Annotated in this window: 57 protein-coding genes (1 of these 57 cut by a window edge); 13 read left to right on the top strand and 44 right to left on the bottom strand. The window is 39.9% G+C overall.

The window, feature by feature from the left end; all coding sequences use genetic code 11:
• From ABJH98_RS12405 to nfsB, 9 genes are all read right to left on the bottom strand, one after another.
• Positions 1-806: the 5' portion of a Vps62-related protein gene (locus ABJH98_RS12405; RefSeq protein ID WP_348308008.1), read on the bottom strand. 163 nt of this gene lie to the left of the window's left edge; only the first 806 of its 969 coding nucleotides appear in the window; it begins with the start codon at positions 804-806; its stop codon lies beyond the left edge, outside the window.
• 273 nt (positions 807-1,079) lie between these two features.
• A complete protein-coding gene (locus ABJH98_RS12400; protein WP_348308007.1) occupies positions 1,080-2,966 on the bottom strand; it encodes a monovalent cation:proton antiporter-2 (CPA2) family protein in 1,887 nt (628 codons plus the stop codon).
• The gene (locus tag ABJH98_RS12395; RefSeq protein WP_348308006.1) at positions 2,963-3,568 is read right to left on the bottom strand and encodes an NAD(P)H-dependent oxidoreductase; all 606 of its coding nucleotides are present in this window, start codon (positions 3,566-3,568) and stop codon (positions 2,963-2,965) included. Before ABJH98_RS12395 ends, ABJH98_RS12400 begins: the two co-directional genes overlap by 4 nt.
• A gap of 54 nt (positions 3,569-3,622) precedes the next feature.
• Positions 3,623-4,471 (bottom strand): SDR family oxidoreductase, encoded by an 849-nt coding sequence (locus tag ABJH98_RS12390; protein WP_348308005.1) that lies wholly within the window; start codon positions 4,469-4,471, stop codon positions 3,623-3,625.
• Positions 4,472-4,495: 24 nt separating this feature from the next.
• On the bottom strand, positions 4,496-5,281 hold the full coding sequence (locus tag ABJH98_RS12385; RefSeq protein ID WP_348308004.1) for an SDR family NAD(P)-dependent oxidoreductase: 786 nt from the start codon (positions 5,279-5,281) through the stop codon (positions 4,496-4,498).
• Positions 5,278-6,255, bottom strand: coding sequence for an LLM class oxidoreductase (locus tag ABJH98_RS12380; protein WP_348308003.1), 978 nt, complete (start codon positions 6,253-6,255; stop codon positions 5,278-5,280). Before ABJH98_RS12380 ends, ABJH98_RS12385 begins: the two co-directional genes overlap by 4 nt.
• A 59-nt stretch (positions 6,256-6,314) precedes the next feature.
• Complete coding sequence (locus ABJH98_RS12375; protein WP_348308002.1) at positions 6,315-7,328, bottom strand: zinc-binding alcohol dehydrogenase family protein; 1,014 nt, start codon at positions 7,326-7,328, stop codon at positions 6,315-6,317.
• Positions 7,329-7,336: 8 nt separating this feature from the next.
• Positions 7,337-8,158 (bottom strand): DUF4437 domain-containing protein, encoded by an 822-nt coding sequence (locus ABJH98_RS12370; RefSeq protein ID WP_348308000.1) that lies wholly within the window; start codon positions 8,156-8,158, stop codon positions 7,337-7,339.
• 18 nt (positions 8,159-8,176) lie between these two features.
• Complete coding sequence (gene nfsB / locus ABJH98_RS12365; protein ID WP_348307999.1) at positions 8,177-8,830, bottom strand: oxygen-insensitive NAD(P)H nitroreductase; 654 nt, start codon at positions 8,828-8,830, stop codon at positions 8,177-8,179.
• A 195-nt stretch (positions 8,831-9,025) separates the two neighbouring features.
• Here nfsB and ABJH98_RS12360 point away from each other — a divergent pair, with 195 nt between their 5' ends.
• A complete protein-coding gene (locus ABJH98_RS12360) occupies positions 9,026-9,880 on the top strand; it encodes an AraC family transcriptional regulator (protein WP_348307998.1) in 855 nt (284 codons plus the stop codon).
• 8 nt (positions 9,881-9,888) lie between these two features.
• Here ABJH98_RS12360 and ABJH98_RS12355 read toward each other — a convergent pair whose 3' ends face one another.
• The 5 genes from ABJH98_RS12355 to ABJH98_RS12335 all read right to left on the bottom strand — a co-directional run bounded on the left by ABJH98_RS12355 (position 9,889) and on the right by ABJH98_RS12335 (position 14,385).
• A complete protein-coding gene (locus ABJH98_RS12355) occupies positions 9,889-10,536 on the bottom strand; it encodes a hypothetical protein (RefSeq protein ID WP_348307997.1) in 648 nt (215 codons plus the stop codon).
• A 36-nt stretch (positions 10,537-10,572) separates the two neighbouring features.
• Complete coding sequence (locus tag ABJH98_RS12350) at positions 10,573-10,752, bottom strand: hypothetical protein (RefSeq protein ID WP_348307996.1); 180 nt, start codon at positions 10,750-10,752, stop codon at positions 10,573-10,575.
• Between the two features lie 153 nt (positions 10,753-10,905).
• A complete protein-coding gene (locus ABJH98_RS12345) occupies positions 10,906-11,565 on the bottom strand; it encodes a hypothetical protein (RefSeq protein WP_348307995.1) in 660 nt (219 codons plus the stop codon).
• 36 nt (positions 11,566-11,601) lie between these two features.
• Positions 11,602-12,672, bottom strand: coding sequence for a M42 family metallopeptidase (locus ABJH98_RS12340; protein ID WP_348307994.1), 1,071 nt, complete (start codon positions 12,670-12,672; stop codon positions 11,602-11,604).
• A gap of 156 nt (positions 12,673-12,828) precedes the next feature.
• On the bottom strand, positions 12,829-14,385 hold the full coding sequence (locus tag ABJH98_RS12335; protein ID WP_348307993.1) for an acyl-CoA carboxylase subunit beta: 1,557 nt from the start codon (positions 14,383-14,385) through the stop codon (positions 12,829-12,831).
• Between the two features lie 120 nt (positions 14,386-14,505).
• Between ABJH98_RS12335 and ABJH98_RS12330 the strand changes: the two genes are divergently transcribed.
• Together ABJH98_RS12330 and ABJH98_RS12325 are read left to right on the top strand one after the other, a co-directional pair.
• Positions 14,506-15,420 (top strand): exopolyphosphatase, encoded by a 915-nt coding sequence (locus ABJH98_RS12330; RefSeq protein ID WP_348307992.1) that lies wholly within the window; start codon positions 14,506-14,508, stop codon positions 15,418-15,420.
• Positions 15,421-15,426: 6 nt separating this feature from the next.
• Positions 15,427-16,497 (top strand): Ldh family oxidoreductase, encoded by a 1,071-nt coding sequence (locus ABJH98_RS12325; protein ID WP_348308032.1) that lies wholly within the window; start codon positions 15,427-15,429, stop codon positions 16,495-16,497.
• Here the strand turns inward: ABJH98_RS12325 and ABJH98_RS12320 are convergent.
• The 5 genes from ABJH98_RS12320 to ABJH98_RS12300 form a co-directional block, all read right to left on the bottom strand.
• A complete protein-coding gene (locus ABJH98_RS12320) occupies positions 16,494-17,042 on the bottom strand; it encodes a hypothetical protein (RefSeq protein ID WP_348307991.1) in 549 nt (182 codons plus the stop codon). The genes ABJH98_RS12325 and ABJH98_RS12320 overlap by 4 nt on opposite strands.
• Before the next feature lie 33 nt (positions 17,043-17,075).
• Positions 17,076-17,366, bottom strand: a complete 291-nt coding sequence (locus tag ABJH98_RS12315; RefSeq protein ID WP_348307990.1) for a septum formation initiator family protein — start codon at positions 17,364-17,366, stop codon at positions 17,076-17,078.
• 117 nt (positions 17,367-17,483) lie between these two features.
• Positions 17,484-18,101 (bottom strand): hypothetical protein, encoded by a 618-nt coding sequence (locus tag ABJH98_RS12310; protein WP_348307989.1) that lies wholly within the window; start codon positions 18,099-18,101, stop codon positions 17,484-17,486.
• Complete coding sequence (locus ABJH98_RS12305; protein ID WP_348307988.1) at positions 18,098-18,754, bottom strand: hypothetical protein; 657 nt, start codon at positions 18,752-18,754, stop codon at positions 18,098-18,100. Before ABJH98_RS12305 ends, ABJH98_RS12310 begins: the two co-directional genes overlap by 4 nt.
• Complete coding sequence (locus ABJH98_RS12300) at positions 18,751-19,719, bottom strand: VWA domain-containing protein (protein WP_348307987.1); 969 nt, start codon at positions 19,717-19,719, stop codon at positions 18,751-18,753. Before ABJH98_RS12300 ends, ABJH98_RS12305 begins: the two co-directional genes overlap by 4 nt.
• A 255-nt stretch (positions 19,720-19,974) precedes the next feature.
• On the opposite strand from ABJH98_RS12300, the gene ABJH98_RS12295 reads away from it, so the two are divergent.
• Positions 19,975-22,845, top strand: coding sequence for a TonB-dependent receptor (locus ABJH98_RS12295; protein ID WP_348307986.1), 2,871 nt, complete (start codon positions 19,975-19,977; stop codon positions 22,843-22,845).
• A gap of 73 nt (positions 22,846-22,918) precedes the next feature.
• Positions 22,919-23,884, top strand: a complete 966-nt coding sequence (locus ABJH98_RS12290; RefSeq protein ID WP_348307985.1) for a metallophosphoesterase — start codon at positions 22,919-22,921, stop codon at positions 23,882-23,884.
• Positions 23,885-24,193: 309 nt separating this feature from the next.
• Here ABJH98_RS12290 and ABJH98_RS12285 read toward each other — a convergent pair whose 3' ends face one another.
• The 3 genes from ABJH98_RS12285 to ABJH98_RS12275 all read right to left on the bottom strand — a co-directional run bounded on the left by ABJH98_RS12285 (position 24,194) and on the right by ABJH98_RS12275 (position 26,420).
• Positions 24,194-24,517 (bottom strand): hypothetical protein, encoded by a 324-nt coding sequence (locus ABJH98_RS12285; protein ID WP_348307984.1) that lies wholly within the window; start codon positions 24,515-24,517, stop codon positions 24,194-24,196.
• A gap of 19 nt (positions 24,518-24,536) precedes the next feature.
• Complete coding sequence (locus ABJH98_RS12280; RefSeq protein WP_348307983.1) at positions 24,537-25,244, bottom strand: hypothetical protein; 708 nt, start codon at positions 25,242-25,244, stop codon at positions 24,537-24,539.
• A 219-nt stretch (positions 25,245-25,463) separates the two neighbouring features.
• Complete coding sequence (locus tag ABJH98_RS12275) at positions 25,464-26,420, bottom strand: hypothetical protein (protein WP_348307982.1); 957 nt, start codon at positions 26,418-26,420, stop codon at positions 25,464-25,466.
• 231 nt (positions 26,421-26,651) lie between these two features.
• Here ABJH98_RS12275 and ABJH98_RS12270 point away from each other — a divergent pair, with 231 nt between their 5' ends.
• Positions 26,652-27,686: an IS110 family transposase gene (locus tag ABJH98_RS12270; protein ID WP_348307981.1), complete on the top strand. Its 1,035-nt coding sequence runs from the start codon at positions 26,652-26,654 to the stop codon at positions 27,684-27,686.
• 152 nt (positions 27,687-27,838) lie between these two features.
• On the opposite strand, the gene ABJH98_RS12265 is transcribed toward ABJH98_RS12270, so the two are convergent.
• The 5 genes from ABJH98_RS12265 to ABJH98_RS12245 form a co-directional block, all read right to left on the bottom strand.
• Positions 27,839-28,879, bottom strand: a complete 1,041-nt coding sequence (locus ABJH98_RS12265; RefSeq protein ID WP_348307980.1) for a hypothetical protein — start codon at positions 28,877-28,879, stop codon at positions 27,839-27,841.
• A gap of 248 nt (positions 28,880-29,127) precedes the next feature.
• Positions 29,128-29,988 carry a hypothetical protein gene (locus tag ABJH98_RS12260; protein WP_348307979.1) on the bottom strand — a complete coding sequence of 287 codons (861 nt, stop codon included), beginning with the start codon at positions 29,986-29,988 and terminating at the stop codon, positions 29,128-29,130.
• 134 nt (positions 29,989-30,122) lie between these two features.
• Positions 30,123-31,973, bottom strand: coding sequence for a hypothetical protein (locus tag ABJH98_RS12255; protein ID WP_348307978.1), 1,851 nt, complete (start codon positions 31,971-31,973; stop codon positions 30,123-30,125).
• A gap of 185 nt (positions 31,974-32,158) precedes the next feature.
• Positions 32,159-33,190: a 2-oxoacid:ferredoxin oxidoreductase subunit beta gene (locus ABJH98_RS12250; RefSeq protein WP_348307977.1), complete on the bottom strand. Its 1,032-nt coding sequence runs from the start codon at positions 33,188-33,190 to the stop codon at positions 32,159-32,161.
• The gene (locus tag ABJH98_RS12245) at positions 33,183-35,027 is read right to left on the bottom strand and encodes a 2-oxoacid:acceptor oxidoreductase subunit alpha (RefSeq protein ID WP_348307976.1); all 1,845 of its coding nucleotides are present in this window, start codon (positions 35,025-35,027) and stop codon (positions 33,183-33,185) included. The genes ABJH98_RS12250 and ABJH98_RS12245 overlap by 8 nt, the downstream gene beginning before the upstream one ends.
• A gap of 148 nt (positions 35,028-35,175) precedes the next feature.
• Here ABJH98_RS12245 and ABJH98_RS12240 point away from each other — a divergent pair, with 148 nt between their 5' ends.
• Positions 35,176-35,721, top strand: a complete 546-nt coding sequence (locus tag ABJH98_RS12240; RefSeq protein WP_348307975.1) for a hypothetical protein — start codon at positions 35,176-35,178, stop codon at positions 35,719-35,721.
• Positions 35,722-35,738: 17 nt separating this feature from the next.
• On the opposite strand, the gene ABJH98_RS12235 is transcribed toward ABJH98_RS12240, so the two are convergent.
• Entirely contained in the window at positions 35,739-36,779 is a 1,041-nt protein-coding gene (locus tag ABJH98_RS12235; protein WP_348307974.1) for a hypothetical protein, read from the bottom strand.
• Between the two features lie 152 nt (positions 36,780-36,931).
• Between ABJH98_RS12235 and ABJH98_RS12230 the strand changes: the two genes are divergently transcribed.
• Entirely contained in the window at positions 36,932-37,219 is a 288-nt protein-coding gene (locus ABJH98_RS12230; RefSeq protein ID WP_348307973.1) for a hypothetical protein, read from the top strand.
• A 2-nt stretch (positions 37,220-37,221) separates the two neighbouring features.
• On the opposite strand, the gene ABJH98_RS12225 is transcribed toward ABJH98_RS12230, so the two are convergent.
• Positions 37,222-38,142, bottom strand: coding sequence for an AraC family transcriptional regulator (locus tag ABJH98_RS12225; RefSeq protein WP_348307972.1), 921 nt, complete (start codon positions 38,140-38,142; stop codon positions 37,222-37,224).
• A gap of 219 nt (positions 38,143-38,361) precedes the next feature.
• Here ABJH98_RS12225 and ABJH98_RS12220 point away from each other — a divergent pair, with 219 nt between their 5' ends.
• Both ABJH98_RS12220 and ABJH98_RS12215 read left to right on the top strand, forming a co-directional pair.
• Positions 38,362-39,885 (top strand): aldehyde dehydrogenase family protein, encoded by a 1,524-nt coding sequence (locus ABJH98_RS12220; RefSeq protein WP_348307971.1) that lies wholly within the window; start codon positions 38,362-38,364, stop codon positions 39,883-39,885.
• Between the two features lie 3 nt (positions 39,886-39,888).
• Positions 39,889-40,251 (top strand): DUF779 domain-containing protein, encoded by a 363-nt coding sequence (locus ABJH98_RS12215; RefSeq protein WP_348307970.1) that lies wholly within the window; start codon positions 39,889-39,891, stop codon positions 40,249-40,251.
• On the opposite strand, the gene ABJH98_RS12210 is transcribed toward ABJH98_RS12215, so the two are convergent.
• Together ABJH98_RS12210 and ABJH98_RS12205 are read right to left on the bottom strand one after the other, a co-directional pair.
• Positions 40,248-41,681, bottom strand: a complete 1,434-nt coding sequence (locus ABJH98_RS12210; protein WP_348307969.1) for a hypothetical protein — start codon at positions 41,679-41,681, stop codon at positions 40,248-40,250. The genes ABJH98_RS12215 and ABJH98_RS12210 overlap by 4 nt on opposite strands.
• Before the next feature lie 68 nt (positions 41,682-41,749).
• Positions 41,750-44,140, bottom strand: coding sequence for a mechanosensitive ion channel domain-containing protein (locus tag ABJH98_RS12205; RefSeq protein ID WP_348307968.1), 2,391 nt, complete (start codon positions 44,138-44,140; stop codon positions 41,750-41,752).
• Positions 44,141-44,203: 63 nt separating this feature from the next.
• Between ABJH98_RS12205 and ABJH98_RS12200 the strand changes: the two genes are divergently transcribed.
• A complete protein-coding gene (locus ABJH98_RS12200; protein WP_348307967.1) occupies positions 44,204-44,518 on the top strand; it encodes a GNAT family N-acetyltransferase in 315 nt (104 codons plus the stop codon).
• Positions 44,519-44,562: 44 nt separating this feature from the next.
• Here the strand turns inward: ABJH98_RS12200 and ABJH98_RS12195 are convergent, their stop codons facing one another.
• From ABJH98_RS12195 to ABJH98_RS12160, 8 genes are all read right to left on the bottom strand, one after another.
• Complete coding sequence (locus ABJH98_RS12195) at positions 44,563-47,190, bottom strand: ABC transporter permease (protein WP_348307966.1); 2,628 nt, start codon at positions 47,188-47,190, stop codon at positions 44,563-44,565.
• Positions 47,187-47,510: a helix-turn-helix transcriptional regulator gene (locus ABJH98_RS12190; protein ID WP_348307965.1), complete on the bottom strand. Its 324-nt coding sequence runs from the start codon at positions 47,508-47,510 to the stop codon at positions 47,187-47,189. The genes ABJH98_RS12195 and ABJH98_RS12190 overlap by 4 nt, the downstream gene beginning before the upstream one ends.
• Before the next feature lie 226 nt (positions 47,511-47,736).
• A complete protein-coding gene (locus ABJH98_RS12185) occupies positions 47,737-48,231 on the bottom strand; it encodes a GNAT family N-acetyltransferase (RefSeq protein ID WP_348307964.1) in 495 nt (164 codons plus the stop codon).
• An 87-nt stretch (positions 48,232-48,318) separates the two neighbouring features.
• Positions 48,319-48,675, bottom strand: coding sequence for a hypothetical protein (locus ABJH98_RS12180; RefSeq protein WP_348307963.1), 357 nt, complete (start codon positions 48,673-48,675; stop codon positions 48,319-48,321).
• A gap of 219 nt (positions 48,676-48,894) precedes the next feature.
• Entirely contained in the window at positions 48,895-49,806 is a 912-nt protein-coding gene (locus ABJH98_RS12175; RefSeq protein ID WP_348307962.1) for a helix-turn-helix transcriptional regulator, read from the bottom strand.
• A gap of 1 nt (position 49,807) precedes the next feature.
• Positions 49,808-50,320, bottom strand: a complete 513-nt coding sequence (locus tag ABJH98_RS12170) for a hypothetical protein (RefSeq protein WP_348307961.1) — start codon at positions 50,318-50,320, stop codon at positions 49,808-49,810.
• Positions 50,321-50,345: 25 nt separating this feature from the next.
• Positions 50,346-51,299 (bottom strand): SDR family oxidoreductase, encoded by a 954-nt coding sequence (locus ABJH98_RS12165; protein WP_348307960.1) that lies wholly within the window; start codon positions 51,297-51,299, stop codon positions 50,346-50,348.
• Positions 51,300-51,605: 306 nt separating this feature from the next.
• Positions 51,606-52,724, bottom strand: a complete 1,119-nt coding sequence (locus ABJH98_RS12160) for an adenylate/guanylate cyclase domain-containing protein (RefSeq protein ID WP_348307959.1) — start codon at positions 52,722-52,724, stop codon at positions 51,606-51,608.
• A 151-nt stretch (positions 52,725-52,875) separates the two neighbouring features.
• On the opposite strand from ABJH98_RS12160, the gene ABJH98_RS12155 reads away from it, so the two are divergent.
• A complete protein-coding gene (locus ABJH98_RS12155; RefSeq protein ID WP_348307958.1) occupies positions 52,876-53,004 on the top strand; it encodes a hypothetical protein in 129 nt (42 codons plus the stop codon).
• A gap of 364 nt (positions 53,005-53,368) precedes the next feature.
• Here ABJH98_RS12155 and ABJH98_RS12150 read toward each other — a convergent pair whose 3' ends face one another.
• The 4 genes from ABJH98_RS12150 to ABJH98_RS12135 all read right to left on the bottom strand — a co-directional run bounded on the left by ABJH98_RS12150 (position 53,369) and on the right by ABJH98_RS12135 (position 56,126).
• A complete protein-coding gene (locus tag ABJH98_RS12150) occupies positions 53,369-53,617 on the bottom strand; it encodes a type II toxin-antitoxin system ParD family antitoxin (protein WP_348307957.1) in 249 nt (82 codons plus the stop codon).
• A gap of 109 nt (positions 53,618-53,726) precedes the next feature.
• Complete coding sequence (locus ABJH98_RS12145; protein ID WP_348307956.1) at positions 53,727-54,320, bottom strand: hypothetical protein; 594 nt, start codon at positions 54,318-54,320, stop codon at positions 53,727-53,729.
• A gap of 296 nt (positions 54,321-54,616) precedes the next feature.
• Positions 54,617-55,108: a hypothetical protein gene (locus ABJH98_RS12140; protein WP_348307955.1), complete on the bottom strand. Its 492-nt coding sequence runs from the start codon at positions 55,106-55,108 to the stop codon at positions 54,617-54,619.
• Positions 55,109-55,247: 139 nt separating this feature from the next.
• Positions 55,248-56,126: a hypothetical protein gene (locus ABJH98_RS12135; protein ID WP_348307954.1), complete on the bottom strand. Its 879-nt coding sequence runs from the start codon at positions 56,124-56,126 to the stop codon at positions 55,248-55,250.
• Positions 56,127-56,161: 35 nt separating this feature from the next.
• On the opposite strand from ABJH98_RS12135, the gene ABJH98_RS12130 reads away from it, so the two are divergent.
• Positions 56,162-56,371: a hypothetical protein gene (locus tag ABJH98_RS12130; RefSeq protein WP_348307953.1), complete on the top strand. Its 210-nt coding sequence runs from the start codon at positions 56,162-56,164 to the stop codon at positions 56,369-56,371.
• Positions 56,372-56,377: 6 nt separating this feature from the next.
• On the opposite strand, the gene ABJH98_RS12125 is transcribed toward ABJH98_RS12130, so the two are convergent.
• On the bottom strand, positions 56,378-56,782 hold the full coding sequence (locus tag ABJH98_RS12125) for a hypothetical protein (protein ID WP_348307952.1): 405 nt from the start codon (positions 56,780-56,782) through the stop codon (positions 56,378-56,380).
• Positions 56,783-57,289 lie beyond the last annotated feature (507 nt).

Genomic DNA, 57,289 nt, shown 5'->3' with positions numbered 1-57,289 from the left:
GATCCTGCTGATGAATAAGATCGACTCATCCAATTTGGCCAATCGGTTCCATTTAGACCTTCTTTGGTAGAGTAGTCAAAAGCGACAATTTTTCCATCTTCAGAAGTATCAAAGACTTTGCCTTTTGATGTAATGTCTATTTGGTGCTGACCAGAACTAAAGTACATCCCATGTGATCCTTGTGCGACATAAACTATAGGTGAATTTCCAACCTTATCGATATCCTCCCAGGCTTTTGTAGTACCTTCACTATGAGCTGACAAGTACACTTGATAAGGTTCAAGCTCCCAATCTTGATCTCCTTGATCCATCCAACGCAATCTTACTGATGCATGCTCCCAGTCTCCTACATGATTCTGAGCCAAATTGCCAGGCGCCTGATTATAAGGATAGTAATAAAAATAAGTCATCTGATATTTTGAATCATCTTTTTCAATCCAAAACACATACACGACTGCTGAACTTAAATCACCATGAAAAAAGTCTAAAATATCATCAGCTTTTTCAAGTGGTTCTGTGGTAGTTAACCAATAGTTGTCATCATCTTGGTTTTGATACCTTGTAAAATAAGGGAATGCAAAATCAAGCGAAGAAGGAAAAAAAGATTCATTCTGATCCATATAGGTATAAGGAGCATACTTTTTCATCAATTTTAATTTGTACGCCTCAGAAATAGCTGGCTCCGGGTCTGGGACTTCGGTGTCTGCTACAATAAGGTCGTCCTCTTCTTCTTCTTCTAAACAACTGAAAGCACTAAATAATAGAAAGGTTAAGGTTAGAGTGTAAATTAATTTTACTCTTAACATAATTTTAAATAATTAATTGATCTGAAATTAATACTGAAATGCTGCTTGAAAGGGACGAATGTATCCTGATTTAATAATTATTCAAAATTAAATATGGTGTTTTGTTCTAATGCAGAATTATTTATTTGCAGTTAGGATGATGAACAAACGAAGGACTGATCTGACTTAAAATATCACCTTATCTGAAATCTATTGTGTACTCGATGTTTGTATTGGTATGATCTTAGAAAAAAAGGTAAATTAAAGAAACCTGGACGTTGAAGAAGGGGTGAGTTAATCGTTATTTCCCATGCCTACACGTCGGATTAGGTCACTGTCCCATTGTTTATCATCTGAGATAATTCCACGTTTTAGATCTTCTTCTAGCTGTTTTTCCTGCTGCTCCATTTCTTGTCTGGCTTTGAAAATATAGTCCTCACTATCCTTCTTCGATTTTGACAATCTCCTGAGGCTTTGTTCGTCGTACTGAATGAACTTTTGCGCTTGTCTGTGAACAGTATATTTTCTGAATCCCATGAAGTGCAGTACGTCACTGGCCATTTTTACTGACGTATCGAGTGACTCACGGTAAATATCTTCTATGCCTAAATCAAGAAGCTCATAGGCATCAAACCGGTTTCTAGCCCGAAACATCAATTTGAGATGAGGATATTTTTCTTTTAGGGTTTTGGCAAATTCAACTGAAATTTCTGGATCATCGATAGCGCAGACAAGAATTTTGGTGTCTTCAATACCAGCTGATTCTAGCAAATCCAGCCGTGTAGCATCTCCATAGTAGACTTGGAATCCCATTTTTCTCAGGAGGTCAACACGGTTGGAGTCGTGATCTAGGATGGTCGCCTCCACTCCAGATGCTCGCAAGAATCGGCCCACCGTACTTCCGAAATGGCCGAAGCCAACTAAGATTACTTTGTGTGTTTTGGCAATATGATCAATGGGCCTTTTTTCAATCTCTTGTGTGCCTATGCGCGGTAAGATGAGCCGTTCATTTATGATTTCCAATATCGGTGCCAGAGTCATGGTAAGAGCAGTAGCTACAAGCATCATATCGAGCTGGGCACTGTCTAGGATATTGAGCTGAAAGGCGAAAGACAGCAGTACGAATGCAAATTCTCCAATTTGAGCCAAACCGATAGTCAAGAGCAGCTTTTGATCCATCTTCATTTTGAAGACACTTCCTACAATAAAGAGAACAATCCCTTTTAGTATAATGACACCAAGTACCAATCCACTGATGGTCAAAGGATATTCTTGTATCACAATGAAATTGATGGAGGCGCCTACGGCCATAAAGAACAGTCCCAATAGTAGCCCTTTGAAAGGCTCTAAAGTACTTTCCAGTTCATGTTTGAATTCGCTGGTAGCTAATACGACCCCACCCAAAAATGCGCCTAGAGCAGGGCTGAGTCCTACTAATTCCATAAGGAAGGAAATACCCAAAACGATAAGTAATGACGAAGCAGTGAGTAACTCGCGTACCCGAGTAGATGCTACCCTTCTCAAAACTGGTACCACAAGATAACGCCCTGCCAGAACTACAACAACGACCGAAAGTAGTACAGAGAGCGCTTGAAGACCGATGGGCAAACTATCTAAGAAAGAGGGGTCGCCAGTGCCATGATCATCAGATGCGGTAGGGTGTGCGCTGGCTAATAGCGGAATGACAGCCAGCATAACGATAACAATAATGTCTTGAAATAGTAGGATAGAGAATGAAGAAGCACCATAGGTGGTATTCAGCAGTCGTTTTTCTTTGATATTTTGTAGTGTAATGGCGGTAGAAGATAAGGCAATAGCCATAGAGATGGTCAGAGCAACTTGCCATTTCATTCCAATGAGGCTAAAAAACAAATAGGACAGAAGCGTTGTGCCAATGACTTGGAGACTTCCCATCCCAACAACGGTTTTCCTCATACTCCAAAAATTCTTGGGTTCTATTTCTAGTCCAATGAGAAAGAGCATCATGACTACACCAAATTCAGCAAAATGAAGAATATCTTCACCTTCTTCTCCAACAAACCCAAGCACATAAGGGCCAATAAGAATCCCGGCTAATAAATACCCCAGTACAGAGCTCAATCCGAGCTTTTTAGCAATAGGTACACAAATGATTGCGCCAGAAAGAAAAACAATGGCTTCAAATAGTATACTGCCTTTCATGATTCGCTGGCTTTATTGAACGCTGGAAGGTCATTTAAAAATTCACAATCCTGAGAGACCCGCAGTGTTATTTCTTGTTGTAAGGTCTCAATCAATTGACGGTATTGTAGTGCGTGATTTTCTAAGCCTTCCGTGGAAATTTGATGGGTTCCCATGACCGTAAACGGAGGGAGGTACTGCATGTCACAAAGTTTGGCAGTTTGCTCGAATGGTCTTAAAAATTCAACTATTGTAAAATGATGATTGCCAGATTCACAGTAAAGTGCTCTTGATCCTCCAGTGGTGATCACATTCAGGCATTTTTTCCCTTTTAAGGCATCACCATCTGGCCCGTAAGCCCAGCCGAATTCGAGGACCAAATCGATCCATTGCTTCATCAACGGTGGACAACTGTACCAATAAAACGGATGATGCCAGATAATCACATCGTGCCTTTCTAGTAGTTGCTTCTCTCTCGCTACATCAATATTAAAATCCGGATAATGCTCATACAAATCATGAAAAGTCACCCCTTTCTGGTTTATGACAGCATCAACGAGTATTTTGTTTGCCTTTGATTCTTCAAATTTGGGGTGAGCGAATAAGATAAGGACCTTGGCCATTTTATGCAGTTTGTTAATTTGCTAAGATACGATATGTGATGACCATACCGATTATCATCCATTCTTGAACTTTTCAATCATTTTAAGAGGAGGCAAGTGTGCTCTTCCTGTTGCTTTCTCAAAATCAGATGATACATCATTAATACCCAATTTTATACCCTCATAGATTCCAGAGATCACTCCGCCGATAAATTCTCCGAGTGCAGCTTTTCGTTCTTCTTCATAGGCATCGACTGATACAGAATGATATTTAAGGTCAGTGTTGTACACTTGATTGATGAGAGAGGCCAATTCTGCCTGAGTGATGGCTTCGCCCGCAAGGTTATAGATTTGGCCGTTGTGATTGTCCTTCAGCAACATTTGAGTGTATGCAAAAGCCAACTCTTCTCTACTGGTATAAGCACATTTTCCTTCGCCAGCGCAGTTTCTGATTTCGTCTTCTTCGATGTAGGTGTCGAGGTACTCCAAATCGGGCTCCATGTAGATGCCATTGCGACCAATCACCCATTGAAGACCTGATTCTCGGACATCGGCTTCTGTCTGTCGGTTACTTTTTACCACCGAATGAAAGGCTGTCTTGGTTTCGTCGCCAACTATACTGGTGTACACTATCTTTTTGACGCCATTTGCTTTGGCAGCTTCAATCACATTTCTATGTTGCTGGATTCTTTTCTCAGGAGCGTCCATGCCAGATACAAGAAGGACGGTGTCAATTCCTTTCAGCGCCTCATCAAACTGCTCACGGTTATTGTAGTCCCCCTTTCGGATTTCTATCCCAAGATGTTTTGCGTTTTCAGGTGTTCGTGCAATACCTACTACGTAGTTGCTTCCGATCTCTTTGATCAGTTGTTTGACGATGGCGGCGCCCAATTGTCCGCTGGCTGATGTTACTGCTATTTTCATGTTTTTTATCATTCGAGTCAAAGTTCAATGAACAGTAATTTTGTTGGTCTGGTTCATAAGTGAATGAATTTTCGAATCATCATATGCATCAGGATGCGCTTCGGTATAGCTACCACTATCATTGTCAAAATATTTGCCAGTAACCCCTTGGTGTTCATCTGAAATGGCCAATTTATATAATATTTCCGCCCCTTTATCCGCTGACGACCAAGAATTTCCGAAAGCTTCTAGCGCCATTTTGGTGTGTAGAAGGGAGCCAGGGTTTACGGCTATTACAGAAATGCCTTTCAATTTTTTGGCTAAATCAAAGCTCCACATGGTCAAGGCCAACTTGCTTTGTGCGTATGCATCGCGCTCGGAGACTTGCTGATCACCTTTCAGAACATCTAGCGAAACGGAGGACTGTGCAGCTGAACTAAGATTGATAATCCGAGGGTCGTTACCTTTTTGTAATAATGGTATTATCTCAGTAGTAAGCAATACTGGTGCTAAATAATTTACAATCATTCTTAGATCTGTGGACTTGGAAGTGCCATTGTATACGCCGGCATTGTTGATCAGAACGTCCAACTGGGGAAGTGCTGTCACTTGGGTTGACATTTGTTTTACGGCTTTCAAATCAGAGAAATCTGCTACAAAGCCTTTCACATCCTTATTGCCAGACTGGCTAATAACATCAGAAATGGCCGTATTCAATTTATCCTGATTGCGTCCATGAAGGTAAATTTGATGACCTTCTTTGGCCAGTTTGATGGCAGTTAGTTTTCCAATTCCATCTGTACTTCCGGTTATTAAAATGTGTTTTTTCATGATTGTATTTGTTCTAATGTAGCAGAATGAAACTGAGTTAATACTTTCTCTGAGATACGTTCTAGTGTTTGTGTCATAGGGCGAGTGTTGAACCGTAAATTAATAGCCACATGATTGACGCCGATTTCTTGCAACTGATGGAAATAATCGGCCAGATAATTCGCACCAATGCGAAAGCCTAATGGAATGGGTTCGGGTTTAAAATCATCATTTTCATGCAAAACCACATAAAGCGGTTGCATATAGGGTTTGTCGAATGATTGTTTTGTGGCTATCAATGCTCGCCACTCTTTGATAGTGAATTGCTGCTGATGGGGATTTCTTGGATAGTTCATCCAGCCATCTCCATGGGTGGCATTCCATTCCAGTGATTGCTGACTATAACCAGTGATGAGCATAGGGATTTTATGATGGCTTGGTTTGGGCAATACATCTACGTCTCCTTTTAGTGTACCATAGTGATTCGTATCGAATGTAGGAAAGCTTTCTTGTGTTTTCCGAATGTAAGAGAAGGATTCACGAAACAGCTCACTTCGTTTTTCAAAATCTATTCCCATGGCAGGGTATTCGGTAGGGCGATCTCCTGAAGCCACACCTAAGATCAATCTGCCGTTCGAAAGTTGATCAATGGAAGCAGCAGATTTCGCCACATGTGCGGGATGATGCAGCGGTAGCGCAATGCTAGAAACACCCAAGGCGATAGTTGAAGTCTGACCAGCCAAATAACCTAAGTAGGTAAATGGATCAAACAATTGCCCCGCATCGCCAAACGAAGGCACATGGAAGGGGATATCTCTAACCCAGAGGGCTTTGAATCCCAATTGCTGAACAAGCTTCACCTGCTCCAAATGATCCTTCATGGTAGGAACAGAACTATCGGGATAGTGCTCTATGGGCACTACGAGTCCAACGCTCAATTGATTGGGCTGAAATACGCTGTTGTAGCCTTTGTTTATTTGTTCGAAGTTGTTCATGTCAAATTAAATAAAGAGTGGATTCCCCCTTTAATAGGGGAATCACTCCTTTGTACAAACTAAAACTCAATAACCGTCTTTCCAATAGTCTTTCCAGACTCTTGCATTTCGTGTGCTTTCTTCAAATTTTCTACCGAAAAACCTTTCAGTGTAGTGGTTAATGTGGTTTTCAATGTGCCACTATCTAATAACTCAGCCAGATGGTTAAGAATTTGGTGTTGCCTTTCGATGTCATCGGTAGTAAACATCGATCGGGTGTACATCAGCTCCCAGGAGAAGGTCACACTTTTGGCTTTTAATAAATCGAGATTGAGCGGTTTGCTGCTCGCCGTAATCGAAACAATGTGCCCTTGCGGCTTGATGATTTCTGCTGCAGTTTCCCAATATCCTTCCAGATCTACAAAGTCCAAAATGTAATTCACCTCACTATGACCAATATTGGCCAGCTCTTCTTTGAGGTGGTGATGATTCACCACGAAATCAGCGCCCATGTCTTTGCACCACTCTACTGAATCGGGTCTGGATGCCGTGGCAATCACAGTTAGTCCAGCTACTTTTTTGGCCAGTTGAATAGCTATCGATCCTACGCCGCCAGCACCGGCCAAAATCAAAATAGTTTTTCTCTGGTCTGTTTCTGGGTTGATTTTGATGCGATCAAAAAGCGATTCGTAGGCAGTTAGCCCTGTCAAGGGAATGGCTGCAGCTTCTGCGATACTCAGTGTCTTTGGTTTAAAACCAACTATTCGCTCATCAACCAATTGATAGGCTGCGTTGCTGCCAGATCGGGTAATGTCTCCTGCATAATAGACTTCATCACCAGCTTTGAATAATGACGTCTGATCTCCCACTGCTACGACAGTGCCTACGGCATCCCAACCAATGATTTTTGGTTCGTCTAATGCGGTGTCTTTGGCTGCACTTTCTCTGATCTTAAAATCAACGGGATTCACCGAATTGGCGGAGACTTTTACTAGTAGGTCATGCCCATTAGGAGTAGGTATGTCTGTTTCGAACATGATGAAACTGTCCTTTTCCTGAATAGGTAATGATTGTTGGAATCCTATAGCTTTCATATAATTTTTTAATTTTTAATGATTTCATATTGACCGATCGTTCTCACATAAATAGTACTCTCGTCTTGAGACGATATTTGATGTGATGTTTTTCCCTTGGAACCAAAATAGCTACCTGGGGCTATGGTCTGATTTTTTTTCTTTGTTCTGTATTGAGGGCTTCCTTGAATGACGACAGCTTTTAAGCTGCCACCTGAACTAAGAATCTCGCCGTTAAATCCAGCTGGTAGTTTGATTAATGAGCCGTTCAATTCGTCATTCGCTGGCTTGCCCCATAGAAAGGCTACTTTTACTCCATCTGAATTTTGATCTATCCATTTGATATTGGAAGCATCCAACCATACAATATTCGATTGATCGACATTCACTGGTCTTTCTCCATTATCAAAAGCTTGATCCGTCGGTTTAACCAAATAAGGACCTTCTTCGATTTCTATAAAGGCTACATTTTTTTTGCCTTTGGCAGCTGTGATGTGACCTTCTCCAGCAGGCTGCGTCCAGAACGAACCTGCCGGCATCCACATGCTTTCCGCATTTGGGTCATCGTTGTGAACGAGTCCGCTGATCACTATTCCTTTGTAGGTTACATTATGAATGTGAGCAGGAGAGGAGAAGCCTTCTTTAAACTCCACAAGGAAACCAGTAGGGTCAGTGCTGTTACGATCTCCCCAGAGTGTACCAGCTTGTGGACTATTGTCGCCTCTGGCAGGGTTGAGTGGACTCCATTGGATGTCTTCTGCAAGCAGAAGAGTGGTGCTCGATTTGTCCCCCTGAGCCAAAGTGTTCATTGCACACAGACTGGCGAATGTAAAAACTATTAGATATTTCATTTCCATTGATTTTAATATTTAAACGAGTGAAAGTATTTCTTCTTGAGGCAATCGGGACTTAGGAGCTTTTGCATTAAAATCGCTGTCCTTTCGATAACCTAAGGAAACTACTGCTAGGCTTGTGAAGCCTTTTTCTCTTAAACTAAATTCTTCATCTATGGCTTTGAGATCTACACCTTCCATGGGTACTGCATCAATACCAAGCGCTGCCACTCCCAATAGCAAGTTACCCATATTGAGATATACTTGTTTTTCCATCCAGTGCTGAAAGTCTTTTGTGTCGTACCGATGAATATTGGCAAATAGGTTTCTTGCACTATTTACACTCTCTTTAATTTCATCATTTGGGAAGCGACCGTCTTTTTCTTCCTGATCCAATAAGTGTTGCATATAATTTTCGTCGGCATCTATGCGTGAGGTAAACACAATCACATGCGAAGCGTCGGTTATTTTGGGTTTATTGAATTGAAAGAAACCTTCGGTCCCTTTGGCTACTCGCTCTTTTCCCTCTTTTGTATGGGCAATGATGAAGTGCCAGGGTTGAAGGTTGATACTTGATGGGCTCATTTGTAAAAGAGCCTTTATCTGTTCTATATGATCTTTCGAAATTTTTTTGATGGGATCAAACTCCTTCGTTGAATACCTGAAATTTAGAATTGACTTTAAGTCCATATTTTCTTAGTTGTTATTGTTTGATATGCTCTAACGCAAAGGAGTCTCAGGGTGTACAGTCATTCGTTGTATGTATATGGGTAATGATTGTATATTTATTGGGATTGGGGCTTTGTTTGCCTAATTGTTGGCTCTGAATTCGAATTTAAGCTGGGTATTTTGCATTTTTGCTACTTCAAACCCAATATTAATACCATGTTGACAGAAGAAGCACAGCATATTTTTGAAGTTCATGTAGAAGAGATTTCAGAGTGGAAACAACGACCGCATAAACATAACTTTTTCGAATTAGTATATGTGGATCAAGGCAAAGGGCACCAATGTATCAATCAACATGAGTTTGCTTTTCAAGCTGGCAACGTCTTTTTGCTTCCGCCACTAGATTGTCATTCTTTCAAAATAAAAGAGACCTGTCGGTTTTATTTTATTCGCTTCACAGATCATTATTTTATAAACCATGATAAGTTGGCCGACTATAGCGACTGGTTTGATCAGATGGCTTACATACTGGCCAATTACAACAAAGTCCCTGGTGATATCATCAGTACAGACCGAGATCGTACTTTTATTATCCAAACCATTAAATCGATCCATCAGGAATATCTGACAGGGGATAAGTACTCTGATTCTATCATTGCCGGTGCCATGGCCTCCGTGCTCAATGTGTTAGCCAGAAGTATCGAAGGACATTACGTGCAACAGGCGAATGAAGTGGACAATCGATTTGGAGAAATATTGCGATATATCAACACCAATCTCAAAAACAAAAAAGTGCTCAGAATCCCTGTGTTGGCAGACAAGTTTGGGATCTCGGCAACTTACTTTTCGGAGTATTTTAAGAAACAGGCGGGAATGAGCCTGGGAGAATATATCACCAAATCCAAACTGAAATTAGTAGAATCTAAAATTTTGCATTCAGACCTAAGCTTAAAGGAAATTGCTTATCAGCTGGACTTCACGGATAGTAGTCATTTGTCAAAGACATTCAAATCTTCGTATGGGATGACGATAAAGGAGTTCAAGAATGGAGGGTCAAGATGCTACGCTTAATAAATATCCTATTCTAACCCCTCAAAGAACTCTTTGAAGTATTTTTCAAGGATGGGAAGCTCAATAATTTCCGTAACCATTAGAAATCCTATAATCATGATAAGTCCAAAGACTAGAAACAGTATGCATCCGACTTTGCTGGATTTTTTACTAGTTACCTGAGCTTTGTCTTGATATTCAGCCACAGTTTCGGGCATTGCATTTTCTTTCAGGAGTTTGGTGTCGAAATAAACGCCCCAAACTCGCTTGGCCAGGTGGATTTCTATGAAGTCGCCCACGTTGAATTGGTTATAAACGGTTTCGCTGATGCTTCTTTTCTGATCTCCAAAGTAGAAGTAATAGGTGTAGGTATTCTGGCTATTTTTATTGGACCGGACCGTGTAGTCCTTGTTGGTAATTAAGCCTTGCCAGATCTTCTTTTCATTTTCTTTCAGGTCGAGTTTGAAGGCGCGATAGATAGAAACAAAAGCAATCACAAATAGGGCGTCAATGAGCAGGGTGAATAAATCAAAGTCAAATCCATAATTCACAATAGCCAAAATCACCAACACAAAAACACCCATCGGAACGAGTAATTTGAACTTCTTCTCAATTTGCTCTCGCTCCTCCTGACTCATCTGAGCAAAGGTGATTTTTAGGAGATTGGTTTGTTTCATGTAAACAAAATAGTAGAGGAAAGGTAAGAGATTAGATTATTTCAGCCACTTGTTGAGCTCGTTTTTTGCCTTGTGATGGGAAAGGGTATTTGCATTTTTAACATCCTTTCTTCCTTTTTCAATTTTATCCAAGACTACTAGTTTTTCGATTAGCTTATCGAGTTCGAAATCCTGAGGCATGTCCTTGAGAGATTCTATGGATACTTGTTTATTCATAAAATAAAGTTAGAGAAGATTGGTGATAAAAAGTTAACAATACTCTTCAATGGCTCTTGTTGGTCTTTTTCTGAGGGAATGCCTTTACTTACAGTCTGGTTTGTTGGAGACAACTCCAACAAAGGCGGAGAATTTTATCCAAGAAGGCCGATATCACTTATCCACTTCAAATTGAAATCGATATTTTCCCGTTCCAACTTCAGTAGAAGTTATTTCTTCGTTATTAAAGTGAGACTGAAATTCACCTTCGATCTGATAAACGTTAAGAGAAGTGCTTGAAGAATCTAAAAGTGTGATTTTAGTTATTTTATTAAAATTTTGCGTATTGAAATCCACATTTTGCTGTTCTTCCCAGCTTTCTCGACTGATCCCATTCCATTTTCCGTTGATTTCACTTGCTTCCAAATTTATTTTGCAAATATCATTTATATCTGAACTGTAATCTAAAACCCTAATGGTGGGGTCAATATCATATTTAGCGTTTATTTTGATCTCGCTTATTAAAGAGTCATGTATTGGTAACATCAACGTGAAAAATGGCCCAAATTCATTACTACTATTTTCTTCATCAAAAGAATTAGGTCCGCCTCTAAGCAAGCTATTATTTGGAATATCCTCATTATCGAACTTCAAACTGATTTTATTACCATAAAAATACCCTTCTTTTCCATCTAAATTAAGATAGAAAAAATCCTTGGATAGAAAATTATTCTCTATGGATGGTTCATCCTTTGAATCATCGCAACTTAGGAAAAAGAATACTGGAATAAATAGATATAAAATCGAAGCAATGGATAATTTATTTGTTTTCATAATGTAGTTTTTTAAAATAATTTTTGGTTATTGCTATTACTTAATATACCGATAATCCTCCCCATCCTTCAGCTGCACCAAGTACTGATAGATCAGCTCGATGACGTTATTGATGTCATCGTAGTGAGCGGTTTCTACTGTGGTGTGCATGTACTTGAGTGGTAAGGAGATTAAAGCCGAAGCTACGCCTTCATTGGAGTAGGCGAATGCATCGGTGTCTGTACCCGTCGCTCGAGAAGTAGCGGCACGCTGATATGGGATGCTGTTTTTCTCAGCCGATTTAATGATATCAGAGAGCAAGTTGTTTTGAACGGCAGGCCCGAAAGTCAGTACTGGACCCTTTCCAGCTTTTTGATCACCGCTCAATTTCTTGTCGTACATTGGGGAGTGGGTGTCATGACAAACATCAGTGATGACAGCTACATTGGGTTTGATTCGAGCCGCCATCATTTCTGCGCCACGCAGTCCGATTTCTTCTTGCACAGCATTCACGATGTATAATCCGAAAGGAAGATCCACTTTGTTTTCTTTCAGTTTTCTAGCTACTTCAGCGATCATAAAGCCACCGACGCGGTTGTCGAGCGCTCTTCCACAAACAAATTTCTTATTCAAGTCCATCAGTTCATCATCGAATGTGATTACACAACCGACTTTTACGCCGAGCTCTTCTACTTCTTTTTTAGACTCACATCCGAGATCAATGAAGATATTGTCTAAGGCTGGTGCCTTCTCATTGTTGTCCTTTCTTACATGAATAGCCGGCCAGCCGAATACGCCTTTTACGATTCCCTTTTCCGTGAAGATGTTGACACGCTTCGAAGGTGCGATCTGATGATCCGATCCGCCATTTCTTATGACATAGATATAGCCATTGTCGTCGATATAGTTTACGAACCACGAGATTTCGTCCGCATGGGCTTCGATCACTACCTTGTATTTCGCCTTTGGGTTGATGATGGCAGCCACAGAACCATAAGTGTCTGTGATATAGTCATCGGTATATGGCTTCACATAATCCAACCAGATTTTTTGTCCTGAAGACTCAAATCCAGTAGGTGAGGCATTGTTCAGGTATTCGTATAAAAACTTTTCGCTTTTTTTATTCATGTGCGTTTGAATATTAATATTTATTGTCATCCCGTAGTATGCCTGTCGGTAGACAAGCCTTCGGAGAGATCTTCTCAGTTGCTAGCAGATTGGCTGCTATCTAATAAGGAGATTTCTACGGCTGCGCCTCCGAAATAACCCATTATCATTTTATGACTACAAAGGAATATTCCCATGTTTCTTTCTCGGCATATTGCCAACTTTATTCTCCAACATGCTGAAAGCAGAGATCAATTTCTTTCTAGTATTGTGAGGTAGGATCACCTCATCCACAAAACCTCTCGCTGCCGCGATGTATGGATTGGCAAATTTTTCAGTGTATTCATCTACCTTCTCGTCCAGTTTGGCTTGTGGGTCATCCGCCGCTTTGATTTCTCCTTTAAAGATGATTTCGGCTGCCCCTTTGGCACCCATCACCGCGATTTCAGCCGTTGGCCAGGCGTAGTTCATGTCGGCTCCGATGTGCTTCGAGTTCATTACATCGTATGCGCCACCGTAAGCTTTTCTGGTAATTACCGTGATTCTTGGAACTGTAGCCTCACTAAATGCATAAAGCAATTTGGCGCCGTTCATAATGATGGCATTCCATTCCTGATCGGTGCCAGGTAAGAAGCCTGGTACATCCTCCAATACCAATAGTGGGATATTGAAGCAGTCGCAGAATCTCACGAATCTTGCGCCTTTCACACTGGCGTCGTTGTCTAGCACACCAGCCAAACTGGCGGGCTGATTGGCTACGATGCCAATGCTTCGTCCACCCAATCGAGCAAAACCAACTACTATGTTCTCTGCATAATTTTTATGCACTTCAAAGAAATCTCCCTCATCTACAATTCCTTCGATCACCTCTTTGATGTCGTAAGGTTGGTTTGGATTCGTTGGAACTATTTCATCCAGTCCTTTTCTAATTTCATCGCCAGCTTCATAAGGAAGCATGGCTGGTGTTTCTTCACAGTTTTGTGGAATGAAACTGAGTAATTTTTTGATATTGAGAATACACTCTACTTCATTGGCACAGGAGAAATGGGTCACACCACTTTTGGTACTGTGTGTGCTCGCTCCTCCGAGTTCTTCGGCGGTTACATCTTCTTGTGTTACGGTCTTCACTACATTAGGCCCAGTCACGAACATATAAGAAGTGTTTTCGACCATCATGATAAAATCGGTGATGGCTGGAGAGTAAACCGCTCCACCAGCACAAGGGCCCATGATGGCTGAAATCTGTGGTACTACGCCAGAGGCCAATGTATTTCGGTAGAAAATATCAGCATAGCCACCCAATGAAACTACTCCTTCCTGAATTCTTGCTCCACCTGAATCGTTGAGACCAATGACAGGAGCGCCGTTCTGCATAGCCAAATCCATGATCTTAACAATCTTCTCGGCGTATGTCTCTGACAGGGAGCCGCCAAATACAGTAAAGTCTTGACTAAATACGTAGATTAATCGGCCATTGACTTGACCATAACCAGTCACCACGCCATCTCCAAGGATCTTTTGTTTTTCGAGTCCAAAATCTGTGGCTCGGTGTGTCACGAACTTTCCAATTTCTTCAAAAGTTCCCTCGTCTATAAGGAGTTCAATTCGCTCACGGGCTGTCAGTTTTCCTTTTTTGTGCTGGGACTCAATTCTTTTTTCACCACCACCAAGCAGTGCTTCTTTATTAAGTTTTTCTAGATATTGGATTTTTTCTTCTGAAGATTTTAAGTTCATTATCACGCGGGTTATTAGTTCGGCTCAAATATAGGCATTGACGCAAATATGAGCGTGAGATTTTGCATTCAATTGGGTTCTCATATTTATTCATAAATTAGCGGAATTTTAAAAATCGGTATGAGAGTAGGCATAATAGATATTGGGACTAATACTTTTCATTTGCTTATAGCAGATCGGGCTCGCAATATGAAGATCCTTCATAAAGAGAAAGTCGCCGTTCGTTTAGGCAAAGGAGGTATCAGCAATAATATTATTCAGTCTGATGCTATGAATCGCGCATTTGATACGTTAGCCGATTTTACCCAGAAAATGAAGAATGAGGTCGTAGATGAAATCATAGTGACGGCTACGAGTGCCGTTCGAAATGCCAGTAATCAGAAGGAGTTTATTGCTTTGGTTAAAGAAAAAGTAGGGCTTGATATCCGTGTGCTGTCAGGAGAGGAGGAGGCTTCATTGATTCACCAAGGAGTTAGTGAGTATATCGATTTCGGTGAGGAAACTGGGTTGATTATGGATATTGGCGGTGGAAGCATTGAGTTTATATTGGCCAATAAGCACGAGGTGAAATGGCTCAAAAGCTACGAGCTCGGAGGGCAGCGGTTGATTGATCAGTTTCACCAAACGGATCCGATTTCTGCTGATGAAAAATCTAATTTGGAGAGTTTTCTCATTGAAAATCTCAAAGAAGTTTTTGATAAGTGTAAAGAATACCAAGCTGCCTATTTGATTGGATCCTCCGGTTCATTTGATACCCTTTGGGATATCCATGCCAGGATTCCAGAAGCATTGCCCATGCAACAGCCCATCCTCTACAAAGAATATTTTAAAGAGATCTATGAAGAGTTGATGATTCAAAATAGAGAACAGCGGTTGGCCATTCCTGGTATGATTCCGATGCGTGTGGACATGATAGTTTCTGCATCAGTGGCCATCAAAGTGATTATGGATCAATGCCATTTTGATCAAATAAAAGTCTCTCCCTATGCACTAAAAGAAGGGTTAATGTATCAAGGTTTACCAAAAAGAAAATAAATTCGCATCATGTACAGCTATCAGAGGTTATTTGACTTTGCTAAACAAGTCTTCGTGTCGATGGGGCACACAGAAAAAATGGCAGATACTGCCGCTACCGTATTAGTCAGTGCGGATATGCGTGGCGTAGATTCTCATGGTATTGCACGCCTTACGGGCTATGTGAGACTGTGGGAGGCGAAAAGAATCAATTCCAAACCCATCTTTCAAATAGAACACGAAACACCCTCTACCGCTGTATTAAATGCCGATGAGTCGCTTGGATTAATATCTGGTCCAGAAGCTATGAAGATCGCCATGATCAAGGCCAAAAGTGTGGGTACTGGTTGGGTTTCAGTGAAAAACTCCAACCATTATGGTATCGCAGGGTACCATGCAATGATGGCATTGGAGCAAGATATGATCGGTATTTCGATGACCAATGCGAGTCCCTTGGTAGCGCCTACATTTTCAAAAGAAAGATTGTTGGGAACTAACCCTATTTCTGTAGCGATTCCAGCTGGTAAACAGCCACCCTTTGTTGCGGATATGGCTACTACAACTGCTGCCAATGGCAAGTTGGAGATTTTACAGCGAAAAGAGGAAGACGCTCCTTTAGGCTGGGTGCAAGATCAGGAAGGTCAGCCTACCACCAACGCAAATGGCGTAAAAGAAGGTGGTGCTTTGTTGCCACTAGGTGGTGATCGCGAGCATGCTTCTCACAAAGGGTATATTCTGGGGTCTATTGTCGATATATTTTCGGCTGTGCTATCTGGAGCTAATTATGGCCCGTGGGTGCCACCATTTGTAAGTTTTATCGATCCAGTATCTGATCCAGTAGGGGAAGGCCTGGGGCATTTCTTTGGTGCCATGAGAATTGATGCTTTCAGAAAAGCCGATGAATTCAAAAATCACATGGATACTTGGATCGAGAGGTTCAGATCATCTACACCTATAGATGTAAATAATCCCGTACAAATCCCTGGAGATTACGAAAGAAATATGGAAGGTGAGCGGAGCAAAGCGGGGATTCCTCTTTTAGACCCGGTAGTTCAGGATCTCAATGAGTTGGCTGAAAAGTTTAAACTGAAATTTTAGAAGCCGAATCCGAAGTTCATCCCGATCACCCATGGGCTAGAGTAGTAGTTTTCTGTAGGGTCTACATTGTCATAAAATACATTGTAGAGGGCATAAAAATTCATAAACCCTTTGTTGCCTACTGGCTGAGACACTCCACCGCCGAAAAGTAAAGCGTCCATTTGTCTTCTGCCTTCGAAATATTCGATAAAATAGACCTCATATTGAGCCATGATGAAAAACGGCTCATAAATTTGGTACTGAGTAAAAAAATTAAAACCGTAGTTGTTAATTGAAAAATCGTTGATTTTATCGTTGAAATATTGATAGTTGATACCTACGCCAGCATTGAGTTTTTCAGTGAATCTATATCCCACCATACCATATACGCTAGCTGAAAAGTAATTCTGACTCCATGTCAAACCTCCGAGCCCGCCACCAACATAAACATTGTCTATCCATGTGGGTTTGTCTCTGCCGAGCACATTGTCGTAGTTTTCTTGTGCCATACTTTGTGAAGTATAAAAGACACAAATCAGCGCAATCAGAGTTATTCTTTTTACCATTGGTTTAGGATTTTAAAGAGTATATATGGGATACTAGTCTTCAACAACTACAAATAAATCTTCCCCATCTTTTTTCATGTAATATTTCTCACGAGCAAAGCGCTCCAAAAGTTCCATGTCATTGATCAGAGCTTCTCTATCAGTATTTACTTCTTCGATTTTCTGTAGGTAGTATTTTTCCTGACCCTCAAGTTCTTTTACTTTTTGACTGAGTTGATACTGAGAATAGAAATCATTGGTATCGAAGAACAACATCCAAACTAAAAACGAAAGGCCTGAAAGGAAGTAAAAGTTTTTAGTGATATGTAGCGATTTTTTGAACATGCCTGATAAAGTCTACCGTAAAGTAAAAAATGAATCGCTGAATTGCCAAATAAACAATCATTAAAGATCAGGTGCTATTTTGCCTAATTTCTGACATTCAGAGTTTTAGAGCACAACCTACCAATCCGGCTTATCGCTCTCTTTTCTCTTGGTAGGCTTTCTTTTGTTTTGCTGAATGTACTGAATTTCGCTGTTTTTTAAGGCTTCTAGGATCATTTTGGCCTTTTCTTCAGAGATATTCATCTCTTGCATTTTGTCTGATGGGCTAGGCGGTTGCTGTTGCTTGTCTTTTTCATCCTGCTCACCTTCTTCACCTTCTTTGGATTGAGGTTGCTCTTGCTGGTCACCTTCCTTTTCGTTTTCCTCACCGTCTTGTGATTGTTGATCTTCTTGATTCTGCTGCTCTTGATTTTCTTGGTTCTGCTGCTCTGAATCCTCTGAATTCTCGTTCTCTTGATCCTGGTTTTGATCCCCTTCCTGCTGATCCTGATTTTCCTGCTGGTCTTGATTTTCCTGGTCTTCGGGGGGTTCTTCTTCTTTTATGATTTCATCTAGTGAGTTTAACTTTGGGTCATTTGGAAATTTTTGAATTCCTTGAGCTAGTAATTCTTTAGCACCTCCGCTATTTCCATCAATGTACAACTTCGAACTATTGTGAAAGTAGTCACTCGCAGACTGCCCGTAGCTGCTTACAGAATTCAATATTGTAAATAGAGGGATTAAAAAATATTTCATATTGCATTGATTTGAGCTACTGATCCAACCTTTTCAATGAAATCATTGTAATGCTGAACACTAGGGTCTTTCTTGATACCGTCCTTCATTAAATCATGAGCTTCTTGATATTTTCTTATTTCAACAAGTCTATCAGCTTGTTCTTTGAGTTGTTTTGCCCAATCAGAAGGTTCGTTCTTATCATTTTTATCTTGTTGTTCATTTTTATTTTGCTCCTGCTGTTCTTTTAGTCTCTTTTTCACCAGCTCATAGTTGTAGCGAGCATCCAGGTTGCTAGGGTCAGATTTGATTGACTCCTTGAAATAAGACATGGCTTTCTCCATGGTCTTAGGATCGGTGGACATGGCGCCAAGTTGTTGATAAGCCACAGATTTCAACTCTTCGTTTTTAGACAAGGCCAACTTCTGATATTGGGTTTGAGCCAGATCCTTTTTGTTTAGCTGATAGTAGGCGTGACCCAGATTCAAAATGGATTCTTCGTCATAGACTTGGAGAGTGTCTATGAGATAGGAATAGTTGGATACCGCTACATCAAACTGTTGATGCTCAAAAGCGATTTCTGCATTCTTTTTCAGCTTGTTGATTTTCGAAATATCATTGGCGGAGGCGCCAAAGCAAATAAGTAGAATCAATATTGTAGTAAGCCTTATCATATATTTACCGTTCTTACTTTTATCACTGCATCTAGAAATATCAATAGGAGTGCCAAAGCTAGGAAGTAGTAGTACTTATTAGCGGATACATCCATGGTTTTGGTATCTCGAAGTTCTCCTTCTATGTCACCAATGGTGTTAATTAGTTTTTCAACGTCGTTTTGAGAACCATTGATTTCGAAATATTTGCCGTTTGTGGCAGAGGCTAATTTTTTCAAAGAGACAGGGTTGAGTCTGGAAATCACTTCTTGTCCGTTATTGTCTTTTTTGAATCCACGCTGGGTCATGATTTTGCTGCCTTGTGAAGTGCCTATACCTAGTGTGTATAATTTAATGCCTTCTTCTTCGATGGTTTTGGCTACGCTAGCTGTGTTTTCTCCAAAATCTTCACCGTCACTGATCAGAATGATAATTTTTGATTTTTGTCGGGTAACTGTTTCTTTGTCGTCTGAAATTTTACCCAAAGCCATTTTGAGAGGAGGGCCAAAGTCTGTGCCAGTATTTGGCACCAAGTTGGTGTTTAAGGTCTCGATAAATAGATTGAGTGCGCTTTTATCAAAAGTAAGCGGACATTGCACATAGGCCTCATTAGAAAACATGATAAGACCAATTCGATCCGAGGAAAACGCCTCTACAATTTCCTTCAACTCAAATTTGATTTTCTCTAAGCGAGTGGGCTGGATGTCGTAAGCATTCATCGACTCCGAAAGATCAATGGCTATAAAAATATCCTTGCCGATTGATTTAATTTCTTTAGTTGATTCACCAAAAGATGGCCCCAACAAAGCCACTAAAAATAAGGAGAAATACGCAGCTCTTAGCGAGATTTTATAAAAAACACGTCTATACCCAGTGCCTAGCGCTTTAGCTGCACGGATTGTTCTAAAAATGTATAGCACATAGAATAAACCGAATAGCAGAATAAAGAAATACTCCAGACTTCCGACTTCACCACTCCAGACCATAAATTGTTTTTTTCAAATCAAACAAATATAGACATCCTCTGGCTAGTCGAAAAGCTGCTTTTCTTCATTTAACATTTTTTAGCATTTGCTCTATTTTACTACTGAGTTAACAATTAGTTGATATAGTAATATTGCGATAAAGCAATCATAATCTTACTTATTGGTTTGGTAATCATTTGGTGAAATCCGCCTAAACAGTTGGTAATACTACCCCTGTACTTTCGCATCATAATTCTAAAATCGATCAATAAAATAATGATGAAAAAAATAATACTCTTGAATTCATTGGCTTTGATGCTAATGCTTTTGCCTGGGTTAGCGCAAGCCGCTGACGGAACCATTTTTGGAAAAGTGGTAGATGAAAATGGACTGGCTATGCCAGGTGCTACAATTACATTAAACGAACTTCCAGGAAAAGGAACCATCACGGATGCAGACGGAGCTTTTGTAATGCTGGATGTACCTCAAGGGGAGCATACCTTGAAAATATCCTACATTGGGTATAAGTCATTCGAAGAAAAAATTAACGTAGAAGAGGTTTCATTGGTGCAGCATAATGTAGCATTAGAGCCAGGTGTAATTTTAGGAGATGAAATATTGGTGCTGGGTGATAGACTCAAAGGACAAGCTAAGGCGATCAATCAACAAAGAGCAAACAGCAATATCACCAATGTAGTAGCCGCAGATCAGATTGGAAGATTTCCTGATGCCAACGTGGGAGATGCGCTAAAAAGAGTGCCTGGTATCACCATGCAAGGAGATCAAGGAGAAGCTAGAAATATAGTAATCCGTGGATTGGCTCCTCAGTTGAACTCTGTAACCATAAATGGAAATAGAATCCCTTCTGCAGAAGGAGACAATAGAAATATCCAAATGGATTTGATTCCAGCGGATATGATCCAATTGATAGAAGTCAATAAAGCTCTTTTACCAGAGATGGATGGTGATGCGATTGGTGGTTCTGTGAATTTGGTCACAAGATCTGCAAGCGAAGGATTCAGAGCATCAGGTACCTTGGCAGGCAGCTACAATGAAGTAGGCGATGCGCCAGGATTCAATTCTAGTATTGTGCTTAGCAATAGATTTTTGAACAACAAATTAGGAGCAGTACTTTCTGGTTCTTACAGACAAGACAAAATCGGATCTCACAATGTAGAAGCAGAGTGGGAAAATGAAGTTGAAAACGATGATTTTGATGAAGATTTGCCTGAAGAAGGAAACAACATTGAGGATGTTGAAGTAGATCCGTTTTTGGCGGTGAATGAAATCAGAGACTACGATGTGGACAGAACCAGAAGGAGCCTTTCTTTGAACTTAGATTATAAAATCAACGAAAATCATACCCTTTTTGCAAAGAGCATGTACAACTGGAGAGATGATTGGGAAAACCGATATAGATTGACCACAGAGGTGGATAAGGCGGTTTTTGGTAATGGTGTGAATGCAGCACCTACAGAATGGATTGTGGTTGGAGATCGTGAGACCAAAGGTGGTCTGGACAGTGATCGAATCAAGAACAGAAGATTGGAAGATCAGAGAGTACAATCTTATTCATTGAGTGGTCAGCACTTCTTTGGCAATATAGAAGCTAAATGGACTGGTTCTTACTCAAAGGCTTCTGAAAAGCGTCCAAACGAACGATACATCGTTTATGCATCGGATGAAGATATGACTGCAAACATGAGTCAATCTATGTCTGACACAAGAAAGCCACAATTGGTAATCAATGAGCCAGCCTTGTTGGAATCTACCAACTTTGCTTTCGACAAAATTGAAGAAGAAAATCAGCTGACTGAAGAGGAAAACTACACCGCACAGTTGGATCTTAAGATTCCATTGTCTGTCGTAACTGGTCAATCAGGTAGTTTCAAGTTTGGTGGTAAGTACAACAACAAGACTAAGAACAGAGACAATGATTTTGTAGAGTACAGCTGGATCGATGATTCTAATGTTGAATATTTGAATCAAATCCCTACTGATACCAGAACCAATTCTGATTTCTTAGCTGGTTCTAAATATGTCATTGGTGACTTGGCGTCAGCTTCTTATTTGGGTAATTTGGATTTGTACAACACCAATCTGTTCGAAGGGGAAGATTTACCTGAAGAATACCAAACGGCCAACTACGAAGCAGAAGAAACTGTAACTGCTGGATACGTACAGTGGACTCAGAATTTGAATGAACAATTGAGGTTCATCGTCGGAGCAAGAGCCGAAAATACAAGTTCTGATTATATCGGTTACCAATATATTGAGGATGATGGAAGTATTTCTCAATTGGAAAACAATAAGTCTTATTTCAACTTCTTGCCTGCCGTTCATCTGAGATATGCAGTCAACGATAATTTCATTGTAAGAGGTGCTTGGACTAACTCTTTGGCCAGACCAAACTACTATGATTTGGTGCCTTACAGATATGTAGTGGAGGAAGATGAAGAAATTTCTCAAGGTAATCCTGACTTAGATCCTACTACTTCTATGAATTTTGACTTGAATGCAGAGTATTACTTCGAATCTGTTGGATTGTTGTCTGCTGGTGTGTTTTATAAAAATATCGACAACTTCATCTACTTTCATCAGTCAACCGAAGACTACAATGGAGATGATTTTGATGTATTGACTCCTCAAAATAGTGGTAAAGGAAACATCACAGGCTTCGAAGTTGCAGCTCAGCGTCAGTTGGACTTTTTACCAGGTATCTGGAAAGGATTGGGTATCTATGCCAACTATACTTTCAATGCATCTGACGTAAGCGGTATTGCCAACGAGGATGGTGACGAAAGAGAAGGGTTGGATTTGCCAGGGACTGCTGATCATTTAGTGAATGCTTCTTTGTCTTTTGAGACTCAAAAGTTGGTAATCAGAGCCTCGTTAAACTTCTCGTCTGATTATATCGACGAAGTAGGTGACGATGCATTCTATGATAGATACTATGACAAGCAGATGTTTGTAGATGTTAACGCATCTTATGCCTTCACTAAGAATTTCAGACTGTTCGCTGAGGCGAATAATCTGACAAATCAGCCTTTGAGATACTATCAAGGCATAGAAAGCAGAACGATGCAAATGGAATATTACGGACCTAAGTACAACTTAGGATTGAAATTCGATTTGTTTAACAACTAATATTTAAAATTTTTGGGTTAGAAAAGGATCACGCCTAGTCGTGGTCTTTTTCATTTCCTTTAAAACCAAGATTATGAAAAAAGAAATAATATATCTAAGTACGCTCACCCTACTGCTCACACTTGGATGCTTCTCCAATAAATCAGATCAGGGAGCAACTGAAGAAGAAGTTTTGGTTTCTGACATTGAGGTACTGGAAGATGCATTAAACTGGTACGTGATTGGCGATTTTGGACGAAATGGCTATGATGGTCAGCAGGAAGTAGCTGATCAGATGCAAGCCAGTACCAAGGTATTGGAGCCTGAGTTTATTCTGACTACAGGTGATAATTTTTATCCTGACGGTGTGGCCAGCACCCAAGATCCGTATTGGATTTCTTCTTTTGAAAACATCTACAAAGGCTTTGGGCTCTTTGTGCCATGGTATGCAATACTAGGCAATCATGACTATAGAGGTAGCTATCAGGCAGAAATTGATTACACCAACGTGAGCCAGCGATGGAATATGCCAGCACAGTATTATGTACAAGAGAAAGAAGAAGATGGTGTAACCGTAAAGTTCGTATTTATTGATACCAGTCCATTTGAAGATAAATATTATGGAGAAGAAAAGTACCGAGCTGTTTGGAAGCAAGACAGCACCAAACAGTTGCTTTGGATGGACAGTGTGCTAGCGGACAATTCCGCCGACTGGAAAGTAGTCGTTGGGCACCACCCGCTTTATTCTGGGGGCAAGCGAATAGAAGATACGCAAGACATGAGAGGGCATTTAGAAAAAGTACTACAGAAGCACGAGGTAGATGTGTATTTTGCTGGTCACGAGCATGATTTGCAGCACATCCAAAATCCGGCTTACAAAACACACCATATCATTTCTGGTGCCGGCTCAGAAGTACGACCTACGGGGAAAATGGAATACTCTTTGTTTGCAGCTTCGCAGCATGGCTTCACCACAGCGTCTGCTACCAAAGAGCAGTTGCTCTTTCAATTCATCAATCACGAAGGCGAAGTGATATATAAGTATAGCATTAAGAAGTAAAAGCTTCAATATTCTTCAAGGAGAGGAATAAGTCCCCGGTGGTTCAAAAATCCGCTGGGGATTTTTTGTTTTTTTAGGGAGAGTGGTGTGTTGAAGGAACGTCCAGCTAAGCGGCGGATGTCCACAACTTGCTAGGTAACTATAAAAGTAACGAAGGCGCACCAACTGCACAAATTTTCAGAGAGCACCCGCTCCACAAGACATTCGCCAGAAGCGCAGGAAAAAAAGAAAGCACTGAAGTATCAGAAGGTGCACCGAAGTGGGCGAGTCAATCGACAGCAGGCAGAAGGGCAGTTGACATCTGCCGACTTAGCGCTTGTTATCGGTATTTTTCACAAAATCTGGAGTGAATTTATCTAGGTCGGGAACGTCAGGGCTAATATTTACTTTCAATAAAGCATCGTGAATTAGTTCTATCGCTTTCAACACTTCAAGTCGTGATTTGTAGGCAGTTTTGTAAGCCCAAAAATCAAAACCACGATTCATGGAATCATAATAAAGTCCTGCGCACATTAACTCGTTAGCATATACTAAGTCTGGAAAACCGAATTTTCCGATTTTTCTGTTGAAAATAGCTAGTGGTCTTTCATTAGTGAAGACTAGACCTTTGAATTTGTAAGAAGCTTCTGCCATTGTACCTTAAGAACTGTCCTTAAAATAATTCTTTAATTATCTGTTTAGCAGGCTTTTTTCTGTAAAATGTCTGATAAGAAATCTTAATAAGTTGAAAAAAAACAAAAGACATTAAAATTGCATAAAATAATCCTATGACATCAGCTGCATTAGTCATATTATCCTTAAGGACAGCAGGAACAATTAAGAAGTTCAATTCAGGAATCCACCCTGTTGCACAGAAAGCTGCGACTAAATTAAAAAAAGCAAAAATCCACAAGCCTCGTCCGCTCCAAAAGAATGTTGAAAAAAAATCCTGGGTCTCAAGACTGAAATCCTTGCCTGATCCAGAAAACTGAATTTTACTCTCCGTAGGGGTTAAAAAAGTAAGAATTCCTCCTTCTTTTGGCTTCAGTGACTCAAAGTCCATAATTATTGATTTTTTGACTTCGTTAACTTCTATCTCCAAGTTATTCTGAATTGATGAGTAAGACACCATGCAAGGTTCAATGATTCCTAGCTCAGATGAGACTGTTATTGGGCTTTTTTGAGAAATATTCTCACCAGTAATAATTTGATTCCCAGAATTCCAGATCACCAATCTGATTAAAGCATAATCAACTTCAGCATCTTCAAATACTGGCACATATTCTGAGTAGTTCAAGCTAACAACTCTGGAACTTCTACCAATCACATATAAGTAGAGTGAAATTAAAATTCCAATCACTCCAAGAATATTACCTAACATTACTAACCTGTTTTAATTACCTACAACGACTCTGTATGAATCGTGCTTTTGGTGAAGATAATGTTTCGTCTACTAAATAGCCAACTCTGCGAAATGGGCTATTACTTTTTTCTTTTCTCAATAGGCCAATTCGCAGAATTGGCGGGATTCCCAGAATGCAGAAAACTTTCGTCTAGCACTGTCCAAGCATGATTTCATCACAGCATGTTATCTGTATTTTTAGTATACTGCTTCATTTCTGACACTTATCTTATTCTTCTTTAGTTTCTCTATAAATTTCACCCAGTTTTTTGTTCTTATGCTGCCACCAGGAAAGAGCTTAGAAGTAAAGTCTGTATTGACTATTCTAAATGAGGTTGACATTTTATGTGGCATTTCAAATACGCCTTGTTTAATCTGATTCAGAGGATATCTCTTAGTTCGCCAAATCCATACGTAATTCTTAACTACTAAATTCTTATCGTCTATATAGAAATAGTGCAGTTGATACCCAAGCCAGTAGAAGAAAAGTAGCCCAGCAAAACCTAATCCAATACATTGATTTAGAAAGTTTTCTGATGGGTTGAATACTATCTGGTATATTACAAAACCCAACACTGTGTAAAGGAAAATGCCATTAAATGAAAAGACTGGATTACCACCAATTTTTTTCATTTCTGAATAATCAATTTTTTGTAGGCTTCTAGGGTTTCGGTTTTTCAATGTCTCAAAATCTATTGAGTTGGGAGTTGAAGACAAGTTAGCTTTGCTTAAACACCTTCTTAAATAGTCAGCATTGCTATAATAAAATGGCATGAAGTGATAAACTTCACCATTTTTGAATTTTATAGTGGTAGCTTCCATTGCAGAACCATATAAATAGTGCTTATCAAGTAGCGATACAGATTTGACTTCTGACCATTGATAAAATGTAGATCCCAACACTGATTTGATATGCAAACCTTTATTTGATAAGATAACAGTTTTGCAATTCTTCAAGTAAATCCAGATTACCCAAATCAAAAGTCCTACAAAAACAATAGCAGCATATATAGGAGTTTTAAACAGAGAGTCTGATTTTCCGTCTTCAACCATCTTTAAGGATACCAGTATCATCATGGTAGAAAGTCCACCCATAATTATGGTAAGTAAAGAAGCAGTTAAGATGCTTGTAAGGAAATTTAATTTGCTCCGCATAGATTAGTTACAGATAACCTTTAGCTTCCCTTCATATAATTATTCTAAGAAATAAAGGCTTAAATTTTATTTATTAAAGAAAGCAGATCAGAACTACCCGCTAACCAAGTTTCGAGACTTATCAGGCGATTCAGGGTCTGCTTTCCATTGTTTAATGTTCAGATAGATATTTAGGAATCATCCTTTAAGATGATGTCCTACCATCAAGGTTTCGAACACAATAATGAAATTATGGAAAATACACTTCTCAACCAAATCCAATACCCTCACATCGTGGGAGTTGACATCAGTAAAATGAGTATCGACGTAACACTAATCGATAGCCAATCACTTAAATCTCATACCTCCCTTTACAGTAACGATTCTGAAGGTTTTCAGAAGATGAAGAAGTGGATCAAACAGCTGGGTAATGATTGCAACGAAGACATCCTTTTCTGCATGGAACACACTGGTATCTACACCAGAAATATTGTCAAGTACCTTTTAAAAAGAGGTTGTAAAGTATGGCTCGAATCCTCGCTACATATCAAAAGAAGTATGGGATTGGTTCGTGGCAAATCAGATAAAATAGACGCTGAGAGAATAGCTAAATTTGCATTTGATCATCAAAGAGATGCCAAGCTGGTCAAGCTCTCCCACCCCACTCTAAACCGCCTTAAAGACCTGATGAAGACAAGAATAAGACTTCAGAAAGGACTCCAAAGTCAAACGGTAGCAATCAATGAACTCACTAAAGTAGATCCCAAAGCGGGTCGGGAAATTGAAAGAGTCAGTCGACAAGCCGTAGAAGGCTTGAAAAAATCATTGGTCAAAGTGGAAGAGAAAATGGAGGAGTTGGTCAATATTGACAAACAACTGCGGGCACTCTATCAGTTAGTTACTTCAGTGAAGAGTGTAGGTAAGGTTTTGGCCATAGATCTGATTGTTTATACCGATGGTTTTACCAGAATGTTGGACAATCGAAAACTGGCATGCTATTGTGGCGTAGCACCCTTCGAATACCGAAGTGGGACGAGTGTATTTTCTCAGCCTGGTACTTCAAGCTTTGCCAATAAACAGCTCAAACATCATTTGCATATGTGTGCCATGAATGCAGTGAAATGCCACAAAGAACTGAGAGAATATTACTTAAGAAAAACAGAAGATGGAAAAAGTAAGCCGGGTCACCGGGCGATGACTGCACTAAATGCGGTTAGAAACAAACTGCTTCATCGTGTAGTAGCCGTTGTTAAAAGAGGAACGCCTTATCAAGAGAAATTGGATTAAAAAAAGCCCATACGCTTGTTTTTACCATAGATATCGCTAAGCTAAAACCCGTAGGCTCAGCCTTTGTTAATTTCTATAAAAGTATCTGTTTCAAATCCTGTTTGCAAGTAGCTCATTTAGCCTATGGGTTTTTAGCGAATGATAGATGCTTTTTATTCTTTGTTTATCAGCCAAGAACTAATGCTTCTTCTGCATAATTGAATTGCTTGTAAGTGCTGTTTACCAAGTTCCTCCGTTTTGTCGTCAAAGTTCCAGTTCAAATAATTCTCTCCAGAGATTAAATATTCGGTATGGGCAATTTTTGACCTAACATTATAAATCTTGTTATACATTTTTCTAGCTTCAGGTTTATCTGAAACATACTTAAATAAGAATTCACGAAATTTAGCAGTGATGCCCCAAATTGGACTTCCACATTTTTTGCAAGTTCGACTTGAGCTTTTTAGCGACTTGCAATCATTACATTCATATACAACCTTCTCATTCCTGAATTCATAGTTGACTAATGTTTCAATTCCACTAATTACTGACAGAAAAGACAAACTTCGCATTCTTGGGTAAAGATCTAATCCGTTACACAACTGATAAATTGCTGAATCACATACTGTTTTTTCCTTTCCAGATAAGGAAAGGTAGGCTTCAAAAGTGTCATCCAAAATATCAGGAAAATCTATAACCTTATCATGTCCTTCGACAGGATCATAGAAATAGTAATAGCTTTTTGGTAACAATTTTACTGTTGTGCATTCTGGCGAAGAGAACTCAGATATCTTCAGGTCTTTAGCCATATTTGGGTAATAGTAAAGACCGACTGACCACTGACTGCTCCATTCGTTCATCTCTTCAGTAACTTCTTCTGGATTAGGTAAAGCCCAGAGTTGATCTGGTGATCTGTAGATGAAGAATCGGTAATTGGTTACAGAAGATAAGAAGTTCGTTATTTCAAGCACTCTGTTAGTTTGGGCTGTTGTCTTCGATATCATCTTATTTACAACAGGAGAATTTAAGGCGTCAACTGGCTTTACTTCATCATCGTCTACCCAATACTCAATAAGACATGGAAAGTGTCTTGCACTTTTATTTTGAGGGCTATTTTCTAGGTTAATGGGATAGATTTGAAAGTAGTCCTTAAATCTATAAGCTGATTTAAGTGGAGTTAGGGTAAAAACTATATTTCGAAAGTATCTTTTCAAGGTTTGGGAATTGCATCTATCGACAAGCTATCGGTTGTATGCCCACAGCTTGTAAAGGGCACAATCTAGTGAAATCTGCCGAAGCTCACAACGGTTCAGACTGGCACTGCGTTCAGAAAGATAAAAAATCCTGCGAGCTGCACTCGGTAGAAAGCAATGTCTTTCTCAGCGGCAGGTTCACGGTCGAGTCGTGCTGAAACCAGCCAGAAAGCACTTAGGCATATAACCGATAGCGCCTGTTACCAGCTTTATTCTTCACATTTATATTTAATCTCCCAGATTTTATAGCGACCTTGTTGAAAGAGAAATACAATTTCTTCAAAAAGCGTTTCTGAGTTGAATTTGTATACGGGTAGAGACCCAAGTCCTTGGATTAATCTTAAGTTCATTTCCGCTGGAATGCTGTCATATTTCGCAAGTGTGACTAATCCATACTGTTCATTAAAAATGAATTCAAGAAAGCTCTTGTCGGGATTCTCAATTTCCGTTCGCACGGACTTTTTCCACATTAAGATTTCGTCGCAATAGGTGATTTCAAGGACAGGTGAAAGAAAATTTAAATCAAGGTCACTTCTTGACAGGTTCCTAACCAATGGTTCTAATGTAGGAAGTTCGTAATCTTCACTTTCATAGTCTGGACTCACAAGCGGATCCCAAATCTTAATACTGCTCAGCATGTTGCCATTAAACACAAATGAATAGTTCTTGTCTTGATAAAAGTAAGTTGCCACGGAATCGTCATTGAATTCCATGTTTTCAATATCGTCAGGCTCACCAAACAAGGCAATTGCTTCGGTTGGACTAGCCCCTAAATTCAAACCACCAAAATCTCTGCTAATTCTATTACCCGTAAGTTGTATTGAATTGATTTCATCAGAGCTGTTCATGTAAATGAAACCTACATGTGTCGAACTATCTTCGTTCAAATAGAAAAAGTCTACTCTTGAGCTGTCTTCCAAATAAATGGTACTTGCCGGGTCACCGAGTTCATTTGTTGTGACTGCTCGATATTGACCAAGTCGAAATCCATAGAGTTCTTCCACAATACCAGTTTGGGCATAGCTAAAAAATGAAGTCAATAGTGCAACAAGAAGATTCAGATATTTCATTTTCAATTTGCAGTGATTGCTGGTAACGTAGTGATATAGTGACAAAGGTGACTATATATCCTTTATATCACATATATGTGTCACAAATCTAGCAGTTTTTTTGAGTTCATGATGAGATGACAGAACACTGATGTTTAAATCTCTGTCAAATCAATAAACAGCAAACCCTCCGGCTCTCTGCCTAGTGCTCTGGCTTTGCGCACTTGTTTTTTGGTGCGTTTTTGTATGTAGTTTAAACTCTTATAGGTGTTGTAGTAGCTCTTGAAATTGAGCTTGTCCTGAACCATCCAGTTTTCATAATTGGCCAGCTGGTCTCTGAATTCTGCGTTTTCCAGGTTGGGGCTGTTGGGGCCATCGATTTGGTAGTCTCGTAAGATGGCCAACACATAGATGAGCTTCTGCTGCAAGAGGAAAGTCTGACTTCGCAAGGACCCGTATCTGTTCAGATCATTAAACCCAAAGGCATTGATACCGCCGGCAATAGCTGCCATAATACCGATGTATGGGACCGCCTTTTGTGCAGTGGTTCCTTCTGTAAATACATTGCCAGCGGCTGTGTAAGTGGCGAAAAGCATGGTCATCACAGACAAACCTCTTTTAAGGTTTTTAACGCTTCCCTCTCTTTGTTCAAGGTCAGCGTGCATTTCGTTTAAATGGTTGATAAGCAATATGGCTTCGTCTCTGTAGTTTAGGTAGCTTTGATAAGTGATTTCAGTGTTCTCACGATGATGGACCGTAAGTGTAAAGGCGCGTTGATCGATAGATCCGTCTGGATCTTCGGCCACCATAAGCATATCAAATTTTTTCGGTTTCAATTCAATACCTATAATGTCATAGCTAGGGGTCCAGTTTAGCTCTACGGCGTTGTTTTTGGCTTCCCAGGTCATGCCTTCCGGAGCGCCGATGATATCAAATTTCAAATCAGCAAAGTCATCGTTGGCATCTTGAATAAAGATCGTTCGATGGAAGGGCAGACCTTCATAAACCGCTTCGTTTTGGAGGTTCAGAATTTTTGGTGGCTGATTCATGACGCTCCGCTTGATCAGGAAGGTCTTATTGATGGAGATGGGGCTGTCATTGCCTAACTCACTCACCTCTATGTATACTTCAAGTGGAAATAGCTTTTTTAGCTGCTCTACCTGATAAGGATTTAATTTCCAATAAAATTTACCATTGGTGAGTTTCGGATTGCCTATCGAGGTAGGAATATTCATTTTGTAGACCAGAGAGTCTTGATCTGGGTCTACTACAGATAGATCTACTTCCAGTGCCTCGTTGGCATGAAGTAGGTATTCGTCAAGCACAGGAAATTTAAAATACGGTGATTCATTTTTTCTATTGATGATAAATAGAAAGACGTGCTGTGAGTTTTGACCTTGCGCGTCATGGGCATTGACAGTCAAACTGAAATACTTTTGATCTAAATGGATGTCTAAGGGTGTCCATTTGAAGGTGAGTTGATTGTGGATGATTTCTACCTTTCCATTTCCAATATGAAATTCTCCTGTATTGTCATTGAAAAAGTGATCCAAAGTCACTTTTGAAGAATCTTGAGCAGCATATCCGAGTACAGAAAGTTCTATAGTCTGTCCGGGGTGCAGTTGATAAAAGCCATTGGTCAATTCGTGGTTGGAATGAATGAAAAACTTGGGAGGATCATAGTCGGCGAGCACTTTGATAAAAATGGATTCTATATCAATAAGCTGTGCACTATCTATCAAAAAGAATTCAACCGTGATTTTCGAATCTTCCGAACTTTCGGGAATTACCCATGAAAATATGCCTTCAGTGGAAAGTGTAGCATCTTCTGGTGCATTTTTCATGATGATACTGCCTGATCCGGTTTGCGTTACTTGTACGCTGACTTCGTCTCCCACTTTAGCTTCGACAAATTTTTCACTGATAGCTAATGATGAGTCATCTTGTGCCGAGAGTATCTGAAATAGGAATAGGAATAGGTTGAGAAGTGCTAACTTTTTGGTCATTCTTTCCTGGTGATTGAAACAGTAATATAATTGTACTCTTCTTGGGCTGAGTACAAATATAAGGTTGAAAAAATATTAATGCCAAGTTACTTTACCTTACTCACAAAGTGAGGGTTTAATGTCCCGAAGCTTGCCTCGTTAAGCAATTTTCTTTCTCAATCATGCCTTGTGAGCTTGCTACCACGTCAGTTGACTTGCCAAGGATTTGATCCTGATAGCAATTTATCTAAGTCACCAACTCCATTTTTATCATCTGCTTGTTTCAATTGATCTTCCATATGATCTTCATAAGTGTATCGCTCTTCTTTATAGAACAATCCGAAGGGTCTTGGTAAAGAACCAGGTTCAGCACTGTATTCAAAAAACTGAGTCAGGATAGTAGCCTTTATTCGATCGGTAGGGTCATGAATCCAACATTCTTCTGCTGAGTGTCCATTGCCCAAATCAACAATTTTGGGTTTAAACCCATCCAATGTGATTCCTTTGTTAGCCTCTGGTCCGAATGTCAAAGGTTTTCCTTCTTCCAGCATGAGTACATGATTTTCTTTGAGTGCCTTGTCTGAAAAAGGAGCAAAACAACCATCATTGAACACATTGCAATTCTGATAAATTTCTACAAAGCTGGCACCCTGATGATCGTGTGCTTGCAAGAGCGTCTCGCGCAGGTGTGTCGGGTTGGTATCTATGGAGCGAGCTACGAAAGTGCCTTCTGCACCTAAAGCAAGCATCAATGGGTTGAATGGATAGTCTAAGGAGCCTTGTGGTGTCGAAGCAGAAATTTTTCCGATAGGAGAGGTGGGGGAGTATTGACCTTTGGTCAAGCCATAAATTTCATTGTTGAAGAGGAGGATATTGACGTTGAAGTTTCTTCTCAAAAGATGAATTAAATGATTGCCGCCTATAGACAGCGCATCTCCGTCTCCTGTGATTATCCAAACATCTAGTTTTGGGTTGGCGGCTTTGAGTCCACTGGCAATGGCCGTGGCTCTTCCATGGATGCTGTGCATACCATACGTTTCCATATAATATGGGAATCTGGACGAACAACCAATCCCGGAAATAAAGACGATGTTTTCTTTAGGGACACCAATTTCTGGCAAAATCTTCTTGACTTGATTAAGAATACTGTAATCACCGCATCCAGGACACCATCTCACCTCTTGGTCAGATGCAAAGTCCTTGGCAGTATAATTTTTTGGTTCTGCTATTTTATCCATGGCTCAATTCATTTAAGATGGCTTCCTTGATTTCTTGAACAGTGAATGGCACTCCCTTGATTTTGGTTACGCTCTTTATCGGAAGTAAAAATTTATTTCTAAGCACCATCACGAGTTGACCATTGTTCATCTCGGGCACGATGATTTTTTCAAAATGCCTAAGTATTTCACCCAGATTGGATGGGAGCGGATGGATCATTTGGATGTGTATATGAGCGATGTCATAGCCTTCTTCTTTAAGTGAGATGATAGCAGATTCTATTGCTCCAAATGTAGATCCCCAGCCGATCAATAATAATTTAGATTTTTCACTGCCTTGTGAATAAGCTTGTTTTGGGAAGACGGCTGCGATCTTCTCCACTTTTTCAGCTCTAATCTTGATCATTTGTTCGTGATTGTCAGGGTCGTAACTCACGTGGCCCGTATCGATCTCTTTTTCTAATCCCCCAATTCGGTGCTCCAATCCAGCCACTCCAGGGATCGCCCATTTTCTTACCAGATTTTTATCTCTTTGATATGGAAGAAAGGGCTCTTCTTTGTTTTTCTTATCAATTAATGGAGGCTTGATATTGGGTAAATCACCACTAGTCGGATATTGCCAGGGTTCTGAGCCATTGGCGATGTAGCCGTCAGACAAGAACATCACGGGAGTCATATGCTCTAAGGCAATTTTACAGGCCAAGAAGGTTAATTCAAAGCAATCTTTGGGTGTAGCCGCAGCAAACACTGGAATCGGTGCTTCACCGTTTCTTCCATATAATGCTTGCAGCAAGTCGGCTTGTTCAGTTTTAGTAGGTAGTCCGGTAGAAGGGCCACCTCGCTGCACATTGATGATGACCAATGGCAACTCTAAAATCATAGCCAAGCCCATGGCTTCCCCTTTTAGCGCAATACCAGGACCCGAAGAAGCGGTACAGCCCAGTTGGCCAGCAAAGGATGCTCCTATGGCTGAACAAATGGCGGCTATTTCATCTTCTGCTTGGTAGGTTTTGACGCCATAATTTTTGTATCTCGATAATTGATGCAAAATGTTGGACGCAGGAGTGATGGGATAGCTACCATAAAATAATCCCAGTCCGGATTTTTTGGAAGCAGCTACTAGCGCAAGAGCTACCGCCTGATTGCCATTCACATTTCTATAATTTCCTTTTGGTAATTTGGCGGGTTTTATGTTGAATCGTGAAGTAAAGGTTTCGCTTGTATCTGCAAAATTAAAACCTGCTTTTAATACTTTAATATTGGCTTCAGCTAATTCCGGTTTGGAATTAAATTTTTCATTCAAAAAACTAATCGTGTACTTCAGGTCTTGATTGAACATCCAATAGACAAAACCTAACACAAACATGTTTTTACAGCGGTCAATCTCTTTTCGATCCATTCCAGAATCAACTAGCGCATCTTGTGTCATTTTGGTCACATCGAACTCATGCACATCATAATTATCCAACGAATGGTTATCTAAGGGATTTGTGCCGTCAGCATATTTGGCCAGTGCGAGATTTTTCTTATCAAAGCCAGATGTGTTGGCGATGATCACACCTCCTTTTTTAAGTTGATTTAGATTAGTTTTTAGCGCTGCCGCGTTCATGGCTACGAGGACGTCGTATTGATCTCCAGGCGTAAAGACCTTTACACTACCTAGTTTCAGCTGGAATCCAGATACGCCAAAAAGGGTGCCTTTGGGCGCTCTGATCTCTGCTGGAAAATTCGGAAAGGTGCTAATGTCATTTCCAAAAATCTCAACAGTTTCTGAAAATTGGCCGCCTGTGAGTTGCATGCCGTCGCCAGAATCTCCTGCAAAAAAGATCACAGCTTCGTTTGGGGATGTTGCTTTCATAATGCAAAAGCATTTGGTGGTATTAAAAGTTACGAAATTTTGAAGGGAAAAGTCGCCTGAATTGGGATATTTAGCAAAATGCACTCAATTCAGACAACGCACTTTCTGTGAATTTGAAAAAGGGCTGATTTTTTGATAAATTAGGTATATGAATATAAACTATAAAATTTGTGTTTTTGTGCTTGCTGGTATGCTATCGGTAGGTACAGTTTCGGCTCAGTCTAGTCTGACCCAGTTACCGTTTGGGATTGTTATTGGTCAAACCACTAACGAAGAGATTGAAAACCGAGGGACGTGTATCAAGCAGGTAGAAGAAAGAGACGGCGGTGTGCGATGTGAAAAGTATGATATTGCGGGTAATTTCACTGTGATGTCGAGTCAGAATGAGGTGGTAAACAAAGTGTCTTTCGATGGAACAATAGGCAATCAATTGCCAAGACTTTGGCAGGAATTAGGACTGGAATTTGGTGGACAGAATAATCCTGGTACGTTAGAAATCGACTTTAGAAATATTATAAAAGCTAATGGTGCGACCTATATCAACACGTCGATTATTTATAAGGAAAAGGAGGAAGATGGAATCTTATTCAAATTTGAGATTAAAGATCTAAAATACGAAGCTGCCGTCATTACTAATAGTGCTACTACCAACAGGCTTGGGTTGAAAAATATTACAATTACAGAGTCGTACTAGCTCTCAATTAAATGTCATTAGGTATTCATCCAACGCCAAAAACGTTGTAGCATGTTGCCAGCCGGTTGTGGTTGCTGCCGTTGTTTTTTCTTTGCAGTTACTTTTTTAGGCTTCTTTTTAGGTGGGGTTGGAGTTCCAGGTTTTACTATTTTTTTATAGTGTTGGGACTTCGCTTTTTTCTTTCTTTTTTCTTCTTGTTCTCTCCGCTTTTTCTCCTCCCACTCTTTTTTCTTTCTAGCGGCTTCCAACGGATTGTAATCTTTATTGAATTTTTTGCCTTTGTAGTTTTTAGGCTTGCGTTTACGGTCTCGCTTGGGTCCAGTTGTGGTTATGATTTCATCTGGATCGTAGGGCTTCTTTTCTTCCTTTTTTTCTTCGTCTTTAGGCTCGGTTTCAAGTTTTGGTTCTGGTAAATCTATTTTTCCTTTTACGGTCAGTCCTTGAAGTTTAACCTTCGCAGGTTTAATGACTTCTATGCTTTTATCATAGGCCAATTTTTCTACATAAGATTCAATATCAGGGTCGAGATCATCAGGAATCTGAGGAATATATTCTTCCTCTTCTTTGACCTCTTCCTTTTCTTCTATTTCTATTGATTCAGAAACTTCATCCTCAATCTCATCATCTTTTTGCTCTTGCTCTGTCGTATCAGTTGCTTCTTCTAATTCATGAGGCAATGCGATTTCTGCGAATGATTCTGAGATTTTAGGTTCACTAGACTCTTCATCAGCAGATTTTATTTCATCTTCTTCTTTCTCTTCAGTGGTATCTTCTGGACTGGTTTTTTCCTGAGCTACTGGAACTTCTGGAACATCTAATTCGGGCTCTGGCGTTTCTTCTACAATTATTTCTTCTACTTCGACTTTCTCCTCAACAGGCTCTTCTTCTGGAGCTTCAGGTTCTAATGTCGCCTCGTAATGATCGAGTACCAGTTGGAGTTGATCTTCGGTGAGTTTAGTATTTGTACCACTGGTTAGGCTTATATTTTGTGACTCCAAAAAAGCAGTCAGCTTGGATGGGGTAATGCTTATTTTTCTTGCTAATGTTCCTAGCCTCATTGTCAAATCATGCTTAATAATCCACAAATATAAATTTTGTGAGATATTCTCTTATACGAATTCACTTAAACCGTATTTTTTTCTAGAACATACGCTTCAAAACTCTTTCATGTTCATATCTTAACGCTCAATTTTTCAAATAAAAAAATAAAATGATTAGAGTTAAAAAATTCGGTGTTTTGCAAACTGCCAAAGTCGTGGCGATTATTTATATGATTGTCTCATTGGTTGTCCTTTTGCCTTTCATTATGCTTGGATCGTTGCTTACAGAGGAATTTTTTCCTGAATTTGCAGATTTTGGTGGAGCAGCTTTATTGATGCTTCCTTTAGTTTACGGTTTCATAGGCTTCATATTCACTGCCATCGGATGTGTGGTTTACAACCTGATCGCCAGTTTTACTGGTGGTATTGAGATCGAAATGGAAACGGCTGAGAGATAACTCTATTGAAATCTAATCATTCTGGTAAATGAGGATTGATATTCTTTTGGCGTTTGGTTCAATATCCTTTTGAAGGTGCGAATAAAATAAGATAGATTATTGAATCCACATGATAGATAGACTTCTTTGATTTGGGTTTTAGGCTGTTTCAAAAGTTGAGTGGCCTTTCTAATTCGTTCTTCATTGATAAACTGTATAGGAGATACGCCCAATTCCGATCTGAAGACTCGATGAAAACTGGATTCGCTCATGCATGCCACCTGGCAAAGGTCTGATACAGTCAATGGTAGATGTAGGCTATTTTTGATGAAATCTATTGTGGCTGCCAGTCGGTGATTGCGCGAAAACTGACGGCTATTCTCTGCCAATGCTCGTCTGTTTTCTTTTTGTAAGACCCTGATGACCAATTCTCTGATCATCATATCAACGAAATAATCCTTAGAAGTATGGTTTTCAGCAAATAAAAAGATCAAGCGTTGGATAATTTGGGATACAGCTGGATCATTGGTGAATGCAAAATTGTCCGTGCTCATCTGCCATTCACGATCGTCAAGCCGCAACGAATGTTCATTTATATTTTCAATGATCCGACTGATTTTTTCAGGTGAAATGGTCATGGCCAGGCACTTAGTCGGATTATTTGTGGCTGCTTCTGGGAAGTCAATTTTCATAATTTCATTGGCGGGCATGATGATTGACTCTCCTGGCAAGAAGTTAAATGGTGTTTGTTCTCTCAAGTGCATTATTTTTTTACCCTCAATCATACTGGCAAAAACCGGCTGGTGAAATTGCAATACCACCTCTTCTGCAAAATGGTGAGTTTCATACACGTTCATTTCAGCATTTTCCAAGGTATAAGTTGTACGGTTTTCTACCAAATGCTCCAGTCGCCTGGTTTCATAAAATCCATTAGATAACTGCATATTCACTTTGGGTTTCTGTGGACTAGTCATTCAAATTACACAAAAAATGAGTGCTAATCAATTTCAATAACAGATTGAGCGGATTGTTCAAGTGAATGACTGAATTGTTCAATTCTTCGACCAAATCAATACATAGATTTGGTAAGCGCTTGATTAGAAGGCAATTCTTTCAAGCGTAATCAGATACGAAAAATTTTAACTATTTAAACGAATTGAGCAATGAGTGAAACAGTAACTACTTCGCAATCGGTCGTTGAAAAACCGAAATTCAAAGACCAGTATGAAAACTTTATAGGTGGCAAATGGGTGGCACCTGTCAAAGGTCAGTATTTTGAGAATATCTCTCCTGTAGATGGTAATAGCTTTACAAAAGTGGCTAGATCCTCAGAAGAAGATGTCAATTTAGCTATAGATGCCGCATGGGAGGCAGCCAAAACATGGAACTACACTTCAGTCACAGAACGTAGTAATATTCTATTAAAAATTGCTGATAGGATGGAGGAAAATCTTGAGGTGCTCGCAAGATCCGAAACTTGGGATAATGGCAAAGCACTTCGCGAAACTCGGGTAGCTGATCTTCCATTGGCCATCGATCATTTTAGATATTTCGCTGGAGTGATTAGAGCAGAAGAAGGAACGGCTTCAGAATTGGATTCAAATACTTTGTCCATGAACATATTGGAACCTTTAGGTGTAGTGGGTCAAATTATTCCCTGGAACTTCCCAATCCTAATGGCAACTTGGAAAGTAGCTCCTGCTTTAGCTGCAGGTAACTGTGTGGTACTGAAACCCGCAGAACAAACACCAGTTGGTATTTTGATCCTGTTAGAATTAATAGAAGATATTTTACCAGCAGGAGTCCTCAATGTGGTCAATGGATTTGGAGTGGAGGCTGGCAAGCCTTTGGCTTCCAGCCCAAGAATCGACAAGATAGCCTTTACTGGAGAAACCACGACAGGTCAACTAATTATGCAATATGCCTCAAAAAATATTATACCTGTGACATTAGAATTGGGTGGAAAATCGCCAAATGTATTCTTTGAAAGTATCATGGAAGCAGACGATGAGTATTTTGATAAGTGTTTGGAAGGAGCTGTCATGTTCGCTCTTAACCAAGGTGAAGTATGTACCTGTCCATCAAGAATGCTTGTTCAGGAAAGTATATATGATCAGTTTATTGAAAGAGTAGTAGAGCGGGCAAAAGCGATCAAACTAGGGCATCCATTAGACCCCAGTACGATGATGGGCGCCCAAGCTTCGAATGATCAGTATGAGAAAATTCTAAGCTACATCGAACTCGGAAAAGAGGAAGGATGTGAAGTGTTAACAGGAGGAAAGGCTGCTTACAATGAAGGGCTTGAAGGTGGTTATTATGTAGAACCTACGATCTTCAAAGGAGACAATAAGATGCGGGTATTCCAGGAAGAAATTTTTGGCCCCGTACTTTGTGTAACCACCTTCAAAGATGAAGCTGAGGCTTTAGAAATTGCCAATGATACACTTTATGGTTTGGGTGCAGGTGTATGGACCAGGGATACGCATCAGGCCTATCAAATTTCTAGAGGAATCAAAGCTGGACGTGTTTGGGTGAATTGTTATCACGCCTATCCGGCTCACGCTCCATTTGGGGGATACAAGAAATCTGGTATCGGTAGAGAAACACATAAAATGATGCTGTCTCATTACAGGCAGACCAAAAACATGCTGATTTCTTATGATAAAAATGCCTTAGGATTTTTCTAGGTCGTGGTCGAAAGGATTTTAATATCTGAAAAGGCAAAAGCTGTTGTCGATACTATTCGACAACAGCATTCCTCTTTGATTTTTCATCAGAGTGGTGGGTGTTGTGATGGTTCGTCCCCCATGTGCTTTGAAGAAGGTGAGCTGATGCTTGATGATTCGGATGTATGGCTTGGGACAGTCCATGGGTGCAAATGCTACATGTCCAGAGACCAATTTGAATATTGGAAGCATACCCAAATCACAATTGACGTTGTGCAAGGGAGGGGAGCTAGTTTTTCATTGGAAATCCCGCTCGGAGTTCGTTTCTTGATTCGATCTCGACTTTTTACTGAAGAAGAGATGATTCGATTGGATCCAATACTTTAATACTCAATTAAAACAGCTATTGCCAAAAAGACAGCTGAGATGGCCATCAACCAGCCAAATAATGGTAGGATGAACCTTAGCCAATCCTTGTAAGGAATGCCTGCTATGCCAAGCATCGCCATGAGTATGCCAGACGTTGGGATGATCGAATTGGCAAAACCATCTCCGCAGGTAAAAGCAAAAATGGCGGTGTTTCTGGTGATACCAAGCAAATCTGCCAAAGGAACCATAATAGGGATGGTGGTAGCTGCCTGACCAGATCCTGACGGAATGAAGAAGTTCAGGATCGTTTGGAAAACGAGCATGCCTTCTGCTGCCACTATCTTAGGAAGATATTGCAGGGTGCTGGATGTATAATAGATCACGGAATCCATGATTTGGCCTTCTACTAGTGCCACCTGAATGCCTTTGGCAAATCCAATGACCAATGCACCAACCAGCATTTCTTCCATGCCTAGTATAAAAGCTTTGGTGGCTTCATTGAGAGAAAGCTTGCCAATGATAGCGGCAACCATTCCGATGAGTAAAAATCCGGCACCCATTTCTGCCATCCACCAGCCTTGGGTTTGAACCGCCCAAAGGATACTGATAAACAATACCGCACTTACAATTACTATCTGGATATGCTTTCTGGTCAGATCAAATTGAGCTAGTGTGTCTTCCTCCTTGTATACATTATCTGCGGCGAGATAGGAGTTTGAAAAGTCTTGTTTTAATTTTTTACCATACCTCAACATATACATGATAGCTGCGATGAGAATGACGATATAAAAGATCAATCGGAATCCCATGCCACTACCGAGTGGAACTTCAGCAATGCCTTGTGCAATTTGAACATTGAAAGGGTTTGTAGTGGCGGAAGCAAACCCGATTTCTGCAGACACAAATACCAAAGCGAGTCCATACAATTTGTCGTAGCCTAACTTATGCGATACATACAAGAAGACAGGAACAAGTGGAATGAATTCTTCGCCCATACCTAAAGTAGAACCTGCTGCCGAAATACAGAGCATCAAAACAACAGTAAGTGCAGTACCTGAGTTACTAAATTTATTGATCAACGCTTGGATGACTGCTGTGATAGTACCCGTTCGTTTGATCATGCCGAAGGCGCCTCCAATTAGAAAAACGAAAAAGATGATGTCAGCACTTTCTTCTAATCCTTTTGGAATGGCTTTGAGAAACCCGAAAATGCTCACAGGCGTTGCTTTTCCTTCAACTTCATCACCTACAAAAATGCCTTTGATTGAGTAGTGTTTGGGGATTTCTTCGAAAGAGTCGGGCACCACTACCGTTCTAGTCATTTGACCCACTTGAATTTCTTTCCTTTGGTAAGAGCCTGATGGAATAATGTAACTAAAAACACTCGCTACCAAAATGATGATGGTCAATAAAGCAAAGACATGAGGGATTTTGATCGAATTGAGCATGATATGGGTTTAATGAATCGCCAAATTAAAAGGAATCAATGACAAGATGAAATCAATTGGCTTTCATGCTATTTTCCTAATACTTCAACTCTTCGTTGTGCCGACACTTCCACTTTATGTTTTTTGAGGTGTTCGATGATTCGTATGTTCACTTCATTTTTAGTAGCTAATATCTCCTTAGATACCCAATAGAGGATATAAAACTGATAGGATTGGTCAATGACACTCTCAAAATAAGCCTTACATGGCGGTTGATTCATGACTCCTTCCACGTCGTTGATGGCCTCTTCCATCCAGGAGATGACTTTTTCGGGGTTTACTTTGGTGGAGGTTTGGATGACTAGTTTTATTCTTCTTCGTTTATTCGAAAGGGTCCAATTGATTACATTATTGGATATTAAAGAAGAATTGGGGACAATCAATTCTGCTCCATCATATTGACGAATTTTACTGGCACGAATGCCTATCGCTGTTACTTCTCCTTCAATAGCGTCGACCGTTACAATGTCACCAATCGTAATCGGTCTTTCAAAAACGAGAATCAATCCTGAGATAAAGTTTCCTACAATGTTTTGAAGGCCAAAGCCGATGCCTACTCCTAATGCGCCTGCTAATAGCCCCAGATTGGCAAGGTCGAATCCCAAGCTACTTAATGCCATAAAAAAGCCTAGAAACATGATGGCATAATTAGTAATAGATCCAACTGCCATGGAGACCCCTCTTGGGAGATCGATACGATCTAGAAACTCTATTTGCAATAAGATTTTAGTGAAATTGGCAATAAGCCACGAGGCGAATAGAATAATACCAAAGCTGATCACTCCACCTACAGATATACCTATACTCCCAACAGTAACTCCCCAATTCCAAATCTCTTCATACGCTTCTAAAATGGGTTGCCAGAGTAGGGTGGTTTTGGTTGTGTAATAAAACCAAATGATCAAATAGAAGATTTTTAGACTTACCTTAATCGTTCGGAAGGTCTGATCCTTGTACAGTGCGAATACCTTGGATTTTTGGGCTGTGTTCGTGTTTAGGGCAAGGAGGACCAGTGTTTTGAGACTAACATACAAGGAACCTAGAAGCAGTGCCAGAATTGTGGAAGTTAGAATCCCATCGGTGATCAGCTGAGAGATGTATATGTAGCCAATTGCATTTGCAAGAATGGAAAAAACCATCCCTACTAAAAATAGGGGAGAAACAAAGAAGAGCACTCTATACCAAATATCTTTAGCCACGCCCTTTTTTTCTTCATGGCTTATATTTCTCAAAAGCCAGAAAAAGTAATAAGCCATAGCCGCAGATATGATGAGCATCAAAAGCCTATTGGTGTAATCTGAAAGAATTAAAATGCGGCTGGTGTCTATTAAAATGAACATACCGGCTAGGAAAAAGATACTCCATCTTAGTTTTTTAATAATGATGGCAGATGTCACCGATAAAAAGGGAATCAAGAAAAACAGACCCAAACCTATTTCAAGGTATAGCGGTCGGTTGGGCAACAGCGTCAAACTGGCCATTAAGGTAAAAAGCACAGCTGCACCAATGGGCCTGTGAAGCACTTTTTCTCCTAGTGGCAGTTCTGCAAGATCTTTCTCTTTTAGTTCAGATAGTTTACCTCGCATCCAGAATATCATGCTAATAAAAACTGAAAAAATGACAAGCATAATGAGCAAACTCGAGACCCTTAGATTGATGTATCCCATGGTCTCCTCGATGGCCATTGGAATCCAAAGTTTGTTATTAGCCAGTGTGTTTTGGTAAGTTGCACTATCTAAATCCGAATGCCATATTGGAGATTGACGCATCGATAGCAAGGTGCTAAACTGCGTTTTTAGTGCCTGATCTAATTCTTGCGCATAATTGTTAGCTTCCAGTTTGACGTCAAGGATTTGATTCTGCACATTGATGGCCTGTACCAGGCTGTCACTCATTGTGTTTTTGAGTTTTTTAATTTGATCTACCGAAAAGAATATTCTGTCGAATAGTTCATCTGGAATTTCTTCTTTGTTGGCATAGGCTTTTCTGGTGCTTTCCCACAATGCTTCTTGTTTGCGTAGTTCTTTAAATATTTCATCTATTCGGGCGGTATGTCCTTTGATTACAACCTCGGGGACACTCGCTCTTGAGATCAATCGATCCCATTTTTTCACAAAACTTTCTACATATCTATAGGGGAGGTTTTCCTGCATGATATGATCAGTAATAGCGGTTATGTTGTCCAGTTCCTTTTTAAGTGTATCTGTTTGCTGTTTTACCTGAGATATAATGGGCTTTTCTATGACAGGCTTGTATTCGCTCTCTATCAGCTTAACCAGTAGCTCTGCCTGAGAGGATACTTCAGGAATAGCGATGGGTGCTATTTTTTCTTTTTCTTCATCTTTGGCGGAGTCTTCCTGCGATCTTCCGAACTGAGGTGCAAGAATGAATAAAATGAGAAGAAACTTGAAAATTTTCATAGGTGTATAGAATAGGTACTAAAGATATGGGAATGAGCAATAAATCACAACGGAAGCTCGAAAATGGATAATCTACTTGAAGATACTTATCTTTCGTATATGAAGATTGAACAGTTTGACAGAGATAGTAAGGGCTTCTTTAAAGCCTTAGAAATGGACAAAGAAGCCGGGCGAATGACTTATTCCTGGGCAGGTGAGGATAGAATTATCATCGATCATACCGAGGTCAACCCCGAGTTTAAGGGGAAAGGCGTAGGCAAGCAATTAGTGTTGGCTGCGGTTGACTTTGCTCGGCAAAAGAAAATCAGCATCATTCCGCTTTGCACCTTTGCTAAAAGTGTTTTTGAGAGGAATGAAGAATTAAGAGACGTTCTTTAAATTTATATTAAAACGACCGTCCCTTAATTCTTTCGATTGACCCGCTATTCGTGTCTAAGGTTTCCTGCAGGATTGGCATGAGCCACTTTTGAAGTTTGCCAATAGATAGTCGCAAAGCCCACCAAGAACAAAAACACCATACTCAAAAGCACTTCGAGGATACCAAGACCATTACCATAAGGCAGAACGAAATATAAGAAGAGCTTTTCATAGAAAAGATAGGAAAATGGAACTGCGATCGCTGAGGAAATCAGAATCAGTTTAATGAAGTCTTTGGTTAGTAGATAGTACAAGCTTTTGCTGCTTGCTCCCATGATCTTTCGAATGGCTATTTCTTTGGTTCTGTTTTCAGTGGTATAGGAGACCATGCCCAGTAAGCCCAAACATGAAATACTGATTGCAAATGTGCTCAGAAAAGTAAAAAACTTAATTTGAACGGTTAAAAAATAATAGGCTCGTTCGATTTCATCATCCAGGAATGAAGATTCGAACTTTGCTTTTTGATCGATGCCAATCCAGATTTCGTCTAACTCTTCAATGGTGCTCTTGATGTCCGAAGAATTTAACGCCAGTAGAGCATAGTTGCTTTCATCCAAAGAATGTCTAAGCACTAAAGGATGAATCATTTGATCTAAAGGTTCGAAGTTGAAATCCTCTAAAATCCCTACAATTTTGCAATTAGAGCCGTCTTCTAGGGTGAAGGTCAGCGAATCTTGTTCGAAGTTGAAAACAGCAGCGGATTTCATAAATGTTTCATTGACGACAACCAGTTCTTCGTTTTTGGTAGATCTATTGAGGTTATTGCTATTTCCCCAAAGCAGTTTCATATCTAGATTTTCAATGAAATTATCCCCAATAAAAATTTGTTTCACATCAATCGTGTCTTGCCCATTTGGTGTTACGCCAGCCATGGTTGGCAAAGGAACACCGGGTAAGTTGGAGGCGGTGGTAATGGATTTCACATCTGGGTGACTACTGAGTTCATTGATCGCAAGCTGTTTGTCCATGTCATGAAATTCAACAGCAAGTGTATGGTCTGATTCGAATCCATGGTTAGTATTTAGTACATAGACGTATTCTTTAGTGAGCGCACCGACTCCTATAATGAATACAAGGGACATAAAAAATTGGAATACAAATAGACCTTTTTTGATATGAGATATGCTCGCGGTTTGGTTCAGTGATCCTCCTTTAAGTGTGTAAATTGGATTTAACCTAGAAAAATACGCAGCAGGGAACAAACCGGCAAGAATCCCAATGATCAAAGCAAAGAGGATAAAGGTGCCAATGAGCGTAAAGCCAATAGAAGTATCCATCACCGCTGAGGCCCTTAATAGGTCGAGAAACTCTCTCTGAAGGTGAATAAAAATGAAGAAGGAGGCCAGAAGAGAGATCACAGAAAGCACTATGGTTTCTATGATAAACTGCGCCCTGATCTGTCTTTTTTCTGCCCCTACTACCTTACGAATACCTATTTCTTTACCTCTTTTGAGCGCTCTGGCAATAGAGAGATTAGTATAATTGAAAACTGCTGGGAGCAGAATAAGTAGCCCGATGGACATGAAAAAACTTAATGTTGCCTTATCCCAGCTGATACCTAGTTCATTGCTGGCATTCCAACGTGGCACAACATCAGGTAGAACTACCGACTCGAATTTGATCGTATGATCTGGTTGGAATTCTGACGCAATTTCAGAGGTCTGTGTCAAAGATTCAGTCAAGGTATTTTGAGTGGTTTCGGGCTTCAGGAGCACATAGACATAGTTGTCACGGAAGGTCCCCCAATCACTTTTAAGGTCTTTGGTTGTTTCAAACTCAGCGAACGTTTGATAGGAAGCAAGTACATCGAAGAGTAAATGGGTTTGCTTAGGGTCTTCCATGACGCCTGTCACTATGAACGACCCCATTTCAGTTTCTGCTTCCTGACCAATCGGGTCAATGTCTCTGTAGAGTTTCTCAGCCACTGTTTTTGTGAGGACGATACTGAAGGGTTTGGCTAAGGCAGTTTGCGGGTTTCCGCTGATCATTTGAAAGCTAAACACATCGAAAAATGCTTCATTGGAGAAGTACCCATGAAAATTCATTTTGCTGCCTTGATGCGTGATTTCAGGATTGAATCCATTTTTAATTTTAAGTACCCTTTCGATAAAGGGGTATTCTTCTTTGAGGTGATCGCCTACTGCGTAAAAGGTGGAAGCAAAAGTTTTGGTATTTTCCCCATCGTCGATGAATGTATTTATCTGATAGATACGATCCTTTTTTGCTTGCAAATCATCCGATTTGTAAACCGCAACAGTGATAGAAAGAACCAGTAAACTGATGGACATGCCTAGTGCTAGCCCAATAATATTGATTGTAGTAAAAAATTTGTGTTTTGAAAAATTGCGAAGAGCAATTTTAAAGTAGTTGTTAAACATGGCTATTGAGTTTGAGTTATAATAATTCGAGTAAGAAGCGGACCTTTTACGCTTCCGTAATGCATAAGAAAAGGCAAGTGATAAGGCTTGTATGAAGTAATTGAGTTGAGCCCTAGTTTTTCCTTTTTCTTCCAGTTTATACTGGAAGTATTCATCAAGATCTCCTACAAGATCTTCTGTATTAGCTTTATTTGACCACCATTGAAGACATTTCTTAATCCAGCGGGGTGGCTGCTGATGAGAATCGTACTTCATATAGATAGATTGATATTGGCATTCTCCCAAAGTTCATCTCGCAGAGATTTCATCTCTGTCAAACTACTTTTGGCAGTACTGGTGAGTTCGAAGTATCTTTTTCTTCTACCACCTCTTTCGCTAGTGGGTTCGCCGAGATATGAAGTGATATATCCTTTCTCTTCTAGTCTGGTGAGTGTGGAGTGCATGCCACCAAGGCTGAGATTTCTATTGGTTCGAGCGTTGATATCTTTTAGAACAGCCATGCCATAAGCTTCATCACCAAGATTGGCGATGGTGAGTAGTACCAGTTCTTCGAATTCTCCCAAGTATCCTTTCATATCTTTCTATTTTTGAGATATTATGTACGGCAATGATAACATATATGTTTCTATTTTTGAGATAAAATTGAAATATTTATAAAATCAGACTATAATTTGAAGTAATAGGAAGGTGAAAAGTTTACACTAGCTATCGATAGGGTAGAAGTCGATAGGTGAGGCAACTAGATTTTTTCTATGAGTTGATTCCCGTATGACATGATTTAAAGCTTACAAAAACGTTCGCTCATTTATATCTATAAACCTCATGAAGGCCAAAGTCTAGCAACTCAATCGGTTGCTCATGTTGCGCGCTTAGCGCTAAGGCCAATTTTTTTGAGGGTTCATTGGCGTTGTCGATATAACTCACCAATGTATCTAATTTCAGCGTTTCCAGTGCATATTTTTTGACAGCGAGCCCAGCTTCTATGCCGTAGCCTTTGCCCTGGGCATTAGGTAACAACCAATAGCCAAGTTCTGGTTCTGGCCAAGGAGTTGAATTCCACAAGCCGACAGTTCCGATTAAATTACTGGTGTCTTTAGTTTCTAAAGCAAGATAAGAATAGCCATTTAGTGCGTAATGACCTATATAAGTAGAGAGCAACCTCCAGGATTCTTCTTCGGTTTTGGTACCGCCTACATATCGTGCATTGTCAGATTCTGAAAAGAATTCAGCTAGGGCTGGGTAGTCTGAGTTTTGCCATTGTCTAAATATCAGCCGTTCCGTTTCTAATCCTATCATCCATTGGTTCGGTTAGGAGTGAAAATAGGAAGTCAAACGAGGGATTTGGCGGTAAGTTTCAAAGCCACTTAATTCCTTATATTGGAATTAAGCTACCTTGTTTTTCTTAGCTTCTTTCTCCGCTTGTTTAGCGGCCAACTTAGCAGCTTTAGCTTCTTCTGCTGCTTTTTTTGCCGCTGCTTTGGCTTCTTCTTTGGCTTTTTTAGCCGCCAGTTTAGCGTCTATTTTAGCCTGCTTCTCGGCCTTTTTTCTGGCGATTTCAGCTTCTTTTTTCGCTCGTTTCTCAGCCAGAATGGCCTGCCTTTTTTGCTCTTCTTTTACTTCTTCAGCAAGTTTCAAAGTTCTGTAGAGTTCGATTTGATTTTCCTTAGAAATTCTAGCGATCAATTCTTTTGGTTCAGATTGAAAAAGACCGCTGAAGAAATTACCGATTGATTTAAACATACTATTTGATTTATTTGACAGGTATTAGAACTCGCAAGTATATATCCTACAGCTCAAGAAACGAAGACCACACTGAATTATTTTGCTTTTAAATTGGATTAAAGGGGTAAACTGATTTACTGGGTATTGTAGCTGGAGGTCACGCTGAGCTAAAACAAGGATGTCTTCAGCTACTAGAAGTAGTTCATTTTCATTGTCGGTGGATAGTGCGCAACTGGTTTAGTTCATTTTAAATTTCTCCCTGTACTCAGTTGGACTTATACCTTCTTTTCTTTTGAATAGTCTTGAAAAATAGGGTGGGTATTCAAAGCCTAATTCGTAGGCTACTTCTGCTATGGTTTTGTTCGGGTTCAACAAAATATTCTTGGCTTCGTCTATCAGGTAAAGCTGCAAGTGCTCAGTAGATGTTTTTCCTGTTTCTTTTTTAAGTGTATCACTCAAGTAGCGCTGCGATACAGAAAGTTGCTCCGCAATTTGCTCGATGCTTGGAATTCCGTGGTCTAGCAAATACCCGGAATCAAAATAAGCCTCCAACTGCTCATTGAACTGTTCCAGTAAATCATTCGACAATGCTTTGCGGTTGATAAATTGCCTTTCATAAAAGCGGTTGGCATATTTGAAAAGTGTGCTCAATTGTGAAATGATAATATCCTTGCTAAACTCATCTTGATTGTTTTGGTATTCCACCTCAATACTTTCTACAATGGCTTCAATCTGCTTTTCTTCTTTGGGGGAAAGGTGCAGTGCCTCGTTGGCGGAGTATGAAAAGAAACCATACTTCTTGACCTGATGCGCCAATTCGGTTCCTTTAATAAAGTCTTCATGAAAGTTTATTGAAAAGCCTTTTTGGTCAAACACTACGCTGCTATCCCACTGCAGCACCTGCCTTGGAGCGATAAAAAAAAGTGCACCATTGGTGAAATCGTATTGGGTTCGTCCGTAGTTCAATTCACCTTTTACGATTTTCTTCAAGCTAATGGTATAACAATCGTTGGTGATGGGAGGAGAGCTTTCTTTGGGGCATGGTAAAAAACCTTCGCCTATCGCAGAAAACACACTCAACATAGGATGCTCAGGCCGAGGTAGCTCCAGGTAATCTAAATAAGCCGATAGTGTTTTGAAATGCCGCATCTTATTTTTTGAGTTCTTTTTCAGCTTGTTGCAATTGTTTGTTGTAATCGGCTATACGGGCGTGAGCGGTACCGTCAACCAGCAAAATCACAACCAACATGGCGATGGTGGTAATCATGCTGGCTCGCCAAAGGGGTGTGTTGACAAAGAAAAGAATGAGCGCACAGGCCGCGATAATTAACGGAATGGCGGTAAACACAATGGTATTATATTCCTTTAAAGTTGCTTCGGCACGTTCTCGTTCGGATGCTACAAAAGCCGAAGCATCTATGCTGTGCGCGGTTTCGAATTGCGTAATTCTTGTCTTATTGGTAAAAAATAATCCAACCCCTATAATGGTTAGTAAGAGGCCAGCCACCAAGGTGGGAATGATGTAAGCTTTAGCCATATCAGTTTTTCCCAATTGCCAAAACCCTAAGCTTGCCGCCATAAATACGACTCCGAAAAGGATGAAAAATGGAGTTGAAAAAAGTTCGGCCTTAGCCCAATCGATTGATGCTTTTAAAATATCCATGTTTTTGTGTTTAAGAATAGTCAATTTAAATATTCCACTTTACACCCGTCTCTTTTTCAGAGAGATCCCATAATCTTTTGGCTGTCACTTTATCCTTGGCGTGTGGTTCTATATGATGCGCTCCAACTGGGCCTATCCAATTACCACGTCCTGTAGGACCATAAAAATCACTTTGGTCAAGGTTTGGTTCTGTCGCACACATCAACATTGGATAAGCACCTTTTTCAGCCGATTGTACTAATGGTGATAATTTCATTAGTTGCCAGACCAATCGAGTCATTAAGCTACCGCTAGTTTTAATCAATGAAGTATTGGAAGCACCTGGATGACAAGCATAGGCTTTAACCGCTGTTTTTCCCGCTTTTTCTAATCTATCCTGCAATTCATAAATGGCCATGATCTGAGCAAGTTTACTCTGGCTGTAGGCATCGTTGGCCGTGTAATCTTTGTTCCAATTTAAATCGTCAAACTTGATGGTTTTGATCCCCATGTCATAACCCATGCTACCAACGGTTACGATTCGTCCATCAGATTTTACGATCAATTGAAATAGTAAAGCTTGCAATGTGAAATGTCCAAAGTAATTGACGCCCATTTGACTTTCCCAGCCATCCGCTGTTATTTTTTGAGTAGGTACTTGTGCTATGGCGCCATTACATATCAAGGCATCAATTCGCGTTACCTTCTCCAAAACTTTTGCTGCTGCTTTTTTCACAGAAGCTTGTTCAGACAAGTCCATTTTGATATTGGTTACATCTATGCCATTGCCAAGCTTTTCTTTCAGAGATGCGATCGTATTTTCGGCTTTTTGAGGGTTGCGATTCAGCATCACCACTTTTGCACCCTTGGATAGTAGAATGCGTGCCGCTTCGAAACCTGTACCGCTGGTGGTGCCAGTTATAACAAAGGTTTTCCCGCTTAAGTCTTTTATTCTGTCGGGTGTCCACCCTTGATTCCCAAATTGATTTTTAGTACTCATCTTTTTTTGTTTTTCTTGATACAAAGATAAATACAGTGTCAGGCTGCTGGTTATACGCAATTTCGAAAGGTGTATACTTTTTGGTTTTTAATGATACTCAACTGTTCGGCTATGAGCAATTGCGTAGGTAGGCACTTAACTTAAATCAGATATTTACTGAATTTGTTTTCAGTGAGTAGTTTCTGTCTAATGTTTCTAACGAATTTTATCATTGTCAGCTGTTGCGTATGACGAGTGCTCTTACAGTTTCATAGTAGGGTGGTTATACTGATGTCACGATTAAATTAAACTGCGTTTTAATGAGTTTTAGATATTGTTAGCGATTGTCGGCTTCTTTTCTAAAGTTACGCTAAATAGTTCTTCTTTCTTATTTCTTCCTTTCAGTTCTATCTCTCCTTTAGAGCTATATTGATAGTTAGATTGAGGTAATAATTCTTTTATTGCACCTGAGATCAGCAAGTCAGATTTTAATTCCTTACAAAGACTTTGGATTCTAGCGGTCGTATTTAAAACATCCCCCGTAAAAACGATTTCCTTTTTTAAGGCTCCAATTTCTCCAATCGTGACTTCACCGAAATGAATCCCTGCTTTGAAATCAATTTCAAAGCCAAATTCATGAAATAAAACTTCTTTTTGTTCATTGAGATGATCGCGTATGTCAAAGAAGCATTTGATGCAGTTTGCCTGATTAATCCCCTTATCAGGTTTCCATGAAATCACGATTTCATCTCCTATATACTGGTAGACTTCACCGTATGAATTGATGATGGGGTCTGACATAATATTGTAATAGGTGTCCAGTAATTTGAAGTATTTTATGTGGCCTAGCGTTTCGGCTATTGTGGTCGAAGATTTCATGTCTAGGAACATGAAAATCCGCTTTTCAATTTTGGGTTGATGGTATTTCCCAGAAAAAAAATTTAAAAACACATGATGGCCTAAGTTTTCACTTATTGTTGAATAGATCAAACTGACTATTACCCTTACAGACAAATGAAATAGGGTAACAAAGAAAGGAATACTTACTAGGAATCTGCCTAATTGTTGCCAAGCATCAACTGCTAGCAAACTGACACCTGATTCTAAAGCTAAAGCTAGAGGATAAAGGATGACGATAATTATAATAAATAAGGTGAGGTAGGTGAAGAATTTGTAAAAAAGCTTGACCCATAGTGATTGATTTGAGAATCTCTTTTCTAAATAAACTACTTCTAAAGCCCCTAACATAAGTCCAACCACGGCATTTGCTAGGCTAGCAAAAATGAGCACAGGGACGGTCAAGGCAATACCAATATCTGGATTGAGGTTTTGGTTACGGGTTACTCCAAACTCGGTTACATCAACTATCCATCCACTCAATACCCAGATTATCGCGAAAGGAATAATCCTTGAAATATTTCTCTTCGCTTTTGGAGTTATTTTCACGTTAAGTTGACATTTTTATAAATGTAAGGAATGATAATTTATTATCGTTAATCTGTTTAGGACGAGTGCCCTTGAGGCTTGATTAAAGTAGAAAGATAACCGATCCACGCACAACCTCAAAAGCATTTTTAGCCATTAGCCAAAATTTGGGATGACACGGATCGCACGAATGCCTGCCTGTCGGCAGACAGGCGTTAGAGGTATGATACAGATTCCGTGTGGATCGGTGGTGCTGATTTTGGCATTGATTCGAAAAGCTCGCATGGGCATTCGTGCCTAGTTCCCATGATATAAATCCTTTGGTTTTTATTATTAACGCCATTGGGTTATTCATGGAACACCTTTTTATGTGGATTTATTTTAGACGATTCTTCAAATCCATGCGTTCATGCAGTATTCTGGTTATTTCTACTAGATCGTTGGTTTTTATTCAGTAGAAAACAATATGTCGGTTTACCTTAATTCCAAAAAGTTCCTTCCTAACTCCTTCAAATTTGCGTCCAGTATTTGGCTTGTTAGCAATTGATTGGAATGTATCTACAAGTTGTTCGTGATAGTTATCTGCTTTTTGTTCAGATCAGTTATCAAAGGTGTAATTCCAAATATCAGACAAGTCTTGAACAGCTAGGTTGGTAAGTTGATACTTAACCATTCGATCTTGCCGACTTAAGTTGCTTTAAATGAGTTGTTGGGTTGAAGTCTTCAGCGATTCCACTATCTATTCCTTCTTGAATTGCCTTTTTAAGTGAAAGAATTTTATTCTCTTCTTCTTCTAAGAGCCTTAATCCGGCCCTAACAACTTCGCTCACGTTCTTGAAACGACCTTCTGAAACACAGTGCTGCACAAAGTCATCAAAGTAGTTTCCTAATGATATGGATGTGTTTTTGCTCATACAACAGAGTTACCTAAAATTGGTAATTATTCAAAATCAGCGATTCCTCATAACGGTCAAGTATATGAGCCATTTTAATGGTTTATATACATTGTTAGCATTTGTTTATTTATTTTGATTTTGAGTATTCGATCAATTCCTCTACATAGTGAAAATCACCTTGATTTTGAGTAAGTTTTATGAAAGTTTTTACAGCAGGAGCATATAACCAAATTTCTGTTTCATCTGCGCTATATCCCCTGGAATTGGTGGTTTTACCAGTGTATTTAATTGTGTAGGCCATAAATGTTCCAGCTTCTACCGTTTCTTTCTGATATGATAGTATTTCGGCATCTTGACTTTGTTTTCCTGTTGTACCGTCCTGGCTTGTCCAATTGTTTTCATACTTCCACTTTTTACCCACTTCGAGAGGCCAGTCATACTTTGGTGTCTCGCTTTCTTCTGGTTTAACAATTTCGGTAACGGGAATGGTGTCCTTACCGATTGTCATGCCTAAAACTCCGTTTGAACTGACTATTTCTCTTGTATCTGTTCCATCTGAGCGTACTTCTCCTTCCGTTGTAACACCTTTGTATTTCCATACCCATTTTTCACCAACCGAATAATCAGCCAGAGTTGGTTGTTGGGTTATACCAGATTTAGTGTTGTCATTACAGGCACTTAGTATTAATACTGCAAGTAATACTAGTAATTCGTTTTTCATATACTTGATTTATATATTAATCTCAGTTTTTAAATAAATGCTAGCGCTTGTTTTTACCATAGATATCGACTCTGTATGGGTTTGTGCCCCTAGAGTCTCTTAAAAGCACTAAAATAACCGATACGATCTACACAGCCAAAGTCGGCCTTCTGGAATTCTGTTGATCCGAGAATGCTGCGGATACAGTCTGCCCATTCCTTGGTCTTCTACTGCTTCCGATCGGATCGGTGGTGCATCTTCTGGCATTGATTCGGTAAGAGAGCATGGGTATAACCTATACAGCTTGTTAGCGGTATTCATTTCACTAAGTAGGCCACCCTTTTATCTTCTGGTTTGTAATAGACAGTTAGCTGTTCAGCAGTTAACCCGTCAAAGTTGGCTTCTTGAAATCTAGTGAATTCCTTACCATCAATTTTATATTTAAACTTAACAGCGTCACCCGAAAGACGATCTAGTTCTTCGCATGGTGTTGAAAGAAAACTCTGTCTATCGAAAATTGGTTCTTCAAATGCTACATAGCACATGTCTGGATATTTATCGAAATAATAAATTTTAAAGGTTTCGCCAGACCTTACAGTTGAATTTGGTTTGGATAGTCGTTTGGTCAATTCTCTTCCATTGGCGTTCCAGTTGACAATCACATCTCCTCCATGGGTTCTCACTGTTCCAATCAGTTCAATTCCTTGCTCTCGGATTTTTTCGTATTTGCCACTGCTTTGAAAAGAGAAATAGACTACAATTCCGATAAATGCGATACAGACTATATATATAATTGAGTTCTTTGACATTTTAATCTTTGCGAGATTACCGCTAACCAAGCTAAGCACAGTCGGCTTAGCCTTTCAAATATCTCAAAAGTATCTGTTCCAATTGCTCTTTGCAAATAGCTAAGTAAGCCGATTGGGCTTAGCGCCTGTTGTACTCCGTCTATTCTTCGAGCTTTGTCAGGAATCTACTACTCATCCAGCCCACATAATATGAGTTGCTGTGCAAATCTTCCATATACAAAACGCTTTCATTTAGTTTGTATTCAGTGCTGATGGCAACATACCACCATGTTCTGCCAGTCTCATCTACTGAATATGCATATGCAATTCCACGAGTTCCTTTGTTGACTGATCCAAGGGAGTTACCGAGTTTCTCGTGTTCGGTCAAGTAGCCAAGATACGTTGAATCATCAATGATTGGTGATAAACGCAATTTGTAGTTGTCATTCTTGACTTTAAAATTCAATGAACTTTCCAAGAACTGTTTAGGTTTGGCCAGCCCTCGATTTTCGACTATATCAAGATTTTTAGTGAAAACCGGTGTTCCACCTTTGCTGTAATTGACCTCATAAACAGAGTTAATAATTCGATTCTCGGCACAACAGCCCCAGTCATGAGTTAATAATTTTGTTAGTTTCCCATCTGTCCAATAAGGTTTGATAATACCTTGCATGACACTAAATACACGCTCATATTGCTGGTTCTTTAGTTGGAAGATTTCCACAATGTTTGGTTCTCCTCCAGATGGTCCTGAGTAGACTACCTCTGAAACGCCATCTGCATTCAAATCAACAAATTTTAGTTTGTTAATAAGTTCACGGTTGTCCTTCTTCAACTCAAAGGGAATTGTTACTTCAATTCCTGTTTTGCTAAGGGACTCAATGAATTCATTGGCTCGTTCAGTGTGTTGACCGAAATCAATATAACCCCTCCAATCAAAATTTTGGCTGCTGTTATATTGATCAAAGGTGAGTATCTCTTTCTGAGCTTGAGTGCTAAGTGAAATTGTAGATAAGGCTATGATGATGATTTTTCTCATGCAGTCAATGGAGTACAACGCCTAACTATCGGTTTGTGTGCCCACAGTTGGCAGAATGCACTAATGTAGCGGAAGTGCACCAGAAGCACAACGGTTTGGAAGTGGCACTGCGTTCCACAAGTCTAAATCCAGAAGCTCGGACTTTCCCAAAAAGCTATGAAGTTTCAGAAGGTGCACATCTGCGGACAAGTCCTGATGAAGCTGGCAAAGAGGCAGTTTGGCACATAACCGATAGTGTCTGTTAGGCACTGTTACTTCTTGTTTTTCAAGAGTTTAGTCCATTGTTCGGTGTACTCTTCACAGGCTAACTTAAATTCCTTGTCGCTCAAACTTATCCTTAAGTCATTCGATTGATTGATAATGAGCTTCTTCAGTTTTTTATGCAAGTTCTCAAAAGCAAAAAGCCCGCCTTTTGATTTATATACTTCCTCATAGAGTGGTACAAATTCGTTGCTCAATTTGAACCTATTTCCGTCTTGCACAACAATATCAGATTGAACTCCTTTTGTTAGTGCAATCTCAATTTCTCCTTTTGTTGGAATTGCATGATTAATTGCGTCACATCTTCCAATTAATTCTGAAAGTGATACACCTTCATCGTTAATCGGAAACCCCATGAGAATCCATGCATCAGTATTGGTGAATTTGATGTTCATCTTGTTTCAATTGGTCCCACTGGGCAATCAGTTGGTCGAAGTTCGTTCCAAACTTGAATGAGTTTGTCCTTGTTACGTTCATGAAAATATTTAATCTTCTTAAGGTCGTTTGATTTTAACGAACCTTCCAGGATTTCACAATCCATGATTGTTAATGAGATATTAAAGTTGCTTGTTTTAATGTGAAAGTGAGGCGGTGGATGCTCGTTAGGATAGATCTCGATCTTGATATTGTCAATCCTGTCAACAAGTTTTCGAATTTCAGCAACATGGCCATCTTCGGTTATTACAGTTTGCGTTAAAGCAATTCGTAAGTTCAGTTCCAGAAATCTTAAGTCATCGCTCATCGCTATCCCGAATAGTGCCTAACGCACAGCTATCGGGCGTATGTCCAACAGCTAGTGAATGGTACTAAAGTAGTGAAATCTGCCGAAGCTCACAACGGTTCCAAATGGCCCTGCGTTCCGCAAGTCAAAAAATCCTGCGCTCAAAAGATGGTAGAAAGCA

Origin of the sequence: Reichenbachiella sp., assembly GCF_039969095.1 — a bacterium.
Lineage (GTDB): Bacteria > Bacteroidota > Bacteroidia > Cytophagales > Cyclobacteriaceae > Reichenbachiella.
This window is presented reverse-complemented; position numbering and strand designations above follow the sequence as displayed.

Coding starts and splice junctions, on each gene's coding strand:
- ABJH98_RS12400 (WP_348308007.1), bottom strand. CDS start 2,966: ATGAAAGGCAGTATACTATTTGAAGCCATTGTTTTTCTTTCTGGCGCA.
- ABJH98_RS12395 (WP_348308006.1), bottom strand. CDS start 3,568: ATGGCCAAGGTCCTTATCTTATTCGCTCACCCCAAATTTGAAGAATCA.
- ABJH98_RS12390 (WP_348308005.1), bottom strand. CDS start 4,471: ATGAAAATAGCAGTAACATCAGCCAGCGGACAATTGGGCGCCGCCATC.
- ABJH98_RS12385 (WP_348308004.1), bottom strand. CDS start 5,281: ATGAAAAAACACATTTTAATAACCGGAAGTACAGATGGAATTGGAAAA.
- ABJH98_RS12380 (WP_348308003.1), bottom strand. CDS start 6,255: ATGAACAACTTCGAACAAATAAACAAAGGCTACAACAGCGTATTTCAG.
- ABJH98_RS12375 (WP_348308002.1), bottom strand. CDS start 7,328: ATGAAAGCTATAGGATTCCAACAATCATTACCTATTCAGGAAAAGGAC.
- ABJH98_RS12370 (WP_348308000.1), bottom strand. CDS start 8,158: ATGAAATATCTAATAGTTTTTACATTCGCCAGTCTGTGTGCAATGAAC.
- nfsB (WP_348307999.1), bottom strand. CDS start 8,830: ATGGACTTAAAGTCAATTCTAAATTTCAGGTATTCAACGAAGGAGTTT.
- ABJH98_RS12360 (WP_348307998.1), top strand. CDS start 9,026: ATGTTGACAGAAGAAGCACAGCATATTTTTGAAGTTCATGTAGAAGAG.
- ABJH98_RS12355 (WP_348307997.1), bottom strand. CDS start 10,536: ATGAAACAAACCAATCTCCTAAAAATCACCTTTGCTCAGATGAGTCAG.
- ABJH98_RS12350 (WP_348307996.1), bottom strand. CDS start 10,752: ATGAATAAACAAGTATCCATAGAATCTCTCAAGGACATGCCTCAGGAT.
- ABJH98_RS12345 (WP_348307995.1), bottom strand. CDS start 11,565: ATGAAAACAAATAAATTATCCATTGCTTCGATTTTATATCTATTTATT.
- ABJH98_RS12340 (WP_348307994.1), bottom strand. CDS start 12,672: ATGAATAAAAAAAGCGAAAAGTTTTTATACGAATACCTGAACAATGCC.
- ABJH98_RS12335 (WP_348307993.1), bottom strand. CDS start 14,385: ATGAACTTAAAATCTTCAGAAGAAAAAATCCAATATCTAGAAAAACTT.
- ABJH98_RS12330 (WP_348307992.1), top strand. CDS start 14,506: ATGAGAGTAGGCATAATAGATATTGGGACTAATACTTTTCATTTGCTT.
- ABJH98_RS12320 (WP_348307991.1), bottom strand. CDS start 17,042: ATGGTAAAAAGAATAACTCTGATTGCGCTGATTTGTGTCTTTTATACT.
- ABJH98_RS12315 (WP_348307990.1), bottom strand. CDS start 17,366: ATGTTCAAAAAATCGCTACATATCACTAAAAACTTTTACTTCCTTTCA.
- ABJH98_RS12310 (WP_348307989.1), bottom strand. CDS start 18,101: ATGAAATATTTTTTAATCCCTCTATTTACAATATTGAATTCTGTAAGC.
- ABJH98_RS12305 (WP_348307988.1), bottom strand. CDS start 18,754: ATGATAAGGCTTACTACAATATTGATTCTACTTATTTGCTTTGGCGCC.
- ABJH98_RS12300 (WP_348307987.1), bottom strand. CDS start 19,719: ATGGTCTGGAGTGGTGAAGTCGGAAGTCTGGAGTATTTCTTTATTCTG.
- ABJH98_RS12295 (WP_348307986.1), top strand. CDS start 19,975: ATGATGAAAAAAATAATACTCTTGAATTCATTGGCTTTGATGCTAATG.
- ABJH98_RS12290 (WP_348307985.1), top strand. CDS start 22,919: ATGAAAAAAGAAATAATATATCTAAGTACGCTCACCCTACTGCTCACA.
- ABJH98_RS12285 (WP_348307984.1), bottom strand. CDS start 24,517: ATGGCAGAAGCTTCTTACAAATTCAAAGGTCTAGTCTTCACTAATGAA.
- ABJH98_RS12280 (WP_348307983.1), bottom strand. CDS start 25,244: ATGTTAGGTAATATTCTTGGAGTGATTGGAATTTTAATTTCACTCTAC.
- ABJH98_RS12275 (WP_348307982.1), bottom strand. CDS start 26,420: ATGCGGAGCAAATTAAATTTCCTTACAAGCATCTTAACTGCTTCTTTA.
- ABJH98_RS12270 (WP_348307981.1), top strand. CDS start 26,652: ATGGAAAATACACTTCTCAACCAAATCCAATACCCTCACATCGTGGGA.
- ABJH98_RS12260 (WP_348307979.1), bottom strand. CDS start 29,988: ATGAAATATCTGAATCTTCTTGTTGCACTATTGACTTCATTTTTTAGC.
- ABJH98_RS12255 (WP_348307978.1), bottom strand. CDS start 31,973: ATGACCAAAAAGTTAGCACTTCTCAACCTATTCCTATTCCTATTTCAG.
- ABJH98_RS12250 (WP_348307977.1), bottom strand. CDS start 33,190: ATGGATAAAATAGCAGAACCAAAAAATTATACTGCCAAGGACTTTGCA.
- ABJH98_RS12245 (WP_348307976.1), bottom strand. CDS start 35,027: ATGAAAGCAACATCCCCAAACGAAGCTGTGATCTTTTTTGCAGGAGAT.
- ABJH98_RS12240 (WP_348307975.1), top strand. CDS start 35,176: ATGAATATAAACTATAAAATTTGTGTTTTTGTGCTTGCTGGTATGCTA.
- ABJH98_RS12235 (WP_348307974.1), bottom strand. CDS start 36,779: ATGAGGCTAGGAACATTAGCAAGAAAAATAAGCATTACCCCATCCAAG.
- ABJH98_RS12230 (WP_348307973.1), top strand. CDS start 36,932: ATGATTAGAGTTAAAAAATTCGGTGTTTTGCAAACTGCCAAAGTCGTG.
- ABJH98_RS12225 (WP_348307972.1), bottom strand. CDS start 38,142: ATGCAGTTATCTAATGGATTTTATGAAACCAGGCGACTGGAGCATTTG.
- ABJH98_RS12220 (WP_348307971.1), top strand. CDS start 38,362: ATGAGTGAAACAGTAACTACTTCGCAATCGGTCGTTGAAAAACCGAAA.
- ABJH98_RS12210 (WP_348307969.1), bottom strand. CDS start 41,681: ATGCTCAATTCGATCAAAATCCCTCATGTCTTTGCTTTATTGACCATC.
- ABJH98_RS12205 (WP_348307968.1), bottom strand. CDS start 44,140: ATGAAAATTTTCAAGTTTCTTCTCATTTTATTCATTCTTGCACCTCAG.
- ABJH98_RS12200 (WP_348307967.1), top strand. CDS start 44,204: ATGGATAATCTACTTGAAGATACTTATCTTTCGTATATGAAGATTGAA.
- ABJH98_RS12195 (WP_348307966.1), bottom strand. CDS start 47,190: ATGAAGTACGATTCTCATCAGCAGCCACCCCGCTGGATTAAGAAATGT.
- ABJH98_RS12190 (WP_348307965.1), bottom strand. CDS start 47,510: ATGAAAGGATACTTGGGAGAATTCGAAGAACTGGTACTACTCACCATC.
- ABJH98_RS12185 (WP_348307964.1), bottom strand. CDS start 48,231: ATGATAGGATTAGAAACGGAACGGCTGATATTTAGACAATGGCAAAAC.
- ABJH98_RS12180 (WP_348307963.1), bottom strand. CDS start 48,675: ATGTTTAAATCAATCGGTAATTTCTTCAGCGGTCTTTTTCAATCTGAA.
- ABJH98_RS12175 (WP_348307962.1), bottom strand. CDS start 49,806: ATGCGGCATTTCAAAACACTATCGGCTTATTTAGATTACCTGGAGCTA.
- ABJH98_RS12170 (WP_348307961.1), bottom strand. CDS start 50,320: ATGGATATTTTAAAAGCATCAATCGATTGGGCTAAGGCCGAACTTTTT.
- ABJH98_RS12165 (WP_348307960.1), bottom strand. CDS start 51,299: ATGAGTACTAAAAATCAATTTGGGAATCAAGGGTGGACACCCGACAGA.
- ABJH98_RS12155 (WP_348307958.1), top strand. CDS start 52,876: ATGACACGGATCGCACGAATGCCTGCCTGTCGGCAGACAGGCGTTAGA.
- ABJH98_RS12150 (WP_348307957.1), bottom strand. CDS start 53,617: ATGAGCAAAAACACATCCATATCATTAGGAAACTACTTTGATGACTTT.
- ABJH98_RS12145 (WP_348307956.1), bottom strand. CDS start 54,320: ATGAAAAACGAATTACTAGTATTACTTGCAGTATTAATACTAAGTGCC.
- ABJH98_RS12140 (WP_348307955.1), bottom strand. CDS start 55,108: ATGTCAAAGAACTCAATTATATATATAGTCTGTATCGCATTTATCGGA.
- ABJH98_RS12135 (WP_348307954.1), bottom strand. CDS start 56,126: ATGAGAAAAATCATCATCATAGCCTTATCTACAATTTCACTTAGCACT.
- ABJH98_RS12125 (WP_348307952.1), bottom strand. CDS start 56,782: ATGAACATCAAATTCACCAATACTGATGCATGGATTCTCATGGGGTTT.